Genomic DNA, 57,671 nt, shown 5'->3' on the forward strand with positions numbered 1-57,671 from the left:
ATGATACTCAGGAATTTATTTATAAAGATTTACTGAAGGAATTAGACGAAGCTGCAGCAGCATTAGATCCTGCAAAACCAAGTTTCGGTAAATCTGATTTCATTTATGACGGAGATGTTGCGAAATGGAAAAAATTCTCTTATTCGCTAATGCTTCGTTTAGGTTTACGATTAACAAAAGTTGATGCTGCACTGGCACAAACCTGGGTAACAAAAGCTATTGCCGGAGGAGTAATTTTGAATACCGCTGATAATGCAATCATGAAATACACGGATGGGCCAAATGATTTTAATAGAAATCCGGTTGGTTTCGATTCAAGAAAACAAGATTTTACAGCGGGTTCTTACGGTACAAAAAATGTGGAAGGCGGAAAACTAGCTAAAACATTTATCGATTTATTACAATCAACTGCCGATCCCAGAATTAGTGTTTATGCGGGAGTCTGGCAGGGAACAATTCAAAATACAGCGCCTGCCATTCAAAAAGGTTTCCCTAACGGAACTAAAACTGCCCCAACTCCTACTGAACAAGCAACCTATTCTGAGCCTAACCAAAGTACAGTTTTTAAATACGATGCGCCGCTTATATTAATCAGCAACGCCGAAACTAATTTATATTTAGCCGAAGCCGCTGCAAGAGGCTGGTACGCAGCATCTGATAAAGATTTATATGAAAAAGGTGTGCAGGCTTCTTTCCTAAATATGGGGATTTATGGAGTAGCATACACTATTCCAGATGCAACGCCATATTTAACAGCAAATCCGTACAATGCAGCAGGATCTTTTGCACAGAAAATGAATCAAATTCATACGCAGATTTATGTGGCTTTATTTGTTGACGAGCAGGAAATTTATGCCAACTGGAGAAGAACCGGATATCCTGTTTTAACTCCTGTAAACTTTCCGGGTAACGTTACAAACGGCACAATACCAAGACGTTTCAAATATCCAACCAGCGAATATTCAGTGAATTCAGCTAACTTAGCAGAAGCGGTTAAACGTCAGGGTGAAGACGCTTTTACAACAAGAATTTGGTGGGATAAATAATAGAATCAAGAGTGGAAATGTGCCATAGGCACTTAATATTGGTGGAAAATTAGTTTCAAATTCGTTGGCGTGCCGTAGGTACGCAACATACAATGACTATTGCGTACCTACGGCACGCTGGATATTCTAATTCATGTTTTCTACCGATATTAAGTGCCTGACGGCACGAATTGAAAACTTTTAATCCCTTAAAAAGATAAATAAAAATAATAACCATTGACGTAATTAAACACATAGAGACATAGTTTTTAAAAGTGTTGAGAAAGGCGTTTCACTTGCATTAATAAACATAGTTACTATGTGTTAAAAGCTGGCTTTTTTTAAAACTCTTAATCCAACTAAAAAATCTATGTTTCTATGTGTTTAATAAAAAATTACTCTCAACGGAGTTAATAATACAAAAGATAAATGAGCATTTTAATTCTTACGGCATGCATTGCGTTTTTAATCATACAAATAGCTTGGCTTAAAATCAATCCGTTTATTGCCTTTATCATAACAGCTTTATTAGCAGGTCTATTTTTAGGACTGCCCATAAACGCTTTGTCACAAACCGTTCAAAAAGGTTTGGGCGAAATGTTAGGATCTATTACGCTGATTATTGTTTTCGGAACCTGTATTGGTAAACTTACCGTTTCATCAGGCGCCGCCAATGTCATTGCCAAAACAGTCATGGGATGGACGGGCAGAAAATACGTACGTCTTGGCTTAATGATTACCGGATTTATTGTTGGGATACCTCTATTTTATAGTGTTGGATTTGTTTTGTTAGTACCTCTAATCTTTTCAGTAGCCCATCAATTTAAACTGTCAAAAGTATATCTGGGAATTCCAATGCTGGCGTCGCTTTCAACAGCACACGGTTTTTTGCCCCCGCATCCGTCACCAATGGCTTTGAGCAGTATTTTAAAAGCTGATATTGGACTCGTTTTAGTCTACGGAATTATAATTGCGATTCCGACTATTTTTATTGCCGGACTATTATTTTCTAATTTACTTAAAAACATCAAAACCGAATCGGATCATGAAATTTTAAATGTCGAAGAAGTGGTGAACCACGGTAAACTTCCGAGTTTTTCACTTAGTTTATTTTCGGCTTTATTTCCGGTTTTTGGTTTGACTATAACTTCAATATTGCCTTTAATTTCAACCAATGAAACGCTGATTGAAATTTGCAAAACAGTAGGAGAACCAAGTATGATTATGCTTATTTCTTTATTGCTCTGCACCTACACTTTAGGAATCAGAATGAACCGAAGCATCACATCTGTAATGGACGATTATGCAGTTGCTATAAAAGATGTTGCCTTAATTGTTTTAATTGTAGGCGGTGCCGGAGGTTTAAAAGAAGTTATGATTGTAAGCGGTGTAAACGAAACTATTGTTGCGGCCTTAACACAAATAAACATTCATCCGTATTTATTGGCCTGGATGATAGCAGCGATTATTCGCGTTTGTGTAGGTTCTGCAACCGCAGCCGGATTAATGACTGCGAGTGTTTTATTACCTTTGTTACAAACTACTGGTCTCGACCCCAATCTATTAGTTTTATCTGTTGGAGCCGGAAGCTTAATGTGCTCGCATGTAAACGATCCAAGTTTTTGGATGTTCAAAGAATATTTTAATATCAGCCTGAAAGACACGTTCAAATCATGGACAGTTATGGAATCCCTAGTCTCTGTTTTAGGAATTGTTTTCGTTTTTATTTTAAACTCAATTATACATTAATATCATGAATTTATTACCACAAGAAAAATTTGAAACCCTTGGCCTTTCATTACCGCCAGCACCTCAACCTCTTGGTATATATAAACCTTATTTAGTCGACGGAAAATACCTGTATCTTTCTGGTCACGGTCCTGTTCGCGACGATAAATCTTTAATCATTGGCCGAATTGGTGATAACATGGATATCGAAGAAGGAAAACTAGCCGCAAGACAAGTTGGCTTGACTATGCTTTCGACAATTGTAACCAATTTTGGGAGCCTGAACAAAGTAAAACGAGTTATAAAAGTATTAGGAATGGTGAATTGCAACGGCGATTTCCTAAGACATCCGTATGTAATAAACGGCTGCAGTGAATTGTTTGCTGAAGTTTGGGGACAGGAAAACGGAATTGGCGTAAGAAGCGCCGTAGGAATGGGTTCTTTACCGGATAATATTCCCGTTGAAGTTGAAGCTGTTTTCGAATTATTCTAAAAAAATAGGCCACAGACGATAAAGATTAAAGAGCAATCTGAATTGGTTAAGGAAATACTTTGATTCTAAGTCTGTGGTTATGTAAAAAAATATAGGCCACAGATTATACAGATTAAAAGGATTTTTTTTGGATAATGCTTAGTTTTTTCGCCACGAATTACACGAATTTTCACGAATTAATTTTTTACTTCATGCATATAAAAATTCGTGAAAATTCGTGTAATTCGTGGCGAAAAAAAATCCTTTTAATCTGCATAATCTGTGGCAAAAAAAAACAAAAACATGAATACAAATATCCCACAAACAAGAATAGCAGCATTTGGAGAATTATTACTTCGGATGAATGCTGCCAATGGAAACCGGTTTACACAGGCAGATGAAATAAAAATTCATGTGGGCGGTGCCGAAGCCAATGTTTGTGTTTTACTTTCCCAACTCGGAATCCAAACCGATTATATTACACGATTACCCGAAAATGATTTGGCACAACTGGCTTTAAACGAACTCCAGAAATACAAAGTAAACACTTCAAAATGTGTTTACGGCGGAGAACGTTTGGGCTTGTATTTTGTCGAATCCGGAAATCAAATCAGACAATCGCAGGTTATTTATGACCGAAGCAATTCTTCTTTTGCAACGATTCAAAAAGATCAAATTAACTGGGAAGAAGTTTTAGAAGATGTTACGCATTTTCACTGGTCAGGAATAAGTCCGGGAGTTTCTTACGAAGCAGGTTTGGCTTGTAAAGAAGCAATTTTAACAGCTCATAAAAAAGGCCTTCCGATTTCTTCTGATTTTAATTACCGATCCAAATTATGGCAGTACGGAAAACATCCGTCAGAAATTATGCCCGATTTATTACAATACAGCACCATAACCGTTGCCGATTTAGATGCGATTGAAATTTATTTCGGAATCAAAACCGATAAAAATGAATCTGACGAAAATCGTTTTCAAAAAACATTCGAATTATTAAAAGTAAAAATGCCTTTTCTAAAAACACTTGCCATGAGTTTTAGAAAATCAGACGGGCCGGCGCATTTATACAAAGGTTTATTGATACACGAAGGAAATTTTTACCAAACGCCAGAACACAAAATACACGTTGTAACCGACCAAATTGGCTCTGGAGATGCATTCAACGCAGGATTATTATACGGATTATCCAACAAATTATCCGGACAGGAATGTATTGAATGGGCAGCAGCCTGCGGCGTAATCAAACAAAGCATTCACGGAGATTTTGCGATAAGCAATCTCAACGAAATAAGTCATTTTATTAAAAACGGCTCAAGTAATAGAATTAATAGATAAATTAAAGAATATGTACAGCATTTTAAAAACGCAGGGTGTACTTCCGTTAGTAACCCAAATCAACATTGAAACAGCCCAAATAGTATTGCGATCAGCGGCTGATGCTGGCATAAAAATTATCGAGTTTGCTGCTCGTGCCAATGATGCAAAAGAAGTTTTCACCCAAATGACAGCCTTTAAAAAAGCAAATAATCTGGATGTTAAAATAGCCGTTGGCTCTATTTTGTCTGTTGATGAAGCAGCAATATACCATCAATTAGGAGCAGACTGCATCGTTTGTCCGCATACTGATCCGGAAATTGGAGCGTATTGCCTTCAGAATAATATTTACTGGATTCCCGGGGCTGCTACTTTAAATGAAATATTACACGCCAATAAATTAGGTGCCGAGGTTGTAAAACTTTTTCCGGCTGATAAAATCGGTGGTCCCGGATATGTAAAAGCGATACGAGCGCCTTTCCCAAGTTTAAAAATAATGCCAACCGGAGGCGTAACGCTCGAAGAAAGCAATTTAAAATCATGGTTTAAATCTGGAGTTGTCTGCGTGGGAATTGGTTCTAATTTATTTTCGAAAGAAATGCTTTTGAATTTAAATTATGAGCAGGCATTGCAGGCTTTTCAAAATTTAATTGAAGTTGTAGAAAAAACAAGAAACTAAATTATGCAGGAAAATTGGTGGAAAATTAAATCTGATATCAACATTGATACGCCATTTTTAGCCGCTTACGAAGATCGTATCCGGTTTAATCTTGAACGCCTTATTGGTTCAGTAAATGGTAACACACAAAAATTAAGGCCTCATATTAAAACGCATAAAATTGGCGAAATTCTGGAGTTGTTTAAAATTTACAACATCAAAAAAATAAAATGCGCCACAATTGCCGAAGCCGAACTAGGAGCAATACACGAAATTCCGAATGTTCTTCTCGCCTATCAACCTGTTGGGATTAAAAAAGAAAGATGGATTTCGTTAATTCAAAAATATCCTGATACTTCTTTTTCTACCATTACAGACAATCCGGATTCGGCGAAAGCCTTAAATGAAATTGCTAAAGAAAATGATTTAAAACTGAATGTTTATCTGGATTTAAATACCGGAATGAACAGAACCGGATTTTCCATTTCGCAAGATTGGACAGCTTTAGTCGATAAAATTGTTAAGCTAAAAAATCTTCATTTTGAAGGCATTCATATTTACGATGGTCATTTAAAAGGCAGTGTCGAAGAACGAACGAATACGGCTTTAAGTTCATTTTCTGAAATAAAAGAAAAAACAGAAGCGATTGAACAAAAACTGGGTTATGAATTAAAAATTGTTGCCGGCGGTTCTAATACTTTTCCATTTTATGCCACGCAGGAAAATGTAGAATGCAGTCCGGGAACATTTGTTTTTTGGGATTCTAATTATCAGATTCATTTGCCCGAACAAAAATTCAAACCTGCTTTGGTTATCGTTGGAACCATAATTTCAAAACCAACAAGATCAACGCTTTGTATAGATATTGGCTACAAAGCTGTTGCTTCAGAAAACCCAATTGATAAACGATTGGTGATTTTAAATGATGAAAATCTAATCCCAACAGCACATTCTGAGGAACATTTGATTTTAGAAAACAAAGGAAAAAACGAGTATAAAATTGGCAGCACTATTTATGCACTTCCTTATCATGTATGCCCTACCTGTGCGCTTTATGATGCTGTTCAGGTTGTAAATAAAGGACATCAAATTTATGATCAATGGAAGGTTGCCGCCCGAAGCAGAGAAATTAATGTATAAAATTTAAGTCAAAATATATGTTTATAATAGACGCCCATTTAGACCTGAGCATGAATGCGATGGAGTGGAACCGTGATTTAAGAAATGATGTTCCTACTCTGCGTAGTTTAGAAAAAGGTATGACAGATAAACCGGATCGCGAACGTGCTACGGTTTCATTTCCTGATTTGCGACGCGGCAATATCGGAATTGTTGTGGCAACGCAGATTGCAAGATTTGTAAAACCCGGCAGTATTATTCCGGGTTGGAATTCTCCTGAGCAAGCCTGGGCACAAACGCAAGGGCAATTGACTTGGTACAAAGCCATGGAAGAAGCGGGAGAGATAACACCAATTACAGATAAAAAATCGCTCCAAAAACAACTTGATTTATGGAACGATGGCACTCCAAACGATAAAAAACCAATTGGCTATATTTTAAGTTTAGAAGGCGCTGATTCTATAATTGATATTTCTTATTTAGAAAAAGCATACAATTACGGTTTACGAGCGATTGGTCCTGCACATTACGGCCCCGGACGTTACGCAAACGGAACAGACGCAACGGGAAAAATGAATCAAAACGGAATTGATTTATTAAAAGAAATGGAGCGTTTGAATATTATTTTGGATGCAACGCATTTATGCGACGATGCTTTTTGGCAGGCTTTAGATCATTATAACGGGCCAGTTTGGGCAAGTCATAACAATTGCAGAAGTTTAGTTGATCACAATCGTCAATACAGTGATGAAATGATAAAAGCTTTGATTTCGAGAGGAGCAGTTATTGGAGGCGCTTTAGATGCGTGGATGCTGGTTCCGAATTGGCAGAGAGGTATTTCAATGCCTTTGGAAATGAATTGTGATTTAGAAACGGTTTTCAAACACATGGATCATATTTGTCAATTGGCCGGAAACGCGAATCACATTGGTGTAGGTTCAGATTTGGATGGTGCTTTTGGTACAGAACAATCTCCGTATGATTTAAATACGATTGCTGATTTGCAAAAGTTGGTTTTGATTTTTAAAAACAACGGCTATTCTGATGAAGATTTAAATAAAATCTTTCACCAAAACTGGATCAACTTTTTAATGAAGAATTGGGATTAAATAAAAACTAAACTTGGAACTGCCTTCTTATACGATTGTAATTTTTCGTCGTCTGGATCAACTTCCGTCACAACGTAATCTACCTCAGATAAGTTGGCAATTTTCATTTTTAGAACCGTATCCAGTTTTTCAGAAATCGTAAGAATCGCTGTTTTTTCTGAAGCCTGAATCATTGCTTTTTTTACCTGAACCGTTTCCCAGTCAGAATCTGAGAAACCGCCTTCGATATCTAAAGCATTGGTTCCTAATATTAATAAATCAACTTTAATATTAGCCAATTGATTATAAACATCGCCGCTCACACACATTTGGCTGTACGACGAAATGCTGCCGCCAATCATGATAATTTTAACATTGGGTTTATCCAGAAGTTCAACCGCAGATAAAACGGTAACCGTAAAAATAGTTAAACTTAAATCATTAGGAATTAAACGAATGAATTCTCTAATTGTCGTTCCGCCGCCAATAAGTAAAACCATTCCGTCACGCAGAAGTCCTAAAGTTTTTTGTGCAATAACTTTTTTAGATTCGCCAGCATAAGTTTGATTAGAGGAAGTATGGTGATACGCTTTTGTCATCGCACCGCCTTTTACTTTAATCAACAAAGATTCTGACTCAAGTTCATTTATATCACGTCTTACAGTATCTTCTGAAACAAATAATTTAGTCGAAAGGGTTTCAAAACTTACACGAGTATGCAAGTTAATCTCTTTTAAAATAAGATTTTTACGTTCTTCTTTAGTGTAATTAACCATTTCATTATCATTATTCATGCAAATTCGTTTTTGCAAAGACAAATGTAAACAATAAATGCAATATTCTTGCGAAACAAATTATAACACAACGTAATTAAAAAGTTAATTACACTATTTTAAAGACCTTTAAACATAAATAGCTTCTGCAAAAAAAATGCAGACTAATTTTACAAACCTTAAATTTGATTCACAAAACAAAAAAGTAACCATGCAAAAAAGTATATTTCTCTTTTTGATTTTCTGTTTTTCTTTCGGAAATGCGCAAAGTACTTCAGATAATATTTCGATTATTCCCGCTCCTAATTTTTATAAAACAAATGGAGACAGCATTCGCATAAGCGGAAAAATTAAAATTGTATTTGATAAAAATAAATACAGCGCAAAAGAATTAAAAACAGCACAGATTTTTGAGTCGGCTATAAACTCGAATACGTCAAATAAAAAAAGCAATATTGAGGTTTTGTTTATTGCCGAAAAACCATCTGCAGCTTCAAAAAAAGAAGGGTATAAAATCAATATTTCGTCGAAAAAAATAACCGTAATCGGAAGTGAAGAAGGATTATTTTATGCTGTTCAGAGTTTATTGCAGCTTTTGCCGAATCAATCCAAAAATCAGGAAGTAAAATTACCTTGCATTTCAGTTGAAGATCAGCCCAGATACGACTACCGCGGGCTTCACCTCGATGTCTGCCGTCATTTTTTCTCGGTTGATGTTATAAAAGATTTTATTGCACAAATGTCTTATTATAAATTAAATAATTTCCATTGGCATTTAACCGACGATCAGGGTTGGAGAATTGAGATAAAAAAGTATCCAAAATTGACCGAAGTGGGTTCGAAAAGAGCACAGACTTTAGTGGGTAATAAATTTGAAAGATTCCCCTATTTTTTTGACGGAAATCCGTACGGCGGATTTTATACTCAGGAAGAAATTGCGGCCATTGTAAAATTTGCCGAAGATCATTATGTAAATATTATTCCCGAAATTGAAATGCCGGGTCATGCAACTGCGGCGGTAACGGCTTACCCAAATTTATCTTGTTTTCCCGATCGGAATTACAAAGTTGTAGAATCATGGGGCGTTTTTGAAGATATTTTTTGCGCGGGAAAAGAAGAAACTTTTACTTTTCTAGAAGATGTTCTAACCGAAGTTATGGCTTTATTTCCTAGTAAATATATTCATATTGGCGGAGACGAATGCCCAAAAGCAAGATGGAAAGAATGTCCGAACTGCCAAAAAAGAATTGCGGCTTTAGGTTTGAAAAACGAACATGAATTACAAAGTTACTTAACAACCCGAATTGAAAAATTCCTAAATGCAAACGGGAGACAAATTCTGGGTTGGGACGAAATGCTCGAAGGCGGCTTAGCGCCAAATGCAGCAGTGATGTCATGGCGAGGCGAATCTGGCGGAATCAGCGCGGCGAAACAAAAGCATTTTGTAATTATGAATCCTGAACAGGTTTTATATTTAGATTATAATCAAGGTTATTCTCCGCAGGAACCTTTGACTATTGGAAGGTTAACAACGGTTGAAAAAATCTACAATTACAATCCAACTCCTGTAGACAGTTTAACGGTTGAGGAGCAAAAATATATTATGGGAGTTCAGTCTAATCTTTGGTCTGAATATTTGACAAGTCCTGCGAAATTAAATTATATGATTTATCCGCGTGTATTTGCTTTAGCAGAAATTGCGTGGACAGAACCTCAGAATAAAAATTACAATAGTTTTATTTTGAACAGAATTCCGCATCATTTAGAAAAACTGGAAGCACAGAAAAGAATGTATAAAGTTCCAATTCCTTTTGGATCTGAAGAAACGGCTTTAATCGCATCAAAATATATTCTGGACTTAAAACCAACGATTAAAAACGGACAGATTTTTTATACTATTGATGGTTATAATCCAGATGAAACTGCAGAACTTTATACTAAACCTGTAACAATAAATATCCCAAAAGACGAATTCCGAATTATAAAAACGGTTCAAATTAGCCCAAGCGGTAAAAAAAGTTCAATTAGCAAAATATTGGTTAAAAATCCTGAATTGAAACCGGCTTTAGCGGTAAAGCCAACAAAAAAGGGTTTAAAATTCGATTATTTTACTGGAACGTTATTTCAGCAGGTTCAGGATTTAGAATTGGCAAAACCTGTTAATTCAGGCATTTTTGAAGGCAAAATAAGCAGTGAAAAATGGAAAACGAAATTAGAGCGTTATATCGGCTTAAAATTCGACGGATATATCTTTATTCCAGAAACGGCAAATTATACAATTTCGACCCTTTCAGACGACGGATCAAAGCTTTTTATAGATAATGAATTAGTTGTAAACAACGATGGCATTCATTGGCTCAATGAAGCTTACGGAGTTGTTAAACTCGAAAAAGGGTTTCACAAAATCAACATTGGTTATTTTGACCAAATTGGAGGAACTACTTTAACTTGTTTTATTCAACAGGAAGGAAAAATAAAACAGGAAATAAGTGAATCGCAATTGTATGATTAGAAAAAAAAAGATTGCATGAAAAGGATAACTCTTTTGATTCGACGCAATAACCTATAATATTTTATCCCCAAACCCCAGCGGAATAAAATATTTAAGAATGTCATAAAACAAACAAAAAACGCTTCCGTCGTAACGAAAGCGTTTTTCTAAAATATACTAAATTGTGTATTATCCTTTCAAGCTTGCTGCTAAATACTCACGGTTCATACGTGCGATATTTTCAAGCGAAATTCCTTTAGGACATTCGATTTCACAAGCTCCTGTATTCGTACAGTTACCGAAACCTTCTAAATCCATTTGGTGAACCATGTTTAAAACACGATCAACAGCTTCTATTTTACCTTGCGGCAATAATGCATATTGAGAAACTTTTGCAGAAACGAACAACATCGCCGATGAGTTTTTACAAGTTGCAACACAAGCCCCGCAGCCAATACAAGCTGCAGCATCAAATGATTTATCTGCATCGTGTTTGTTAATCGGAATTGTATTTGCATCAATTGTATTTCCTGAAGTATTTACAGAAATAAATCCTCCTGCGTGCTGAATTCTGTCAAAAGAACTTCTGTCAACAACTAAATCTTTAATTACAGGGAAAGCTTTCGCTCTAAATGGTTCGATAAAAATCGTATCGCCATCTTTAAACATACGCATGTGTAACTGGCAAGTTGTAACACCTCTGTCTGGTCCGTGCGCTTCACCGTTGATGAATAAAGAACACATTCCGCAGATTCCTTCACGACAATCGTGGTCAAATGCTACAGGCTCTTCTCCTTTGTTGATTAGACCTTCGTTAAGAACATCTAACATTTCAAGGAAAGACATATCTGGTTCGATTCCATCAATAGGATATTCTACAATCCCTCCTTTATCTTGAGCGTTTTTTTGACGCCATATTTTTAATGTAAGTTTCATACCTTTTTCGTTTGAAAGTCATAAAGTCGAAAGTCGAAAGTCGCTTGGCACATTTTGCCTTTTGACTTTAAGACTTTGGGCTTTCGACCAAATTCTTATTTATAACTTCTTTGAACTAATTTAATGTTTTCGTAATTAAGAGGTTCTTTGTGTAATACTGCATCACTTGGTTTTCCTTTGTATTCCCAAGCTGCAACGTATGCAAAGTTATCATCATCACGAAGTGCTTCTCCTTCTTCTGTTTGATATTCCTCACGGAAGTGACCTCCACAAGATTCGTTACGGTGTAAAGCATCTTTCGCGAACAATTCTCCTAATTCTAAGAAATCGGCAACACGAGTTGCTTTTTCTAATTCCTGATTAAATTCGTAAGCGCTTCCGGGAACTTTTACATCTTTATAAAACTCTTCACGTAAAGCAGCAATTTCTTCGATAGCCTCAGTTAAACCTTTAGCATTACGAGCCATACCTACTTTATTCCACATGATTTTTCCTAATTTTTTGTGGAAATAATCCACAGAATGAGTTCCGTTGTTATTGATAAATTTATTAATTTGATCAACAACAGCTTTTTCAGCTTCAACGAATTCTGGTAAATCTGTAGAAATTTCACCCATTTTAATATCCGGAGCTAAATAATCTCCAATAGTATATGGCAATACAAAATATCCATCAGCTAAACCTTGCATCAAAGCAGAAGCTCCAAGTCTGTTTGCTCCGTGATCAGAGAAGTTAGACTCTCCAATTGAGAAACATCCAGGAATTGTAGTCATTAAGTTATAATCAACCCAAGTTCCACCCATTGTGTAGTGAACCGCTGGGTAAATCATCATTGGTGTTGTATAAGGATCTTCGTCGACGATTTTGTAATACATCTGGAATAAGTTTCCGTATTTACTTTTCACAATTGCAGCTCCTAATTTTGTTACCAAAGCAGCATCTTTATCATCTAAACCTTTTACGTAAGCATCTTCCGTTCCGTAACGTTTAATTGCTGCTGCAAAATCTAAGTAAACAGCTTCTCCAGTTTTGTTAACTCCAAAACCAGCATCACATCTTTCTTTAGCAGCACGAGACGCAACGTCACGAGGTACTAAGTTACCAAACGCCGGGTATCTTCTTTCTAAGAAATAATCTCTTTCGTCTTCAGATAAATCAGTTGCTTTTTTCTTTCCTTCACGGATTGCCTGAGCATCTTCTAATTTTTTAGGTACCCAAATACGACCGTCATTACGTAAAGACTCAGACATCAAAGTCAGTTTTGACTGGTGATCTCCTGAAACCGGAATACATGTTGGGTGAATTTGTGTATAACAAGGATTTGCGAAAAACGCTCCTTTTTTATGAATTTTCCAAGCTGCTGTTGCGTTACTTCCCATAGCATTTGTTGAAAGGAAAAATACGTTTCCGTATCCTCCAGAACCAATTACTACCGCATGAGCAGAATGTCTTTCTATTTCTCCGGTAATTAAGTTACGAGCGATAATACCTCTCGCTTTTCCGTTCACGATTACAATGTCAAGCATTTCGTGACGGTTGTACATTTTAATTTTTCCACGACCAATCTGACGATTCATTGCAGAATAAGCTCCTAACAATAACTGCTGTCCTGTTTGTCCTTGTGCGTAGAATGTACGAGAAACCAAAGTTCCTCCAAAAGAACGGTTATCAAGAAGTCCACCATATTCACGAGCCAAAGGCACCCCTTGAGCCACACATTGGTCAATAATATTTGCAGAAACTTCAGCCAAACGGTGAACGTTTGCCTCACGTGCACGGTAGTCACCACCTTTTACAGTATCGTAGAACAATCTGTAAACTGAGTCACCGTCACCTTTATAATTTTTTGCCGCGTTGATACCTCCTTGTGCAGCAATAGAGTGCGCACGACGTGGAGAATCCTGGAAGCAGAATGCTTTTACGTTATATCCTAACTCAGCCAAAGTAGCCGCAGCCGAACCTCCAGCTAAACCTGTACCAACAACGATAATATCTAAATTACGTTTGTTAGCAGGGTTTACTAAATTAATATGATCTTTATAATTTGTCCATTTGTCCGCTATAGGACCACTTGGAATTTTTGAATCTAATGCCATTATAATTGATATTAATTATTGAAATGATGAAATAATGCGATAATTACGAAAGCGGCTGGTACTACAACTGCAAACCATAAACCAACTTTACTCAAAAATCGAGAATATTTGTTGTGCATTCCTACTGATTGAAGAGAAGATGCGAATCCGTGCCATAAATGAAATCCTAAAAGGATAAAAGATACACAGTACAATCCTGTACGTACCGGACTATGAAATTTATGAACTAACTCTCCATAATACCTTGTAGCATCTGGAGCTGTTCCTGCAATATATTTGTAAGTAACTTCAGGAAACCAAAAATCATAAAAATGCAATCCTAAGAATGCCAAAATAACTAATCCAGAAATAATCATATTTCTAGAGCTCCAAGAAGCATTTGCCGCTCCGTTGTATTTTGCATACGCAATTGGTCTTGCTGCGCTGTTTTGAGCTGTTAGAACAAATCCCATTACAAAATGGAAAATTACTCCAAATGCCAAAACTGGCTGCATTACATATTGTATCAGCGGATTGTATCCCATAAAGTGAGAAGCTTCGTTAAAAACATCTTCACTAATAATAGAAATGAAATTTAAGGAAACATGCAGCGCTAAAAACGTGATTAAGAATATTCCCGAAAGAGCCATAGCTACTTTCTTTAAGATGGAAGCATTCAATAGTGCAGATTGTGCCATAAGTGTTTAAGTAGTTTGTTTTAAAAAATTAGACAAAAATAACTCAATTACAAAAGAACTACAACCATTTCGTTGTTATTTATAATGATTTTAAAATAGCATGCGTCTACGTATTTTTACGTACAAAAATAAAGCTGATTAAAAATAATTCATTATAGAAAACCTCAAATCTCTGCTTTTTAAGCCTTAAAAGTAAAACCCGCCTCTAAGTAGATTATCGAAAATTTATCATATTGTTATTTTATTCAAAGTTTTGATTTGTTTTCTTCAAAAGTGCCATTGCAAATAAATTTTGTCTAAGTAAAAAATTGTCATTCCACAACATAGTTTTACCTTTAGCAGCTCAAAAAATTAAGAATGAAAACAGGAATTGATGCCATCTCTTTTGATGTCGCAAACATACACTTACCCATAAAAACTTTGGCAGCCGCCAGAAATATTGAACCAGAAAAATTAGAAAAAGGTCTTGGATTACTAAAAATGACTTTCCCGGATATTCATCAGGATGCGGTTGTTTTTGGGGCAAATGCTTTAACCAAACTTATTATTGATAACAAAATAAGCCTAAACGAAATAAGCCGAATTTATGTTGGTACTGAAAGCAGTATTGATAGTTCGAAACCAATTGCTTCGTATTTAATTAATTTAATGGAGCAAAAATTTGGTGAAGATTCTTTAGCGGAATGCGATGTTGTCGATTTTACTTTTGCCTGTATTGGCGGAGTTGACGCTCTGCAAAACTGTCTTGATTTTGTAAAATTAAACCCGGCTAAAAAAGCAATTGTAGTTACAACCGATTTTGCAAAATACGATTTAAATTCAGGCGGAGAATATACGCAGGGTGCCGGAGCTGTAGCCATGTTGATTACTACAGATCCAAAAATTATTGCTTTTGATGATAATTGGGCAACGAGTACAAAAGGTGTTTTTGATTTCTTTAAACCGTACAGAACTGTTTCTAAAGAAGAAATTACAAAAAACGCAAACAACGATTCCTGGTTTGACAATTTAGAAGCCGAAATCGAAATCCATAAAGATCAGCCGGTTTTTGACGGACAATATTCAAATCAATGTTATATGGATCGTACGCGAAATGCTTACTTTTCATTCAAAAAATTAAAAAATACTACTGAAACATTATACAATACTTGGCATAGTATCGTGATGCATTTACCATATTCTTTTCAAGGACGCAGAATGTTGTCTGAAATCTACGCTTTAGACAGTACCGAAAAAATTATTGCTGATGATATTGCACCTGCAGATTATCAGACAAAAATTAAAGAAGTAGCAAAATCGGAAGATTACAGAAGTTTTGTAACCGAAAAATTACAGCCTGCTGAATTAGCATCTTCTTTAATTGGAAACCTTTATACTGGCTCTATTTTCATGGGATTGCTATCGACTTTGGCTCATTTTTATGATACGAATAAAGAAGTTGCAGGAACTAAATTTGGTTTCTTAGCTTACGGAAGCGGATCGAAATCGAAAGTTTTTGAAGGAACGATTCAACCTGAATGGAAATCTGCTTTAGAAAATGTGAAGCTTTTTGAAAACTTAGCTAAAAGTATAGAAATTGATTTCAACACTTATGAAAGTCTTCATAAAAAAGAACAAAAACAAAGTATAAGAACTCCAAAAAACGAATGGATTTTAGATAGAATTGAAAAAGAGATTCCAGTTTTGATTGGGGCGAGATATTATAAATGGATTGATTAAAATTCCAATAAAGAAATTCCAAATTCCAATAGATAAAAGAGGCTGTCTCAAAAGTCGAGACAACCTCTTTTTTATTCGGATACCTATCGGAGAAATTTTCCATTTACGCGATTCTCAACAGCTTGATTTTACTTTTGAGACAGCCTCTTTTTATTTTTATAGCCAAACTTTGTCATCCTGAGTGAAGCCAAAGGACACACAAGTAACTCCTCAATAATAATCTAATCTTTGTCGAGCTTCTACCGTATCCTTCGACTTCGCTCAGGATGACAAACTTTGCACCAAAAAAACTTTGTCAAAGTTTTAAATTTTGACAAAGGCCGTCACACATAAATTAAATTGCCTCCAGCTTTAGCTGGAGGTTTAAGAAATCTGCTACACAAAGGCTTTAGCCAAATTGCATATTTTTGGCTAAAGCCTTGCCTTTTGTCTCAATGATTACCCCCAGTTAAAACTGGGGGCTATTGAAATATTTAATTACTTATAAATCGTAAACTTATTATGACTTAAGGCAAAACCCAGATTTTCATAAATCGCCACGTTTTCTATTCGTTTTTTACTTGTAGTAACTTCAATACTTTTCAAATCGTTCTGATCTGCAAAATTCTTGATTTCATTTATTAGCAAACGTCCAACACCTTGACCACGATATTTTTGATGGATAAAAAATTCTTGGATTTCACCAACCAATCCACAATGATGGAGAAGATTTTGGGTGTGAAAACTAATAAATCCTAAACCTTCATTTTCGTTTTCGGCAATTAGATAAAGATTTTTTGGGTTTGAAATGTTTTCATTGAAAATTTCTTCGAAAATTTTAAAATTCAAAACCTCATTTTCTAGTTCGCAGATTGCTTTGTAGACGAAGTTTAGGTCTTGGTTTTCTATTTTTCTGATTTTGATTTTTGGTATCATAGTTTTGAACTCAGAATGGCAATCGAAGTTTTAGATCAAAGAAAAAATTCCTGGCTAGTTTAAGTGAATTAAGGCATTAAAATGGGTTGAACAATAAAAATATTATTCTAATTTAAAGGGTTTCCATTTCTCCTTTTTTGTTTTTCTTTCTGCTCCTATTCCTTTTGGCATTTCGAACAAATCATTTATAGACTGATCAAGATCTGTCGCGTTTTTTAATGAAATTATTTTTGCATTTTCTTCAGTATGATCGTCTTTTCCACATAGAAATTGCCAATCCCCTTCAATATCATGGCTTGCAAATAAAATATCCCGTTCATGATTTAGAACATGGCTGCAAACAAAACAAGGTGTGTTTTCAGGTTCTTTAAAATCAAATTTATTCTTTTCCGTTTTATTCTGTCCGAAAATATTAAAAAAAGCCATAAGCATTAAGATTGAGAAGTAATGTTTTAAATTCATAGCAATTACAATTAATTAAATTTTATAAAAGTCGCATCATCACAAATTTATAAATCATTTTTGATAATTGAATTTTCACATTATTATCTATCAGTAAAATTTTATTCTAAATCATTTATCGCTATAATTATCTAAGTAATCTTGTCAAATGACAAGATTGTGGTTAGAAACAATTTTTAAAAGAAAAAACCCTTTTAATCAGTATAATCTGTGGCTAAAAAACAGACTCAAAACAAATAAGAAAACTTTAATAAATCAATTATACGCCACTTATTCAAAAATCACTAATTTTGAAATTCGAAGTTCAAAAACTAAGTTATTATGAAATATCATCAAATAAACAGCGCTCTTTTTGTAAAAAACCGCAAAAAATTCACGGCAGAAATGAAACCTAATTCGGTTGCCGTTTTCAACTCAAATGACATTTATCCAATTAGCGCCGACAGTACTTTGCCGTTTGCACAACACAGAGATATTTTTTATCTGAGCGGTGTAGATCAGGAAGAAAGTGTTTTGCTTTTGTTTCCGGATGCGCCTTATGAGCACCAAAAAGAAATTCTTTTTTTGAGAGAAACCAACGATCATATTGCAGTTTGGGAAGGTGAAAAACTAACTAAAGAACATGCTTTTCAGGTTTCGGGAATTAGAACGGTTTATTGGCTACAGGATTTTCATAAAGTTTTGAACGAAATGATGACGTATGCCGATACGATGTACATCAATACAAACGAACATTACCGTGCAACTGTTGAAGTAGAAACTCGCGAGGCTCGTTTTGTAAAATGGTGGAAAGAACGTTATCCTGCGCACAATGTTGCAAAAAGTAACCCAATTTTGCAGCGTATTCGTTCAGTAAAAGAAAGTGAAGAAATCGATTTGATTCAGCAGGCTTGTGATATTACAGAAAAAGGTTTCCGCAGATTACTTTCGTTTGTAAAACCAAATGTTACCGAATATGAAATCGAAGCAGAACTGGCCCACGAATTTATCCGTAACCGTTCTAAAGGTTTTGCTTACACTCCAATTATTGCTTCTGGAAACAATGCCAATGTTTTACATTATATCGAAAACAATCAGCAATGTAAAGCCGGAGATTTAATTTTATTAGACGTTGCGGCAGAATATGCCAACTATTCTAGCGATATGACCAGAACGATTCCGGTTTCGGGACGTTTTTCTGATCGTCAAAAAGCGGTTTATAATGCTGTTTTAAGAGTTAAAAACGAAGCTGCAAAAATGTTGACTCCGGGAACGCTTTGGAAACAATATCATGTTGAAGTAGGTAAAATTATGACTTCGGAATTAATTGGTTTAGGTTTAATTTCTAAAGCCGATGTTCAAAACGAAAACCCGGAATGGCCTGCATATAAAAAATATTTCATGCACGGAACTTCTCACCATTTAGGACTTGACACGCATGATTATGGTTTGCTTCACGAACCAATAAAAGCGAATATGGTTTTTACAGTTGAGCCTGGAATTTATATTCCGGATGAAAAATTCGGAATTCGTTTGGAAGACAATGTTGTGGTTCAGGAAAAAGGAGAACCTTTTAACTTAATGCGCAATATTCCTGTTGAAGTGGATGAAATCGAAAGCTTGATGAACTCGTAGTTTCAAGATGAAAAAGATTTTTCTACTTGGATTTTTATTGTTTTTGGGAAATATTTTTGCCCAGACAGAAGGCTATGCAATTAACACTGACGGAAGTAAAACGTTTTATAAAACTTTCGGAAAGGGTGAACCGGTTTTAATTATAAACGGCGGTCCGGGAATGAACAGCAATGGCTTTGAAGATATGGCGAAAACGCTGGGCGAAAGTCAGCAAACGATTATTTATGATCAAAGAGGAACCGGAAAATCGAAACTTTCAAAATTAGACGCTAAGAGCATTTCGATGAAAATAATGGCCGATGATATCGAATCGTTACGAAAACATCTTAAAATTAAAAAATGGAATATTCTGGGGCATTCTTTTGGAGGAATGTTGGGTTCGTATTATGCGACGGTTTATCCAAACAGTATCGATAAATTAATTTTATCATCTTCTGGCGGCGTAGATTTGACTTTATTAAAAAGCCCGAATTTGATTGAAGCTGGTTTAAGCAAAGCTGAAAAAGATTCTCTGGATTACTGGAATGATAAAATCGAAAAAGGTGATACATCTCACAAAGCAAGACTCGGACGCGGAAGAGCAATGGCTCCGGCTTATGTTTACGATCAAAAATTTGTTCCAATAATTGCCGAAAGGTTAACACAGGGAAATTCGACAATAAATGGTTTGTTATGGTCTGATATGCAAAAAATGAGTTTTGACTGCAAAGACAAATTAAAAACCTTCAAAAATCCTGTTTTAATTATTCAGGGAAAAGAAGATATTATTAGCAATGAAATTGGCGAAATTGGTCATAAGGCCTATCCAAATTCAAAACTCATTTTATTGGAACATTCTAAACATTACGGATGGCTCGATGCGAGAGATAAATATTTTAATGAGATCAATTCTTTTTTAAAATCATAAAACAAAAACGGCTTTCAGAAATGAAGGTCTTTTTTTAAACTATATAAGAAATATAAATTCATTTAAAATTGAATCTAATAGCTATTATTTTTAACTCAAATGAACTTACATTTCTCATATGGTTTTACCTTTCTTATCTTTGCACTTCAAATTTTAAAATGTCATTTTGAAAAATATCCTATATAAAAACACGAAAATATCTTTTACTGATTCTGGAGAAGGAAATGCAATTGTACTGCTTCACGGCTTTTTGGAAAACAAAAAAATGTGGGCAGAATATGTTAATTTGTTTTCAGAAAAATATCGTGTTATTACCATCGATTTATTAGGTCACGGAGAATCAGACTGTCTAGGTTATGTGCATGAAATGGAAAATAATGCAGATGTTGTTTATGAAGTTTTGCAATCTTTAAAAATAGAAAAAGCTACTATTTTAGGTCATTCTATGGGCGGTTATGTGGCTTTGGCTTTCGCCGAATTATTCCCTGAAAATATCAAAAAACTGGTTTTATTAAATTCGACTTCTAAAGAAGACAGTCCTGAGAAAAAATTAAACAGAACTCGGGCAATAAAAGCAGTAAAACAAAATTATGTAAACTTTGTGAGTTTAGCGATTGCGAATTTATTCAGCGAAAACAACAGAACTCGTTTAGCTGATGAAATTGAAAAAGTACGAGAACAGGCTTTAAAAACACCTTTGCAGGGAATTGTGGCTTCGCTGGAAGGAATGAAAATACGAAAAGACCGCGAATGGCTTTTACACGAAAACAGATTTCCTGTTTTATTGATTTTAGGAAAAAAAGATCCTGTTTTAAACTACGAAGAAAGTCTTGCTCAAATTGAACATACAACAGCAGAATTAATTTCGTTTGAAGATGGTCATATGAGTCATATTGAAAATAAAGAAGAGCTAAAACCGATTTTGTTAGATTTCTTCAACTAAAATAAAAAGGGATTAAAAGCAAAAAAGGCCTTTCGAATGCACTGCCCCCAAAAAGTTAGACGCTATTTGGGGGCATTTTTATGGAAAGAAAAGTCAAGCACAGTTATGAATTCAAACTTGAATGTGTAGAATTAGTAGTTGTTAAACATTATTCATTTACATTAGTATCTAACGAGAAAGGAACCAGCAAATCTAATATACGCAAATGGGTCAGTTTTTACAGGGAATATGGAAGGGCAGGTTTATTATTACGAAAAAATCGGGTTTATCCGATTGATTTTAAATTAAAGGTTTTAAAGTCAATTTATAGGGATTCGTTATCTTTAAGAGAAGCTCGTTTACGATTTAACATTCCTTCGGATTCAATTATCATTAAATGGAAAAAAGATTTTGCTAATTTTGGTTTAGAAGGATTAAAACTAAAACCAAAAGGGAGGCCAAAATCTATGAGTGATTCTAAAGATAAAAAAAGTAAATCCAAAAAACCTTTAACCAGGGAAGAAGAACTTCTGTTAGAGAATGAAGCATTACGCTGTGAAATTGATTTTCTAAAAAAGTTACAAGCCTTAATTCAAGCCGAAGAAAAAGCCAAAAATCGCAAGTCATAATGGAATTAAGGCATCGCTATGATTTAAAATTACTTTTAAATTGTAGTAATGTGGCGCGCAGCAGTTTTTATTATTATCAAAAACAGAGTAAAACAGCTGATAAATACAAAAAAGTAAAAGAACTTATAAAATCAATTTATTATAAGCATAAGGGACGTTACGGATACAGGAGGATCACTAGTGAGTTAAACCTTCAAGGGATAATCATCAATCATAAAACAGTTTTAAGACTAATGAAATCGTTGGGATTAAAAAGTCTTATCAGAGTTAAAAAATATAAATCCTATAAAGGAGAACAAGGCAGGATTGCCCCAAATATTCTGAGCAGAAACTTTAAAGCATCAGTACCTAATCAAAAATGGGCAACCGATATAACTGAATTTAACGTCTCAGGAAAAAAATTATATTTATCACCAATAATTGATTTGTTTAATGGAGAAATAATTAGCTATGAACTGGCTGAAAGACCCGTATTTAACCAAGTAGCTGTGATGCTTGAAAAAGCATTTAAGAAAATACCCAATAATACTAATTTAACGCTGCACTCTGATCAAGGATGGCAGTATCAAATGAAACAGTACCAATACTTATTAAAAGAAAAAGGAATTAAACAAAGTATGTCCAGAAAAGGAAATTGTCTTGACAATGCCATTATTGAAAACTTCTTTGGAACATTAAAATCAGAGCTGTTTTATCTTAAAAAATACAGTTCCATTGGTCAATTAAAACAGGAGATTATTGAGTATATTAATTATTATAATAATGACAGAATAAAACTTAATCTAAAAGCAATGAGCCCGATACAATATCGAGCTCATTATTATAAAACTTAATTATAAATTTGTCTAAACTTTTGGGTGCAGTCTAGAAATTCGAAAGGCCTTTTCTTTATTTTGACAGCAAAACTTATAGTAGATAATTCAGCTGTTTTTTTAATTCAATAAATTAATCTAAAGTCTATATTCTTTCTTCAAAAGGGATAGTGATATCCAGTATTTCATTTAGCAATAAAACAATTTCTTCTACATAACTATTTAAAATTGACTTGCTTACTATTATATCCAGATCTTTTTCTTCTTTAAATCCAAAAGGCAAAAACCCTGATTTTAAATTTTTAAAAGAAATAATTCCGACTTCTATTGGAGTATCTCCCGCATGTTCTTCAAACATAAACGCATAAGCCAAAACCTGAATAATTTTGTCATTTTTAAGCTCTTGTGTTAATCCGTTCCAAGATTTAAGTATAATATTTGTTTTTTCGACTTTTCCGGTCTTATAATCAACGATTCTTATTTTTCCATTGCGAAGTTCAATCCTGTCAACATTTCCTTTAATTAGCACCGGAAATGGCAAACCGGGATGAGTGAGATAACGCTCAAAAGTTTGCTCCAAAGCTATAATCTGAACTGCATCACCGTTTTTAACTGATTCTAATTCCATTTTCAAAAAATTAGAAACATTTCGCTTTGCAACTTCAAAGGCCAGAAGATTACGTCCTTTTTTAATTTCGCCTTCCTTATATACCAATTTAAATTGTTTCAACACTTCATCATCTAACAATTTAAAACAGTTTAATAAATCAGTTTCTGAAATAAACTTCCCGATAAAAGGCTCATACAATGTTTTTAATGTTTCATGAATGATTGTTCCGAGTGTATTTAAAGCAATGTTTTCTTCGACTTCTTCGACTTCACGAATACGCAGGATTTTTTGAAAATAAAACTCAATTGGGTTTCGAATATAACTCGTTAATGCAGAAGGAGAAAACCCATTAGCAGCAATTTCTTTTAAACGTTCCATAACCGCTTCTGATTTCGGAATTACCATGGGCTGATATGCCGTAGCCGGTAATACCGGATTATAGATATCAAAAGACAAATTATGTTTTGATTTTTTTTCTACTTCGAGCTGGGTTATAAAACGGCTGCGTTCACCGGCGTCTAATCCGTCATTTTCTGTATTATAAATTAAATAAATATTTTTTGCCCGCTGAAGTAAATGATAAAAGTGATAGGTATAAATGGCATCTTTTTCTTTAAAAGTCGGCAGACCCAGTTCTTTCTTCACGTCATAAGGAATGAATGAATTCTGAGATTTTCCGGCTGGAAATTTACCTTCATTCATCGAAGTAACAATTACAGTTTCAAAATCAAGAACACGGCTTTCAAGAACTCCCATAATCTGCAGTCCACGTAAAGGCTCACCTTCAAAAGAAACTTCAGCCACATCAATAATCTGCTTATAAATAGCATGAAGAGTATCAATATTATCGATGTGTTTATGCTGCGAATAATAATTTATAAGTTTATTAATCACTTTAAAAACAGCATACACAAAAGTTTTAGCAATTTTTTCTTCTTCATTATCATTGTTGAAATTCTGCTTTATCAAAAGTAACATTGCCGAGATATTTTCAAGTACGGCTATCGATCCGTTTTCCCATTTCTGAAATAATAAAGAAAATAATGCTGATGGATTTTGATTAAGCTCTAAAATTTTATTGAGAGTAATAAAAGTATAGTTATTCTCTTTGATTATTCTAACAATATGATTGGTCTTCACATATGGCTCGACTAATGGATGTGTCAGAATATCCAGAACATCTTTATAATAAAAAACATAACTGCCGCCAGCACGAGAAAGTGCATTTGTATGCATTTTGAAAAACTTAGCTACCAGTATCTGCGATGGATTATTCTTTCCTGAATATCCCATTGTAATATTCAATGCCCCAACCGAAGAAGGCAGCGAATATAAAACCGGAATTAAAAGATTTTCTTCTCCCAACACTACTGCAACCTTATCCAGAGAAGCGGCTGGGTTTTCATTAATCAAATTCTCAATAATGCTTCCTGTCAATTTAGCTTGTCCAATTGTTTTTGGAGTACCAATAACCTGAATGTTTTTTGTTTGAGAAAAATCGTCTGCAATCCACTCAAAAGGGTGAAATTTATAATGCTTCCAGCTCTCTTTAAAACGACGGACAAAAAGTCCGGCATCATGAAAAGGATCATTTAAAAATGTCTGATCTACATCCCAATAAATTTTGGCCTGATCAAGCGCTAAAAGATGCTGCACAATTTTTTCTTCTGCAGCATTTAAGGCATTGAATCCGGCAAAAATAAAATTTCGATTTGAAATTGTATTCGAAAAATGATTTAAGTTATTTACTGCTTCTCTATAAATCAAACCTTGGTAACCAATTGATTTATTTAATAGATGATTGTATAGTGAATCGTAATAAAGAGGCAGAAGTTTCCAAAAATCGATATAATTTTCTAAAAGTTTAGTTTTATTTTCAACCTCTATTCCCCATTTCTTAATGTCTTCGATATCTTTTAGATAAGACAAAACATGATTTGGCTCCAAAAGATAACGATCAATTTCGTTAAAATCCTGCAAGAGTGTTTTTGCCCAATTAGCAAACAACTCAAAAGACTGTTGGTGCTGCTTTTCAGTAACAGATAAATAAACTTCATAAAACTCAAACAACAGTTCAATTGAATCCACAGATCTAATTGAAGCAACATCCTGTACAAAATCTTCAATACTTATAATTTCAGGAGAAAGGATTGTTTTTGATGTTTCTTTTTTAAGCGCTTCGATTAAAAAAACTTTAGCTCTTTTGTTTGGTAAAACAATAGTAGTTTCTGCTAGTTTATCTGAATAATCCTGAATTACAACAGTTGCAATTTTCTCTAAGAAAGAAGTATTTATCATTTTATAAAAATAAAAAAAGCCATTCAATTAAGAATGGCTTTTAGTATTTATTTACAAAAGTAAATTATAGTTTACCTTGGTATTTAGAACCTATGTGTTTAATTTCAGTTCTTCTGTTTTGTGCTTTACCTGCAGCAGTTTTGTTACTTGCAACTGGTTGAGAAGATCCAAATCCTTTAGCTTGTAAGTTTTCTGGATTAACACCTCTTTCAACTAAAGCGTTTAATACAGCATTAGCTCTGTCTTCAGAAAGTTTTTGGTTTACTTTAGCAGAACCTGTACTATCTGTGTGTCCTTCAATACTGAATTTTGCGTTTGGATAGTTTTTAAGGATTTCTTTAATAGCATCTAATCTAGCTGGAGTTTCTTTGTCACCAGTTTTGAAAGTAGCTTTTCCTGAGTTAAAGTAGATAGCTCTTGCTTGAACTTTAAGATCTTCTAAAGCTTGAGAAGATACTTCAGGACATCCTCTGTTACTAGCTGGACCAGCAACTGTAGGACAATCATCATCTTTATCTAAAACACCATCTTTATCAGCGTCTAAGAAAGGACAACCACCATTTTCTTTAGGACCAGCAACTGTAGGACATTTATCGTCTTTATCAGCGATTCCGTCTCCGTCAGTATCAGGACAACCTTTTAAAGCAGCTAAACCAGCAACATCTGGACAAGCGTCATCTTTGTCAGCAACACCGTCTCCGTCTTTATCAGGACATCCGTTTAATGCAGCTAAACCAAATTCGTTAGGACAAGCATCGCTAGCGTCAACGATTCCGTCTCCGTCAGTATCAGGACATCCGTTGAATTGTTTTAAACCAGCAACATCTGGACAAGCATCATCTTTATCGTAGATACCGTCACCGTCAGTGTCTTTACCACCAAATTTGAATACAAGACCGGCAGTGTGTTGGAAGTGAGATGGAGCATCTGGAGTTCCAGAAGCATCTTCTCTATCACCACTTACAGACCATTTGTATTTTGTACCTAATTCAAGACCAATAGCATCTGTAAACCAGAATGTAATACCAGCACCTGGGTTTACAGTTCCGTAGCTGCTATCTCCGAAGAAAGTATAACCTCCACCAACAGATAACGAAGGATCAATCACTTTAGATTTGATTAATTCCTGGAAGCTGTATTTAATAGTAGCATCAATTCCGTAGTACATTAAATCACCAGGGTTATAAACAACCATACCTCTTCCATCATGGCCTGCAGCATCTGGAGCAAAAATAACATATTTATCAATTTTGTTCACAGAACCTTGTAAACCAACTGAGAAACCGCTGCCAACATATCTAGACACACCAATGTAAGATAAAGAAGGAAGAATATTCCAGTTGTCTTTTACTGCAAATGGCTGAGAAAAGTGCGCCGGAAAAAAGTCAACATGATCTGGACTTGCACTAGTCCTAGTATCCACAGCATTAACCCCAAAAGAGATCGCCCATGGATTGTTACTGTCTTGCGCGTGAGAACTTAAACCCATCGCCATCATTACAGCAACTAAAAGTTTGTTAAGATGTTTCATACTTAATTTTTTTAATTACAATTTAGTTAATTACAAGCAAAAGTAACACCAAATTTTTTAAATACAAAATCAAATGTTAAAAAAAACCTACAAAAATTACACGAATGTGGTAATTATATAACTTTTAACATTTTACCTGTTAATTTAAAAGCTTCTATTGCCTTGTCCAGGTGCTCTTTAGTATGAGCTGCAGAAAGCTGGACTCTTATTCTGGCTTTGTCTTTTGGAACTACCGGAAAGAAAAAACCTATTACATAAATTCCTTGTTTTAAAAGTTCATTTGCCATAGTTTGTGATAATTTTGCATCATACAACATTACAGGCACAATTGCAGAGTCTCCATCTATTATATCAAATCCTGCATTTTTCATTCCTTCCTTAAAGTAATTAGTGTTCCATTCTAATTTATCTCTAAGTGCTGTATCTTTTTCTAATAATTCAAAAACCTTTATTGATGCACCTACAATTGAAGGCGCTAATGAATTAGAAAACAAATAAGGTCTGGAACGCTGACGCAGAATTTCTATTATTTCTTTTTTAGCTGTCGTATATCCGCCCATTGCTCCGCCTAATGCTTTTCCTAATGTACCTGTAATAATATCAACACGTCCCATTACTCCTTTTGCTTCAAGTGTACCTTTCCCTGTTGCTCCAATAAATCCGGCAGCGTGGCATTCATCTACCATGACTAATGCATCATATTTATCAGCGAGGTCACAAATCTTATCCAGAGGCGCAACTAATCCATCCATAGAGAAAACACCATCTGTAACAATTAGTTTAAAACGAGTTCCTGCTTCGGCTGCTTTAATTAATTGCTGTTCCAGATCTTCCATGTTGCTGTTTTCATAGCGATAACGGGCTGCTTTGCATAAACGAACTCCATCTATAATAGAAGCATGATTTAAACTATCTGAAATAATAGCATCATTTTCTCCTAATAAAGGTTCAAAAACACCGCCGTTTGCATCAAAAGCGGCAGCATATAATATGGTATCTTCTGTACCATAAAAATCTGCAATCTTTTTTTCTAAGGTTTTATGAATATCCTGAGTTCCGCAAATGAAACGCACAGACGACATTCCGAAACCGTGTGTATCCATTGCGTCTTTTGCGGCCTGAACCACTTCTAGATGCGACGAAAGACCTAAATAATTATTGGCACAAAAATTTAAAACTGTTTCTCCTGTCGAAATTGTAATCTCTGCACCTTGAGCAGAAGTTATAATTCGCTCTTTTTTGAAAATTCCATTTTCTTCGATTGTCTGCAGCTCACTTTGCAGATACTCTTTAATTTTACCGTACATTTTTATCTATTTAAAACGTTAAATATTAACAACTTAACCCGTAAAAAGTGAAGTTTTTTCTTTAACATCTGATTAATATTTTCACAAATTTACCACTTCAATTTCCGATCCTATATACACTAAAACCTTTTTTAACACTTTGTATCCTAAATCTTCAATAGCATCTTGATATTCTTGAATTTGCTGTTGATATTTTGAATTAATTGCACCCGTTTTATAATCCAGCAAATAAGCTTCCTTATTATTAGTTAATACAACACGGTCTGGTTTTAAAATTTTTCCTTCTTTTTGAACTATGGTCTGCTCATTTAAAACCTTATAATTACCATCAAAACAAATACTTAACTCATCATGATTTACAATTTCATTGAGTGTTCTTAAAACCATTTCAGATTGATCAATCGTAATTAGGCCATTCTCAAGTGCTTTTACAACTGCAAGATCAACATCTGACTTATCTTTTATAAAGGCTAAAATTTCGTGCACAATATTTCCATATGAAATTGCTTCCTGCTGGTGCGTTCCCCACATCAAGGCTTCACGCTGTGCTATTTTAATATTTTTAGGATTTAAAACTTCTTTTACTATTGGAATCATCTTTAATGTATCAACAGATTCTTCAGATTTAGAAAGTTTTGTTTTACTCCCAAATTCGTATTCTAATATTTCCGGATCATAAATTCCTTTATGCATTAGATATTTAATAAAATAAGAAGCCATGTTATTTGGAAATTCTCCGTCTTTCCTTTCTTTTAAAGATTGGGAAATAACATATAATTGTTCTTCGGCACGCGTTAATGCAACATATAGAACATTAATATTATCTAATAATTCTTCCTGCTTTTTTAAATTAAAAACTACTGACGCATTTTCTCCAAAACCTTCAACTGCGCTGCTGTTATCAATTAAAGCTTTTGGAACGCCTAAATCAGATTCTTCGGTATCCAGCCATAATTTATCTTTTGGCTTTCTGTTATAATCCTCTTCTGCAAAAGGCATAATTACAACCGGAAACTCCAATCCTTTTGATTTATGAATGGTCATGATTCGAACCGCATTGTTTCCCTCTGGAGAAGGAATACTGAATTTCTCAGAATTTTTATCCCAGTAATTAAGGAAATCAGCTATTCCGGCTTGGTTTCGAATATCTCTTTCTAAAACAATATCCAGGAAAAACTGCACATAAGCATTTCCTTCTGATGGAAGTATAAATTTTGAAATGATTATTTCTACAGCTTCATAAAGCGATTTTTTTCGAACATTTTCAAAAGACAGCGAAACATCAAATGTCAAAAGCCATTTTTCAAAATCTTCTTCAAATTTCTGCGACATTCCCTGAGCAATAAAACCATGAATCGGCATTTCGATTTCTTTATTTTCAGCTAAAAAATGAAGAAAGTAAGCTTTTGATTCTAAATCAGCATTGTTATTTAAATATCTAAGGAGATTAATTATCAAACGAACTTCTGTCGCATTTTGAATCATCAATGTTTCTGATGATAAAAGCGGAATATTTTGTTCTGTCAGGTAATTTGCAATTGCAATTCCCTGATCTCTTTTTCTAGTTAAAACAACAATATCTTTATATTTAAAACCTTCCCGAAGTACTTTTTGAATTGCATTTAAAGTCGCTAAAACATATAAATCTGATTTCTCAACAACTTCTTCCTCATCAGCAAAATCATTTTTTTCGACTATCGGAAGAAAAGAAATATTTACATAACCGCCTTTTTTTGAATTTGTATTTTGAAAACTATGATTTTCATATAAATCTTTATAATCTTCATTTATAAATTCAGTTGAAATCAATTTAAAAAAGGCGTTATTAAAATTAATAACCTCGCTATAACTTCTGTAGTTTGTATCTAAATGTTTCAGCACTTTTTCATGGCTAAAAAAAGAAACTTCTTTTTTTCCTAATTCAATAAACTGCTCTGCTTTTCCTCCTCTCCATCTGTAAATAGACTGCTTAGGATCGCCCACAATCATCAAAGTTCCTTTATTACCAAAATCATCTTCACCAGAAAGTGAGTTATGTATTAATGGAATTAAATTCTGCCATTGCATTTCTGAAGTATCCTGAAATTCATCAATAAAAAAATGGCGATATCGTTCACCTAAACGCTCATAGATAAATGGCGCTGGCTGGTTCTGAATTTCACGATGAATGATGGCGTTAAATTCTGAAATGGATAAAACATTTTGTTCTGACTGAATTTTTGCCAATTCATTGCTTACCGTATTTAGCAGAGAAAGCGGTGTAATATTTTTTAGAAAGGCTTTATAGAAATCTCGTTTTTCAAAATTCTTGTAAACCTTAACCAAAATTTGAAGCAATTCTGGAATTATATTTTCAATTAAGGATTTGTCTTTTGCTGTTTTATTAATAGCAATATCATCAAATTCATGAAAAGTTTTATTTCTCGGATTAAATTTTCCGTCCCGGATGCTTTCTAAGTGATTTGGAAATGTCCCTCTTGAAAATGATTTTAAATCGATTCCGTTTTTATCAATTAATGAAAGTGCTTCTGTTGCAAACTGCTCGTTTTCTGATTCCAGATCTTTACACAATGCGAGCATTTTCTTTTTGATCTCAACAAATTCTTCGATTGTTTTATCGTTAAAATGAAGAATTTCATTTCGATTATTTTCATTCAAAACCAAGCGTCCGGTTTCAAGGATTTCTCTGGAAATATCCCAGCTTTTATCATCGTCGGTTTTTTCCATTGTAAAATCGATCAGCAATTTAGTCAGCGTTTCATCCTGACCTGCCTGTGCGATAATAGCATCAACTGCTTCGATCAATAAATTTTCAGTATCCAGCGTGACTTCAAAAGTCATGGGAAGATTCAGGTCATGCGCAAAAGCCCGAATAACTTTATGGGTAAATTTATCAATGGTAGAAATATCAAAAGCTGCATAATTATGAATTAAATGCTTAATAATACTGCGCGCTTTTACTTTAATCTGAATAATGGAAAGTCCTGTATCACGAGACAAATCTTCCATCAAATCAACCGCTTTTGCAGAAGGTTCATCTTTGGCAAATTCAGACAAACTTCCAACAATACGGCTTTTCATTTCATGAACTGCCTTGTTTGTAAAAGTTATGGCTAAAATATTACGGTAAGCGTCCGGCGCTTTAGATGAAAGAATAATTTTTAAATATTCCTTAACCAAAGTATACGTCTTTCCTGATCCTGCAGAAGCATCATAAATAGAAAAAGACGGACTTTGCATAAACTTGGTTTTTTGTATTGTAAAAATAGTACAATAATATTAAATCCCAATAATGTAAAATTTGCAAATTCCAAAAAATAAAAATTCCAAATTCCAATGTTTGATGCTTTTTATCGCACAGAATTTTGGAATTTGGAATTTATCCCGTCCCGAATTTTCGGGATCAGGATTGGAATTTTTCAAAATAATTATATGTGTTTTGGAAATGCTCTTTTATTGAAAACCAATAATATTCCAACGCCTGTAGAAATCGCCATATCAGCAACATTAAAAATAGCGTTAAAGAACATCAAATGTTTCCCTCCAAAAATTGGAAGCCATCCCGGAAGATCACCTTCCCAAATAGGAAAGTAAAACATGTCTACAACTAAACCATGAAACCAGGTTCCGTATGGATGCGGTGAAAAAAGTGTTGCAAGATTATGTGTACTGTCATCAAAAATTACTCCGTAGAAAACAGAATCAATGATATTACCAGCGGCACCGGCAAAAATTAAAGCTATTGAAACAATCAAATAAGCTGAATGACGTTTCTTAACGGCATCGGCAAGCCAATATCCAATACCAAATACTGCAAAAATTCTAAAAACTGTTAAAATTAACTTTCCGTACTCTCCCGGTATTTTTGTTCCCCATGCCATTCCTTCATTTTCAATAAAATGAATTCTGAACCAGTCAAAAAGTACAACTTCTTCACCTAAAACGAAGTTTGTTTTTACATAGATCTTAGAAATCTGATCGACAATTAGAACTAAAAATATAAGGAAATACGCTTTTCTTAATGACATTTTATGATTTTTTGATGCGCAAAAATAACAATTAAATCAAAAAAAACGCTCCCTTGTGAACGTTAATTGTTTTGTAATAAAACTAAAACGAAGCGATTTGCCTCAATTTTAGATTTTGATCTATTTTTTTGCAGTAGTATTTGCCGGACTGTCTGTAAAGAACCCCGAGATAGATTTAAAAATTCCTTTGCTCGGTTTTCCGGCTTTAATCTTCTTTGCTTCTGCTTTTTTTACATCTGCTTTAAATTTGATACGTAATTTTTCAAATTCTTTTATTCTGTGCTCAACATCGGAATTTACATCTTTAAATTTCAATACTTTAGCCATATTGTAAGTTTTTTAAGTAAAAAAATAAAACATTTAACGATTTGGTTTTACAATGATACATAATTTAATTTATATTTGTTAACAAAAATTAACATTTGTTTAATATAAACTACAAAAACAGCAAATAATAAATACCAAAAACAAATTAATTTAACTTTTCCCCAAACCTTACAAAATATGAATGAGATAACTACTATTCTAAACAAATTTCTGGTCGATACTAAAGCTAGCGCAGCATTAATTTTAAATGGAAAAGGAAAACTAATCACTTCTCTTAATCTCGATTACAGCGACAGTATTGCCGCAATGAGTGCCGCAATTTTATCAATGAGTGAAAAATTCCTAATTGACTTAGAAAAAGGTTCCTTAAAACAACTTTACTTAAAAAGTTCCGATGGGGTTGTCGTCGGAAATAAAATAAGCGGTTCAAACTTCGTCATTGCATTTTCAAAAGAAGGAAGCAATCTTGGCTTATTAATGCATTCTACAGATGAATTATCTGTAGAACTCAGCAAAAATTCTCTATTAAAATAACATAAACTATTAACCACAAACCCCAAGAACTATGAGTAACGATTTTTTAAACGTGTTTTTAAACGAAATGAAAACTAACGTAAACGGCTTTATAGCCGTATCTGTAACAGAAATTGAAACAGGACTAAGCTTTGGCAACATTACAGTAGATTCAGCTTTTGATCCTGAATTGGCCGCCGCTTATAATCTGGAAGTTGTAAAAGCAAAATTAAACGCCGTAAAGGCTTTAAATTTAAATCAGGATATCGAGGATATTTTGATTACACTTTCAAATCAAATTCACATTATCGACATTTCGCCAAACAAAAAATTCATGATTTATCTTGCCGCTGATGCCACCAAAGCAAATCTTGGAATGACAAGAGCGGTTTTGAGAAAACACAAGGCAGATTTAGAAAAAAATCTGGCTTAATTTTATTGTAATTAGAGCTGTCTGCATTAAGGCAGTTCTAATTAAAATTTTTTCTTTTCTTTCAATTTTTAAACTTTTATTTCTTACAAAAAACAAATCTTTGATTTTGGTATTTTTTTAGTTTATAATTGAATTCTCTCAAAAAAGCAAAAAAAAGCCCCGGCTTTAAACCCCAAAAGATTAAACAAAAAAACGCCCCTGAAAGGAGCGCTTATTTTATTATGTATTTTAATTATCTCTGCAAATTTTTAGCTTCGATACTCATTGTTGCATGAGGAACGATTTTAAGCCTTTCTTTGCTGATTAATTTACCAGTTACTTTGCAGATACCGTATGTTTTGTTTTCAACACGGAATAACGCGTTTTTTAAATCGCGAATAAACTTTTCCTGTCTAATTGCTAACTGAGAGTTAGCTTCTTTAGACATTGTTTCGCTTCCTTCTTCAAAAGCTTTAAAAGTTGGAGAAGTATCATCGGTTCCGTTATTCAAATCATTCATGTATGCACTCTTAATCAAATCAAGATCTGCTTGTGCTTTTTGTATTTTATTTTGGATTATTTCTTTGAACTCCGCCAAATCGGCGTCAGAGTATCTTGTAATTTCATCTATCATGGTATTATATTATTTTGAAATTAATATCAATGTTTTAATATCATCAAACTCAATTTCTGTGCCGTTTTCTAAAGCATCCACAAAAACCAAATTATCTGTCAGCGTCTCAGACTTAATATAGTCTTCGTTTTTAGAAACCGCTTCTGCTAAAGAACCGTTTCTTTTTATTTGTACTTTGATCTTATCAGTAACTTCAAATCCTGAATCTTTACGGATATTCTGAATCCTGTTTACTAATTCTCTCGCGATACCTTCGTTTTTCAATTCTTCAGATATTGTAATATCAAGCGCAACTGTAATTCCGTTTGAATTTGCAACCAGCCATCCTTCAATATCCTGCGATGTTATTTCGACGTCTTCTAGTGATAAAGTTACATTATTTCCAGCAATAACAATATCTAACGTTCCCTGCTTGTCTAATTGATTGATCTGATCTGCAGAAAAAGCTTGTATTTCCTTAGAAATCAACCCCATATCCTTTCCAAAACGTGGTCCAAGAGCCTTAAAATTAGGCTTAATCTGCTTTACTAAAATACCAGAATCATCGTCTAAAAGTGCAATCTCTTTCACGTTTACTTCGGCTTTTACCAAGTCAGAAATCGCTTCGATTTCAGCTCTCTGATTCTCGTCAAGCACCGGAATCATTACCTTTTGCAGAGGCTGACGTACTTTTATCATCTCTTTTTTACGTAATGATAAAACTAAAGATGAGATCGTCTGCGCCTTTTGCATTTTGCTTTCTAACGTTTTATTAACAAAGTTTTCGACAAATTTTGGAAACTCAGCCAAGTGAACACTGCTAAATTGCTCGGTTTGCGTTGAACTCGTTAAATCTCTGTACAATTTATCCATGAAAAAAGGAGCAACAGGAGCGCTTAATTTACTGATTGTTAACAAACAAGTATAAAGCGTTTGATAGGCAGCAATTTTATCATGGGCATATTCACCCTTCCAGAAACGACGACGGCATAAACGAACGTACCAGTTACTTAAGTTTTCCTGAACAAAATCAGAAATTGCTCTTGTAGCCTTCGTTGGCTCATAATCTTCATAACATTCGTCAACAAATTTGACTAAGGTATGAAGTTCTGAAATGATCCATTGATCGATTTCCGGTCTTTCATTTAACGGAATTTCTGCTTCAGCGTATTTAAATCCGTCAATATTAGCATATAACGAAAAGAATGAATACGTGTTGTACAGCGTTCCAAAGAACTTACGGCGAACCTCAGCAATTCCTTCAATGTCAAATTTTAAGTTATCCCAAGGATTTGCATTTGAAATCATGTACCAGCGTGTGGCATCTGGGCCGTATTCTGCAATTGTTTCAAAAGGATCTGTTGCATTCCCCAGACGTTTAGACATTTTTTGTCCGTTTTTGTCCAGAACCAAACCATTTGAAACTACGTTTTTATAGGCTACTTTATCAAAAACCAAAATTCCGATTGCGTGTAAGGTATAAAACCATCCGCGAGTCTGATCGACTCCCTCTGCAATGAAATTTGCAGGAAAATCTTTGTTCTCGTCAATTTTATCTTTGTTTTCAAAAGGATAATGCCATTGTGCATAAGGCATTGCTCCAGAATCAAACCAAACGTCAATTAAATCGCTCTCGCGTTTCATTGGCTTACCTGAAGCCGAAACTAAAGTAATCTGATCCACTACATTTTTGTGTAAATCAATTAAATCATAATTAGATTCAGACATGTTTCTGATTTCGAAACCTTTAAATGGGTTTTCTTTTTGAAAACCAGCTTCGATCGATTTTTCGATCGCATTGTATAATTCTTCAACAGAACCAATCAGAACTTCTTCTTTTTTATCTTCTGTTCTCCAGATTGGCAATGGAATCCCCCAATATCTAGAACGAGATAAGTTCCAGTCGTTGGCGTTTTTCAACCAATTTCCAAAACGTCCTTCACCAGTAGATTTAGGTTTCCAATTGATAGTTTCGTTCAGGTCGAACATTCTATCTTTTACATCGGTTACTTTTATGAACCAGGAATCTAGCGGATAATATAACAACGGCTCATCAGTTCTCCAACTGTGTGGATAACTATGTACGTATTTTTCAACCTTAAAGGCTTTATTTTCTTCTTTTAATCGAATAGCAATTTCAACATCAACAGAACGCTCTGGCGCTTGTCCTGCATCATAATATTCGTTTTTCACATATTTACCGGCAAGATCACCCATATGCGAAGTGAATTTTCCTTGTAAATCTACTAAAGGAACTGCGGTTCCGTTTTCGTCTAAAACCAACATTGGCGGCACTTCCGGTTTTGCTTCTTTTGCTACTTTAGCATCATCTGCACCAAAAGTAGGTGCTGTATGCACTACTCCTGTTCCGTCTTCGGTAGTTACGAAATCTCCGGTAATTACTCTAAATGCATTTTCGGCATTTTCGTATGGTAATACATAAGGCAATAATTGTTCGTAACGAATTTCTACTAAATCAGCTCCTTTTGCTTCAGCTACTATTTTATATGGAAGTTGTTTGTCTCCATTTTTTACTTTGTCGAAATCAGCATCGTCTTCACTTGCGAAAAATCCTTTCCCAAATTGTTTTCCAACTAAATTTTTAGCCAAAACAACATTGATTGGCTCAAAAGTATATTGATTGAATGTTTTTACTAAAACGTAATCGATTTTTGGACCAACTGTTAAAGCTGTATTCGATGGCAATGTCCAAGGCGTTGTCGTCCAGGCCAAAATGTGAACATCCCCAAAACCTTGTAAAAAGCTTGGCAATGTCTCCGGCAATGTTTTAAACTGCGCTACAATCGTAGTATCAGTAACATCTCTATAAGCTCCGGGCTGATTTACTTCGTGAGAAGACAATCCTGTTCCTGCTTTTGGAGAATACGGCTGAATCGTGTATCCTTTGTACAACAAACCTTTATCGTAGATTTGTTTTAAAAGCCACCAAACAGATTCCATGTATTTTGGTTTATAAGTTACATATGGATCTTCCATATCTACCCAATACCCCATTTTTTCGGTCAAATCATTCCATACGTCGGTATAACGCATTACGGTTTTTTTACACGCTTCGTTATATTCTTCGATAGAAATTGTTTTACCAATATCTTCTTTTGTAATTCCTAATTCTTTTTCGGTTCCTAATTCTACAGGTAAACCGTGAGTATCCCAGCCTGCTTTTCTTTTAACCTGAAAGCCTTTTTGAGTTTTATATCTGCAAAAAATATCTTTAATCGCACGTGCCATCACGTGGTGAATTCCTGGTAATCCGTTTGCTGAAGGCGGACCTTCAAAAAATACGTAAGGCTCTGCACCTTCGCGAGTAGTTACACTCTTTTCAAATATATTTTCTTTCTTCCAAAAATCAAGAACTTCCGACGCTACAGTTGGCAAGTCAAGTCCTTTGTACTCAGTAAATTTTGTACTCATTTTATCCTTTTCTTAAACGAGGTGCGAAAGTAAGGAATTTTGAATTATTGTCCATCAATTTCTTTAAATTTCACAAACTTTTGTTGGGATAATGGGTACAAAAACAAAAGAATTGGTCAATTTTTGGCAGTAATCTCAAATTTTTGAGCGAACAAACCAAAAACTAACCAATTCTAATTATTTTCCCGGAAGAATTAAAAAGGACTACTTAAATCCTCCGAAATAGACTTCTTTCATAAAAATTCGATTTCCAAAAACAGGATTTATTTCTACTTTTTCACGTACTTCCTGATAAATGGTTTCTCCGTTAAAATCTTCAATTTCGTAATTAATTTTATACGGTATTTTTCCTGAATTTAATGTTGGGACCGGACGGTAATCGCCATAAAGTCTTCTTTCAAAAAAGCTTTTATTTCCGTTGTCAAATTCTGTTTTTTCTGTCGAAACGATATTGTGATTTTCTTTATCAATAAAAACATGATAATCTGTTTTAGGAATCGTTCTGTTTCCTGAACTTAAGGTTTTTTCAAAATAGTTCAAATGATAACACAATCTTCCTTCGTACATTTCATCTTGCAAAACTTCAAAATTATTCCATAAATCAAGTCTTAAATCTGTAAGAAAATTAATTAAATCAACGTTTTTAGATAAATTGTTGTAATCGTAAGTTGTCGATTTTGCCCATTTGGCATTTAAACCGCTTTCGCGATCGTCATGACTCCAGGCTTCTGCTCCATTTACAATTTCATAATAGGTTTCGGGCATTTTTTTCTTAAGAAGATAATTTGTGGTTGTCGCCCATTTTTCTTCTGTTTGAGGTACGTTATTTCCTTCTATTGAAAGTTTAGAAAAGTAATGTGCTTTTTCTACTTTTTTCAAAGCCTGGCTTCCACCTAAATTATCTACTACTTTTGCCAGTAAATTTGCATTTGACTGGTATGGAATAGAATCCAGAAGATTAAATCTTTGAATTTTGCCTTTTTCTAAATAAGCTTCACGGCGTGCTTTTTCACTTTCCCATTCAGCATCCTGCTGCTCTATTTTTTCAAAAAAGGCTAATCTTTTTTCTTCTTTTTCTTCTGCTATTTTAAGACCTAGTTTTTTAAGATCTGCAAAACGTGTGGTATGGCTTCTTATTTTTTTATCGACAAAATAGCCGTTATTTACTTTTTTTACAATCGAAGATCCTCTGGAATCCTGTTTATCATTCTCGATAAGTAAATTAGCATACATTAATGCTTTTTCTTTGTTTTCAAGTAAAAAATAAGTTTCTGCTAAATTGTTTGTTACTATAAACCGGATGTTTTCGTTTGCTGGTGAAGGCGGATATTTTACCAATAAACTTTCCAGATACTGCAAATGCGGCGTTAACAATTTTTCGTCTAAACCTTTTTCAAGTGTTACTTTTTCCATCTGAGCCGTAATTTCGTTCTCAAATGCCAGCATCTGATTGTATTCTGAATGTCCTTTTGAAGTTACAAATTCAAACTTTATTTTAGATTCGTCTATAGTATACTTTAATTTGTAGTTAAGATAGTTTTGTATTGCCTGAACAGAACTGTAAATTACTGTATCTAATCCTAACTCTGCAACGGTATAATTACCATCTTTCTCTGCTTCTGCAATTTTTTTATTATTCATATCTACTGCAGCTTTCAAATTATCTTTTTGATAGCCTCCTGCAATTAAATACGATTCGACAGTATTAAAATCTTTGGTTAACAGAAGCTTATCAGTACATTTTGCTTCCATTTTTATTTTTACACTATAATTAGAAAATGCCTGAAATTTCCAGCTATTTTCCTTTTTATCAAATACACTATCGATTTTTGTCGCTTTATATTGCGGCAGTTCGATGGTTAAATAAATTCTCAGTTTTCCGTTTGCAGGATCTTTTATAAAACCTTCTATGTTAAAATAATTTTTCTTCAATATAGGTTCTTCTTGTATTAACTGTTTATCCATTTGATAAAAAGTGGTCTGCGTTAATACATTATCAAGAACAGGATATTCCGGATATTTAATTACGGGTATATAAAATTTCTTTTTTCTGGAACTTATCTTTTCTTGTGCCTGAACTGAACCAATTACAAACAAGGCAATTAAGAGTACTATTTTTTTCATAGGCAAAAAAAAAGCCATCAGAAAAAAATCCTGATGGCTTTGAGTTTTTAGTTATCTTATTTTTTATTAAAAATCTGAATAGATTTATCAGACACATAAAAAATATTTTGTGTCGCCGGATCTATTTCATAAACCGGCTGATTGTTAGTAAAAATGATTTTATCAACTTCAACTCCGTCTTTTTTACTCACTTTTACCAAAACTTTTTCTCCAGAATCTGCTTTTGCAAAAATATAAGAGAAGTCTCTGTTTTGTTTCATTGCATTAAAACGAGAATTGAACTTAGCCGCTACAATACCAAGAGCTGCTGCTCCGGCTGCGTAATTTTTTGCCTGGTTCATGTTATTTTTATCTTCGTTTCTCACAACTGAAGTTCTCATGTTTCCGCTAGAATCACGGTATGTCATCGTTATTTCAGATCCTTTTACTTCACTTACTCCTGCACCAATACCTAAACCAATACTTCCTGCAATTGCAGCACTTTTTAAAAGACGTCTTGATGTTTCTCCCGGCTGTGAATACGTAAGGTGGTATTTAATTGTTCCATCCATATTAACTCCCATTACCTCAACCGGTCCGGAAAGTACAACTCCCCAAGGAAATAATTCGATACTGTTTAATTCTTTTTCTTTTTTGATGTTCACTTTAGCAAATGGCTCTGGTTTATCGCTGATGCTTGGATCAAATTTGTATAATTTCTCGTCGTTATATACTAAGTAAGAATTTGTAGCTTCGTCATAAGTAGGCAAAACCGGACGGTCTTTGTCAAACTGAATATTACGTTTCCAAAGTTTAACACCTGTTTTATAATCTACCATGTTTCCGTAAGTTCCTGTAAGGTACATTACTTTTTCACCTACTTTTCCTAAGTAATAAATTGGGTCTTCTTTGTCATCAGAGATTTCAATGAATTTTTTCCAAAGTTTTTCTCCGTCTTTGTTGATTAACATCATTTCGTTTTCTGCAACGTATAAGAAATCCTGATCGATAGGAATTACTCTTTTCAAACCATCTCCACGAGCATCTTTTTTCCAGATTTTTTCACCTGTTTTTAAGTCAAAAAAGTTGAAACCGCTGTAATGAGCAACTAATAATTTTGTTCCCCAATCTTCAAGGTAAACTACTCTTTTTGTTTTGATAGATTCTTTCCAGATACTTTTTCCTGTTTCTGTATTTAAAACATTTAAATATTGTTTTGTAGAAAAAGTCCCGGCGTTATTTACTACAACAATGTTTTTATCGTTTTGAGTTAAAAAGAATTTAGAATAATCTTCATCACCTTTCCAGTTCAATTTTCCTGAATTTCTGTCAAAAGAATATAATTTACCGTACAACAAATAGTAAATTACTGATCCGTGAACTGTAGCAATATTTGTATTTGCAGATTCTTTGAAAGAAAAGCTAAATAATGATTTTGCTTTATCTACAGTTGTATTCCATTTCAATTCTCCTGTTTTCATATCTAATAAAGCAATTGCCATATCGCCGTCTTTTTTCAGCGTAAGCAAATACTCATCTGTTTCAGGAATGAAGTCTGATTGTGTTACCCAAAAAGATTCTTTTGATGAATTGTAAACAATTTTACCAGTATCTGTATTAATGATAATGTATTTATTGTTGATGTAAGCTTCAACATATGGGCTGCCCGGAACAGTTGTTAAAGCACTTTTGTCTTTAAAAACTTTTCCAAAATCAGGATCTGTTAAGATATCTCCTGCAGATGTAGCTCCAAAATCGTCTTTTGTTAAAGTCCATACCACTTTTTTAGTTTCAGGATCTAAACCTTTTACGGTTCCTCCTTCTTTAAAAACAACGATCCCTGTAATTCCGTTTTGTACCAAATCCTGTACAGTATTCTCTGTCTTAACAATTTCGTCGTATTTCCTTTGAGAAATGGCCGAAACACTTACTAATAAAAGCAAAATAATCGAAAAAGTAATTTTTTTCATAGTAATTGATTTTTCATTAAAAATTTAATATTTGTCTAAGGCTAATATTTCTGAATCAACTTATTAAAAAATGTTTAGTATTATTTTAATAAAAATTCGCTGCACAAATATATAAAAATAGGATTCAGTTTAAGAAAATATTTCTTTCAAAACTTCTAGTGATTTTGGCCTCTTGAATCCCTCTAAATGAAAGCTGTAGTAATCAATTAAAATCTTCAGTAAAACTTGTCTTTCAAGTACATGAAACACTTTTTGATTGTTATCAAACTTTAAATCGATTAGCTTTTTAAGCAAATTTGTTTCGTGTTCTGAAAGCACATTTCCGCCATGAGAAAATGTAAAAATACCGTCATTCATTTCAAAATGAGGCAGGTTAATTTCTGAAACATCTGGATAAAACCCTAAATATTTTGTAATTTCTAAAAGTAAAATCAAATGAAAATTAGAAATTTCATCATGATTATCCAGCCAAGTCAATGCGGTTTCTAAAAACAAGAAAAGAGATTCGTTTTTTTCTTCTTCCTGAATAGAATAATGAAGTATCTCTGACAGAAACATAACCATCGTACTTTTTACAATATCAGTATGGATGGTTTGAAAAGGAATTCCGTTTTTTATTTCTTTAAAATTTTCAAGAGTGCCTTTATTTTTATGAACAGCTTCGATTTCTAAAATAGACAACGGCTGGAAATACGCAATTTTCTGGCTTGCTTTTCTGCTCGAAAAAGCATCGCGCACAAAATAAGATTTCAGTCCGTTTGAAAGTGTAAAACATTTTACAATCAAGCTTTTTTCCTGAAATTTTAAAGATGAAATTACTATTGCTTTGGTTTTGACGAGCACAGGATTTTAGATTTTAGATTGCTGATTTTAGATTTTAGAAATCTAAATTTTAAACTGCCGCTGAGACTGAAAACTATCGAATAATCATAACTTTCTTGACTTTAGTTTCCCCGCCGTCTTGTGCAGAAATAAAAATCATATAAACGCCTGATGCTACTTTATATTTTCCGAAAGCGGTGGTGTCCCATTCTATGGTTCCTCCTTCTGAAGTTGTTTCGTAAACCAGATTTCCTTCGATATCAGTAATTTTTATATTGGCTTTATCAATTAGACCGGCAACTTTTACTGTTCCGGAATAAGTTGGCCTAACCGGATTTGGATATACATAAACATTATTCAAATCTTCATTTGCTCCCGTTGCAATTCCTTTAAACGAAATCATTCCTTTGTTGGTTGCTATAAAAACTTCTCCGGTTGCACTATTAATTTTAATATCGTTTACAGTATTACTTGGCAAAGGCGAATTATTAATTGTAAAATGATATTTGGTTTCCTGACCATTTGGCGAAACCATAAAAACGCCAGAATCCGCAGTACCAATCCATTTATTATTGGCGCCGTCAACTACAATCGAAGTAATAAACTGCTCATACATTAATTCCTGAGCCAGATTATCTTCCATTATAATTATCGGATTTGCTTTTAACTGGCTTTCGGCCTGGAAATTTCCAACATTCGGCAAAACCCTTAATCCTTTTGTTGTTCCTATCCAAAGCTGGTTTTTAGTATCGATTGCTACAGACCTTACATCTGCTGTCGGCAAATTTCCTGCATCGGTGCCAAAGGTCATTTTTTTGAAAGTGTTGGTGCTTTCGTTAAAGGCGATTACACCTTCATTGTTTGTAGAAATCCATTTTACGTTATTTTTATCAATAACGACATTAGCATAGCTTGTATTTTCGGCATTACTTAAAATTGTGCTTGTAGCATAACTCTGCCATTGACCATCTGTTTTTAAAACTTTCAATCCGTTTTTAATTCGGCTGTTTGTTACCCATAGATTTCCTGTTCTGTCAAATGCAGTTCCGTTAATACGAACATCAATATAATTTGGACCTTCATATGTCAAAGTTTCTAAACCGCTGTTTTTTTCATTGTATAAAAAATTCGGAATATCATCTTCAATTCGCAATAATCCAGAGAAAAAAGAACTCGCATAGACTTGTTTTTCATTACTTGGATTTACAATAACACGAGTAATCGACTTTGCATCATAAACTTCTGAATATGGGATATTTAACCATTTTGAGTTGTTAAGTTTACTTATACCATAGCCGTCTAAGTCATAAGGATTGTAATAAATATCGTAATCTCCATATACAGCCCAAAGAACATTTGGTGTAACATCAAGTGAAAAGATATTATTTCGTGAAGGACCGGTTGGTGTATTGTTTTCAAAAGTTCCAATTCCGGAAAGTGTGGAAGAAAACACCCCTTTTTCTTTAGTTCCGATGTAAATTAAATCGCCAACTGCTGATGCACAGGAAAAGGTCAGATTAATGTCTGGAAGCTGCGTATTAACTATCTCACGATTTAAAATCATTTGACTGTTATATATGTAAACTGAACCTGGGGTTGTAATAAATAAATTGTGATTTACCGCACGCATATCAACAGAAGGCTGCGGAAGCTGTAAAAAACCAACAAAATTATTCGAATTATATCTGTGAATATTTCCTGTTGAATTAATTGCAATAAGTTCTGCATCTAATGTTGTAATACTTGACCAATTCCCCGTATTTACAACAGTCCACTGGCTATAATCGTTTAAATTTGGATTTGTAATATCTGCTCTTCTAATTCCGCTTGAAGTTGCCGCAAAAATAAATCCATTAAAAAAAGCGGTTTGTTTTATACTGATTTCTGCTCCGTTATCTCCTATAAAATAAGTATCTCCAAATTGTAATGTTGTCAAATTGAACTGCACAATTCCAAAATCGCAGGAAACATACAATAACCCGTTATGCTCCATTAAATGGTTAATCTTTTTAATACTAGCAGCTAACTGCTTATTAATGATGTCTACTTTTTTTATTATGCTGCCATCTGTTTCATTAATTATGATCATTAAACCGTTTTCATAACCAACAATTGTCTTTTTGAAACTTTCGCTATGATATACAGCAGAAATTGTCTGTCCGGAAAGTCCCTCGACAGTTGTTATTGTTTTTACCGCATTTGAAGCCGTATTTTTAGAAAACAAAGCATTTTCTGAAGCAGTAAAAACCGTTGTCGAAGATTCTGAAATATCTTTTATTTCATTAAATGAAAAATAGCCCTGCCAGGACAATTGACCTTGTGCAAAGCCAGATTGAAACAGTACTAAAAATAAAACGTAAAGAAACTTTCTTGTCATTTTTTACAGATATCGGATAGACAAATATACTACAAACGAAAGTATTTGATTTTTCTTCTTCTACTAAATAAAAAAATGCTCTCGATTTATCCTTACGACAAATGAGAGCATTTTTCAATTGTAATTAATCTTAAACTACACCCTGAGCAAGCATAGCATCGGCAACTTTAACAAATCCGGCAATGTTAGCTCCTTTTACGTAGTTTACATAACCATCATCTCCTGCACCGTATTTTTTACATTGGTTGTGAATTCCAACCATGATATCTTTTAATCTTAAATCTACTTCTTCGCTTGTCCAGTTTAAACGAATAGAGTTTTGTGTCATTTCTAATCCAGATGCAGCAACTCCGCCGGCATTTGCCGCTTTACCAGGAGCAAAAAGTACTTTATTATCTAAGAACAGTTTAATAGCATCTAAAGTTGATGGCATATTAGCCGCTTCAGTTACACATAAAACACCATTATCAATAAGCTTTTTAGCATCCTCTCCATTCAATTCGTTTTGAGTTGCACATGGAATTGCAATATCAACTTTTACTTCCCAAGGGCTTTTTCCTTTGTGGAAAACTGCGTTTGGATATTTCTTTAAATAAAGTTCTGCTCTGTTGTCTCCAGTAGCTCTCATTTCAACCATGTGATCGATTTTTTCTCCAGAGATACCTTCTTCATCATAAATGTAACCGTCAGGCCCGGAAATAGTAACTACTTTTCCACCTAGTTCATTTATTTTTAATGCTACACCCCAGGCTACATTTCCAAATCCTGAAATAGCAACTCTTTTACCTTTAATTTCGTGCCCAATAGTACGAAGCATTTGATCTGTAAAATAAACTACTCCATAACCTGTAGCTTCTGGTCTGATTAATGAACCACCGTAAGCAAGTCCTTTTCCGGTTAAAACTCCGGTAAACTCATTTCTAATTCTTTTATATTGACCAAATAAATAACCAATTTCTCTGGCACCAACACCAATATCCCCAGCAGGAACATCTAAGTCAGGACCAATATGACGGCATAATTCTGTCATGAATGACTGGCAGAAACGCATGATTTCTCCATCAGATTTACCTTCAGGATCAAAATCAGAACCTCCTTTACCTCCACCCATTGGAAGCGTTGTTAAACTATTTTTGAAAACCTGTTCGAAAGCCAAAAATTTTAAAACTGATAGGTTTACAGTGTGGTGAAATCTGATTCCGCCTTTATATGGACCAATCGCTGAGTTCATTTGAATTCTAAACCCTCTGTTTACGATTATTTCTCCTTTGTCATCAACCCAAGGAACTCTAAAAATTATAGATCTTTCTGGTTCTGCAATTCTAAGAAGTAAATTTTTCCCATCATATTTCTTTCTTTCTGCGATAAATGGAATTACCGTTTCTGCAAATTCCCTAACGGCTTGAAGAAATTCTGGCTCGTTTGGATTTTTTGACTCAACAAGAGCCATAAATTCATTTATTTTTTGTTCCATTTTACAATAAATTATTCAAATAATAGTTTTAAACTTAATCAATTACATAAGAAAATACGTTTTAAGAAAACGTTTTCGTTATAACATACAAAGATATATCAAAATGATCATGGTTTGTTATTTTTTTTTGCTTTTGGAGCAGAATTGTGTATTTTTTAAACAATCTTAAAAATACAATTTTACACCTCCGAATTTACAGCAATTCACCACCTTTAAAGTCAGAAAATTAAGTATTTTGTTATTAAATTTTTAATAGAAGTGTATATTATTTTGATTCGTGTATGTTTTTTTTATATTTGCCAATATTTTGAAAGCCCCAAGAGATGTTTAAACACCTATATTTCACAATTTTCGCCTTATTTGGCATATCTACAATTGCTACCGCTCAGTCGGATTTTGCACAAGAAGTAGGAATTATATTCGGCCCTGTAACTTTTCAGTCGGATTTTGGACAAAGACATAATTTTGATACCAACGTGGGAAATACCGGTTTTGGTGTAGGAATTGTTCACTTTATTAATTTCTCTGCAAATAATAGCAGAGAAAGTTTCTTTACAGAACATTTTAAAGTTAGGTCAGAATTGTCATTCAATACCACAACTCTTAATCATTTTGGAGGTTACCTAGAAACCGCTAAAAACCAATTGGCCGTTTCACAGCTAAAAGCAATGAGCGGTAAATCTACTTTATTAAATCTTGGAGCCCAGTTAGAATTTTCTCCATTTATGAAAATTCACGATTTCGAAAATACTCCGGGCGGTTTTAGTCCGTATGTAAGTGTTGGATTTTTAGCATCTTATTACTCTACAAAAGTAAGCTCAACAATGGGTGAATTAGGAACTCCCGCAACAACTTTTCCAAAATACTTAACTCCTTCAGACGGGCATCAATATGGCTTTGCCAGTGAAAACGGAGTAGCTTTAGCAGCAACAGCTGGTGTTGGATTCCATCTTAAATTAACTCAAATGAGCGATTTAATGGTTGAGGGGCGTTTTCAAGCCTTTAGTTCAGACTGGATTGACGGTTTAAACCCAAACAAAGATCTTTACCCGGAAAATAAGTCAAATGACTGGCAGGTTTGGTTTAATGTTGGATATATCTATTACTTAGAATTCTAATTTTAAAGAAAAATTCCAAAATAAAAAAAATCCAAATTCCAAAATAGTTACAATTGGAATTTGGATTTTTTTATTGCTTTTTTTTAAGATAAAGCCTGCTCTAAATCTGCGATTAAATCATCCGCATCTTCGATACCAACGCTTAATCTTACTAAATCATCCGTTATACCAACTTCTGCCCTTTTATCTGCAGGAATCGATGCGTGTGTCATTAAAGCCGGATGATTTGCCAGCGATTCAACTCCCCCTAAAGATTCTGCCAAAGTAAATACTTTCAATTTTTCTAAAAACGCAATAGAATCTTCTTTTTTACCCGATTTAAATGTAAAAGAAACCATTCCGCCAAAAGCTTTCATTTGTTTTTTTGCAATTTCATGAAATGGGTGGTTTGGCAATCCTGGATAATAAACCGTATTTATTTTAGGGTGTTTGCTTAAATATTCCACTACTTTTTCTCCATTTTCGCAGTGTCTCTGCACCCTTAATGCTAAAGTTTTGATCCCTCTTAAAACTAAAAAACTGTCCATTGGCCCTAAAGTTGCGCCAGTTGCAAATTGTTGAAAATGTAATTGCTCTCCCAAAGCTTCGTCTTTTACAATTAAAGCACCTGCAATAACATCAGAATGTCCGCCTAAATATTTTGTAGCCGAATGCATAACGATATCTGCGCCTAAATCAAGAGGTTTTTGTAAATATGGCGTCGCAAAAGTATTATCTACTGCAAACCAAATTTTATGTTCTTTAGTGATTTTTGCAACTTCTGCAATATCTGCTAATTTCATTAACGGATTTGTCGGCGTTTCAACCCAAACTAATTTTGTATTTTCATTGATTAATGATTTCAATTTTGCAATATCTGTCATATCAACAAAATGGAATTTTATTCCTGAATCTTTATAAATTCTTGAAAACATACGGTAAGTTCCTCCATATAAATCATCCATTGCGATAACTTCGTCACCTGCTTTAAACGATCTTAAAATACAATCTGTAGCGGCTAAACCAGAAGAAAAAGCCAGTCCGCGTACACCGTTTTCTATACTTGCTAAAGCTTCTTCCAGAGCCGTACGGGTTGGGTTCGACGCCCGGCTGTATTCATAATCTGCCAAAGGTTTTCCCGGACTTGTCTGGATAAAAGTTGACGTTTGATACACCGGCGGCATAACCGCTCCGGTACTTGGATCATGATGCTGACCACCATGTATTACTTTTGTATTGAATTTCATATAGTTATAAATTTTAAATCCATAATTGTCGCACAAATTTACCGCTTAATTTATTTTATCCTGATACAACTTCTTACCTTTGTAGATAATTAACACTTTTTGATATGAAAAATTACATATTTATAATCTTTTTGTGTTTGATTTTTACAAGTTGCAAAAAAGAGCTTTCATTTGAAAATGAAACGTTTGAAGAAAAATCTACTATTCCGTGCAAAAACGATTGCCCGAAAATTACAATAGAAGTCCCGATTGCTAAAAATAAGAAAATCATCGCTGACAGCATTAATAAAAAAGTTTTCAATGTAATTAAAGAAATCATTTATTTCGGCGAAGACTCGGCAAAGGTCAATGATTATAAATCATTGTCAAAATCTTTTATTGCTTCTTACGAAGAAATGCATAAAAAATTTCCGCATGATACTTTTGGCTGGGAAGGAAAAATAACGGGAAATGTCGAGTTTGAATCAGAACAGATTTTAAACATCAAAATAGATCATTATACTTTTACCGGCGGCGCACATGGCTATCAGGGTTTCAGGTCTTTATTATTTAATTCAAAAACCGGAAAAGTTATTTTTAACGATCAATTATTTAAAAATGAGAAAGAATTTAAGGCTTTCGCCGAAAAAGAATTCAGGCTCAAATACCAAATTCCCGAAAAAGCAAACATAAACGCAACAGGTTTAATGTTCGAAAACGATAAATTTCAATTACCGCAGAATATTTTCTATACTTCTCAAGGTTTACTGCTTTATTACAATTCATACGAAGCTGCATCTTACGCTGACGGCCCAAAAGAAATAGTTTTTCCGTATGATAAAGTGAGTAAATATTTAAAGTTTCAATAATTTAATTTCGAAAGAAAATTTGGCTAGAGTCCTAATGCCTTCAATTTTTACCTCCAGCTAAAGGTGGAGGCAATTCAAAAAACCTTTGGGTTAGACGCACTGCTGTGCGTCTCTACGTATACATACCTACAAAAAACTTAGAACCTTTCCTTACTGTATATCATACTTCATCTTTCTCAAAACTCGTAAAGCTTCTTTAAAAGACAAATAAGCCTGTCCAAAAGGCTTTAAAAGTAACTTGGCATCAATCAATTTTTGTTTGGCATCATCAAAACCATTTAAATAGCAAATCATAAAAGTTGAAGGAAGATTTTCAAGATCTTTTAATTCGCGGCCAGAAAGAGAGATTCCTTTTTGTAATTTTTGGAGCAATGCAATATTCCCGTTATAAATATGAAACAACATTCGTTTATTGAATTCAGGCGGCTGAAAAAGCATTTGGCGGTCAATTTTATAATAACCGTTATCAAAAAAATGAATCGTTTGTTCTTCCAGCGGATAATAACTTGTTTTATCATTTAGTCCAAGCGGAACATATTCTGTAATTGTAAAAGTATCATCATTAAAGAAAATCGTAACCACATCCTGCGCCGAATAAAAAAGTTTAACTTGTTCATTAATCAGTTCAATATCAACGCGGGATAAAAAGGTTTTATCTCTGGATTTTTTTGGAACTCCGGCCCAGCAGATCACAAACAATTCTTTAAAAACATTATATTTTGGCGACATATCTTTATGTCTGAAATTCATAAAATCAATTACACCGTCAAGAGTATACTGAATGCTGTTTCGGGAACTATTTTCGATACCAATTACCGTTTCTGTATTTTGATAATTTTTTTCAACTTCTTCGCTAATTTCTAAAGGAACCGAATTACTACCGCGTCGCACAAAAATACTATTGGCAGCAATAGTATGAATTCCTTTTTTGAAATAGGAAATTTTGCTTTTGGGTTTAATAGTCACCAATCCGATTACTTTATCTTTTGGAAGATTCGGAAATGGTACATTTTCATATTGAATTTTAGGCGGATTTTCCAGAAAAGCATTAACAAGATTCTGGATTCGGCTATCGTCAAAAAAATCATCACCAACAATTTCGTTATCCTGATCTTCTACTCCAACCACGATATAAGAATTATTGGTTGGATTTGAATTTGACAACGCACAAATATGTTTTAGAAACTTTCCTTTTCCTTCTCTGGAATGAAGATTCAGCTGCCTTTTTTTATCATAAAAACTGCTCTCATCATTATGCGCGAGTAAGTTTTTTATTAAAAGGCGTTTATTGATCATGGTTTATGTTTTTTCTGCCGCTAATTGCACTAATTTACACTAATTAAAAACTCGTAATTATTTTTTTTGCACTTCTATAACTTTAAAACGTAAAAAAGACGCACTTCTGTGCGTCTTTACAATAAAATCTCTTATCAAATATTTTTCTTGACAATCGTTGATGATGCCTGCGCAGTACTCATTACAACTAAATCGGCGATGTTTACGTGATATGGTCTTGAAACTACAAAATGTATAATATCTGCAATATCTTCTGCCTGCAGCGGATCAAAGCCTTTATAAACATTTGAAGCCCTTTCGACATCACCTTTAAAACGCACTTCACTAAATTCTGTTGCGACCATTCCCGGATGAATTGCTCCAACTCTAATTCCGAATGGATTTAAATCAATTCGCATTCCTGCTGTAATAGCATCAACTGCATGTTTTGAAGCGCAATATACATTTCCGTTTGGATATACTTCTTTGGCAGCTGTTGATCCAATATTAATAATATGTCCCGATTTTCTTTCGATCATTTTTGGCATTACCGCTTTCGAAACATACAAAAGGCCTTTTACATTAATATCAATCATAGCATCCCAATCGTCAACATCTCCGTTCTGGATTGGATCTAAACCGTGTGCATTTCCGGCATTATTAATTAAAATATCAATTGCCGAAAACTCCTCAGGTAAATTATTAATGCTGTCAAAAGCAGCATTTTTATCCCGAACATCAAAAGACAAAGAATGTACTTCTGTAAAAGCCGAAAGTTCTTTTTCCAATTCCGTTAAACGATCAATACGTCTTCCGCAAAGGACAATTTTATAGTTATTTTTACCTAATATTTGCGCAGTTGCTTTTCCAATTCCGCTTGTGGCGCCAGTTATTAAAACAGTTTTTTTCATGATTTAAGTTTCCTACTTTTATTTAAGAGATAACCAAACTTTTTCCTTAAAATTCGATTAAAATTTCTACAAAATTACGGCATAAAGACACTAAATGAATTTTATTCTGCGTTATTAATTTACTAATTTAAAAAAAAGAAAGTCATGAAAAAAGTAAAACTTAATTTAGAAATACTTCTCCTGACATTGCTGCTTTGTTTATTTTTTACAAGTTGTAACAGTAATGATGACAACAACTCTCAAACTTCAAAAATCAGCGTAAGGATGAGTGATGCTCCAGGCGATTACGACGAAGTAAACGTTGAGGTATTAGACGTTAAAATCAAAAGCAATTCAGAAACCGGCGAAGACGGATGGGTAAGTATTGGAAATATAACTCCAGGTATATACAATTTACTTGATTTAACAGGTGGTGTAAATGTTCTTTTGGCAGATAACGAGGTTCCTTCAGGATATTTAGGACAAATCAGATTGGTACTTGGTGAGCATAATACAGTTATTAAAGATGGCACAACTTATCCTTTAAAAACGCCAAGTGCCCAACAATCAGGTCTAAAACTAAAAGTTAATCAAACATTAGTACCGGGTGTAACTTATGATTTTTTATTAGATTTTGATGTAGAACATTCTGTTGTAGTTCAGGCTGGTAGTTCTGGAAATTATAACTTACATCCTGTAATCAGAGTTTCTACAAATGCGGTATCCGGAGCAATCAAAGGAATTGTAACCCCAATTGCTGTTCAGTCATTGGTATCTGTTCAGGTTGGAGATGTAACAGTATCAGCTTATACAAATGAGTTAGGTGCTTTTCAGCTAAACGGTATTCCCGCAGGAACTTATACGGTAACCATCACACCAGATCCGAGTTCGGCATTACCGCCTTTAGTTATTCCTAATATTGTGGTTGTTAATGGCCAAATTACAAACATGAACACTCTGGCTTTACAATAAATAATTAATTCAAGCTGCTAGTTAATAAAGTGTAGTCCCTACGGGCAATGTCATTAAGTTAAGAGGAAATCTATAAAATTACTTAACAGTTTAATTAAGAAAGTAATTAGAAAAATCAGTTTTTATCAGTGTTTTCGCTTTAGCGAATCAGTAAAATAAGCGTCTAATTGTGACGCGGATAAAACAGATTTACTTCGTAAAAACGCGGATAAACACGGATTTGATTTGCAATAATTTTATTTTCTAAAAGCTTAACTTAATGACATTGCCCGCAGGGACAAAAATTGACATGAATAAATTGATTTCTACCAATATGTAATCTCTCCAAGATATTTTTTTGTTACCCCGTTAGGAGTTAAATATTGGCAGCAGAATAATAAAATCTGCCAGAAAAAATATCCCGCAGGGATTAAACTTTTTTAGAGCCGATTTATTTATTGAATTATTAAACTAACAACTTGAATTAATTAATCAACCATAAAAAACAGCTATGTCTAAATATTTAAACATAGCTGTTTTTTTATCAATAATAATTTCACCAATTAAGGCACATCGTCCCCCATACTTTCTGTCCAAATGGCAAACCAGTCTTCTTTGTCCATTTCTAATTCAGCAGCTTTTACTAAAGACTGAATTCTGGCAACATTAACCGTTCCTGCAATTGGAACAACTGCTGCCGGATGTTTTAAAATCCACGCAAGCAAAAGTGTATCTGCTCCTAAATGATATTTTTCAAGTAACGTTGAAAATAATTTTTTCAAACGGCGTGTTTTCTTAGTATCTTCTCTAAAAACAGTTCCAAGCGGATTCCATGACAATGGACGAATTCCGTGTGTCTGCATATAATCCAGGCTTCCGTCAACCATTGGTTCAAAATGTGTTGCAGAAAATTGTACCTGATTATAGCTAATTTCTGTTTTCTGACGAATTAATTCAGTTTGAGAACTTGTAAAGTTTGAAAGTCCGAAATCTAAAATTTTCCCTTCTGATTTTAATTTTTCAACCGCCTCAGCAATTTCATCAGCCTGCATTAAAGGGCTTGGTCTGTGCAGTAAAAAAACATCAACATAATCAGTTTTAAGTTTCTTTAAGGATTCTTCAACAGACCAAATGATATACTCTTTAGAATAATCGTAATGTTTGATTTTATTATTACGGCTTTCTGTTACAAGCTGGATTCCGCATTTCGTAATTAATTGTAATTTTTCGCGTGAAATTTTACTGGCTTTAAATGCTTTACCAAAATCGGCCTCGGTGGTATAATCCCCGTAAATATCGGCGTGATCAAAAGTTGTGATTTTGTTTTCGATACAAATTTGTATCATATTTTCCATTTCTTTTGGTGAAAGGTTTTTATCCCAAACACCCCAATTCATAGTGCCTGAAATTATAGGCGATAATGCTGTTTTGCTCATGGTTATATTGAGTTATTTTTGCTAATAAATATGCTTTTGTAAAACATAATCACCAAAGTTCTTAAAAATATAAAAATAGATTCACAATTCGTCCTTAAAATTAGGTAATTGGTCGAAGTTTTAACCATTCTTTAACATCTTACTTCTTAAAAAATATTCAATTTGCACTCTCAAAAATTAGGCGTAAAAATCAAGGTTTTAAAAATATTTATATGGAAGAAAATACAACGACTTTAGACATTAGAGCGATAAATGAAAAAATTGAGAGAGAAAGTGCTTTTATAGACCTTCTTACAATGGAAATGAACAAAGTTATTGTGGGCCAGAAACATATGGTCGAGCGTTTATTAATTGGTCTTTTGGGTCAGGGACATATTTTACTTGAAGGAGTTCCCGGTTTAGCAAAAACTTTAGCCATTAATACTTTGTCACAAGCGGTTCAGGGTTCTTTCAGCCGTATCCAGTTTACGCCGGATTTACTTCCTGCCGATGTCATCGGAACCATGATTTACAACATTAAAGCAAACGAGTTCTCTATTAAAAAAGGGCCTATTTTTGCCAACTTCGTACTTGCCGATGAGATTAACCGTGCTCCGGCAAAGGTTCAGTCTGCACTTTTAGAGGCAATGCAGGAAAAACAAGTTACAATTGGTGATACAACTTTTAAACTAGATCGTCCGTTTTTAGTTTTGGCAACTCAAAACCCTGTTGAGCAAGAAGGAACATACCAATTACCTGAAGCTCAGGTTGACCGTTTTATGCTAAAAACGGTAATTGATTACCCAAAAATTGATGAAGAACGTTTTGTAATTCGTCAAAACTTAAAAGGAAGTTACGAAAAAGTAAATGCCGTAGTTTCTGTAGAACAAATTTTACGTGCGCAAGAAGCAGTTCGTGAAGTTTATATGGATGAAAAAATCGAAAAATATATTCTGGATATCATCTTTGCTACTCGTTACCCAGAGAAATACAAATTAGCCGACTTAAAACCACTTATCAGTTTTGGAGCATCTCCCCGTGGAAGTATCAACTTGGCAAATGCTGCTAAATGTTACGCTTTTATCAAACGTCGTGGTTATGTAATTCCAGAAGATGTTCGTGCTGTTGTACATGATGTATTACGTCACAGAGTTGGAATCACATACGAGGCTGAAGCCGAAAACATTACTTCTGTAGACATTATCAACAAAATCGTAAACGAGATTGAAGTACCTTAAAAAATTTTAGATTTTAGAGTGTAGATTTTAGATTTAAAACCTACGCTCTAATTTGGAATCTAAAATCTAAAATCTAAAATCTGCAATCCGAAAAAATGGATACAAAAGAGCTTTTAAAAAAAGTACGAAAGATTGAAATCAAAACCAAAAGACTGAGCAATCACATCTTTTCGGGAGAATACCATTCTTCATTTAAAGGGCGCGGGATGACTTTCAGCGAGGTGCGCCAATACCAATATGGCGATGATATTCGTAACATCGATTGGAATGTAACCGCACGCTACAACGAAGCCCACGTAAAAGTTTTTGAAGAAGAAAGAGAATTAACCATGGTTTTAATGGTTGATATTTCAGGTTCTGAAGGTTTTGGTTCAAAAAGTCAGTTTAAAAAAGACATCATAACAGAAATTGCTGCAACGATGGCTTTTTCGGCTACACAAAATAATGATAAGATTGGATTGATCTTATTTTCTGATAATGTCGAATTATATATTCCGCCAAAAAAAGGCCGTTCACACGTTTTGAGAATTATTCGTGAATTAATCGAATTTGAACCAAAAAGCCACAAAACAGATATCTCTCAAGCCTTGAAGTTTTTATCAGGAACACAAAAAAAGAAAGCAATTGTTTTTATGATTTCTGATTTCATGTCTGAAAATTACGAGCAGACTTTAAAAATTGCTTCTAAAAAACACGATATTACAGGTGTTCGCGTATATGATATCCGTGAAGAAAAAATCCCAAATTTAGGAATGGTAACGATGCTTGATGCTGAAACGGGAAAAATTCAATTGGTAAATACAGGCTCAAAAACAGTGAGAATGAATTACGAAAAGCATTATCAGGAACGCGTAAATTATTTCAAAGATATTTTCAGTAAATCTGGCGCTGGTGTTGTAAACACAAGAGTCGACGAAAATTATGTTACTAAATTATTAGGCTATTTCAAATCAAGGTAAAGATTTAAGATTTTTGATTAACGATTTTTGATTTATGATGTATATGATTTATGGTTAAAAGGAAGAATTAAGGAATGACTAAACAAGAATTAGAAAATAGATTGATTGATTTTGCTGCAAGCATAATATTACTAACAATTACATTTGAAAAAAATTACGCTGGAAATCATTTATTAGGTCAAATAACTCGTTCCAGCACATCACCTGCTTTAAATTATGGCGAAGCGCAAAGTGCAGAAAGTAAAAAAGATTTTATCCATAAAATGGGAATTTGTCTCAAAGAGTTAAGAGAAACATTTGTTTGTTTAAAAATAATAGAGAAAGCAAATCTTTCAACAGATCATGAAAGTTTGATACGAGCAAAAACGGAAGCTAATCAGTTAATCTCAATTTTTGTCTCAAGTATTAAAACATCAAAAAATAATTCATAAAAAAGAACAAAGATTAATATTTAAGTTTCACAATAAATCTGAAATCAAAAATCGTTAATCTTCAATCGTTAATCATAATGAAATTAAAGTTTTACATATTTTTATTTTTGCTTTCTTCGGCTGTTTTTGCTCAAAAACAAGTCGAAACCAGCATTGATACCACCAAAAATAAAATTGGAGCCGAGTTTAAGCTAACGCTGAAAACGGTTGTAAATGCTAATTCGAAAGTCGTTTTCCCTAAACTAAAAAGATTTGGCCCTTTAGAGGTTATTCAATCCTATCCGGTTGATACTGTAAAGAAAAACGACACTTACGAATTAATCAAAAAATATGGATTAACACAATTTGATTCGGGAAGATATGTAATTCCAAGTGTTCAGATTTTAATTGATAAAAAACCTTATTTCTCAGATTCTATTCGTGTAGAAGTTGCTAATGTAAAAGTTGATACTTTACAGCAAAAAATGTACGACATTAAAGATATTACTGCGGCTGACAGCGGCATTGGCGATTGGTGGAAATACGTTGTGGCTTTGGTTATTATTTTAGCAATTGGCGCAGGAATTTATTGGTATGTTAAAAAACACCAGAAAAAGAAAATCGAAGAAGAAGTTTATAAAACGCCAATTGAAAAAGCGACAAGTTTATTAAACAATCTGGAGTCAAAAGAACTTGTTCAAAAAGGCGAAATTAAAGAATATTATAGTGAACTAACTGACATTGCCCGTAATTATATTGAAGAAGCGATTCATATTCCGGCAATGGAAAGTACAACTTCTGAATTAATTCAGGCAATCAGAACAGCTTCGACTAAAAAGAAAATGACTTTAACGCCTGAAACGGTGGAGAATTTAGAACGCGTTCTACGCCAGGCCGATTTAGTAAAATTTGCCAAATCGAAACCGCTTGATTTTGAAATTACGGAAGACAGAAATAAAATCCAGAAAGTAATTTTAACGCTAGACAATGCAATCCCAACCGAAGTTCCGGCTGAAGAAGAAGATCAATTGCTGAACGAAGCGCAAAAGCAAAAACAAATTCAGCTTCAATTAAAAAAACAAAGAAATAAGCGAATTGCCATTACTGCTGGCTCTGTTGTATTCCTGATATTGGCAACAGCAGCTTTTTTCATTGCCACAAAAGGTT

At 34.0% G+C, this 57,671-nt stretch carries 45 protein-coding genes (2 of these 45 cut by a window edge); 22 read left to right on the forward strand and 23 right to left on the reverse strand.

Going from position 1 to position 57,671, the window contains the following annotated elements:
* From AABD74_RS03240 to AABD74_RS03270, 7 genes are all read left to right on the forward strand, one after another.
* Window positions 1-1,046 carry the 3' portion of a SusD/RagB family nutrient-binding outer membrane lipoprotein gene (locus tag AABD74_RS03240; protein ID WP_406844654.1) on the forward strand. Its footprint begins 481 nt before the window's first position, so only the last 1,046 of its 1,527 coding nucleotides appear in the window; its start codon lies beyond the left edge, outside the window; its stop codon occupies window positions 1,044-1,046.
* Between the two features lie 408 nt (window positions 1,047-1,454).
* Window positions 1,455-2,774 carry a GntP family permease gene (locus tag AABD74_RS03245; RefSeq protein WP_406844655.1) on the forward strand — a complete coding sequence of 440 codons (1,320 nt, stop codon included), beginning with the start codon at window positions 1,455-1,457 and terminating at the stop codon, window positions 2,772-2,774.
* 4 nt (window positions 2,775-2,778) lie between these two features.
* Window positions 2,779-3,246 (forward strand): RidA family protein, encoded by a 468-nt coding sequence (locus tag AABD74_RS03250; RefSeq protein ID WP_232681805.1) that lies wholly within the window; start codon window positions 2,779-2,781, stop codon window positions 3,244-3,246.
* Between the two features lie 282 nt (window positions 3,247-3,528).
* Window positions 3,529-4,560 (forward strand): PfkB family carbohydrate kinase, encoded by a 1,032-nt coding sequence (locus AABD74_RS03255; RefSeq protein WP_406844656.1) that lies wholly within the window; start codon window positions 3,529-3,531, stop codon window positions 4,558-4,560.
* Between the two features lie 10 nt (window positions 4,561-4,570).
* Window positions 4,571-5,218, forward strand: a complete 648-nt coding sequence (locus AABD74_RS03260; protein WP_406844657.1) for an aldolase — start codon at window positions 4,571-4,573, stop codon at window positions 5,216-5,218.
* Window positions 5,219-5,221: 3 nt separating this feature from the next.
* Window positions 5,222-6,337, forward strand: a complete 1,116-nt coding sequence (locus AABD74_RS03265; RefSeq protein ID WP_406844658.1) for a D-TA family PLP-dependent enzyme — start codon at window positions 5,222-5,224, stop codon at window positions 6,335-6,337.
* Between the two features lie 17 nt (window positions 6,338-6,354).
* Complete coding sequence (locus AABD74_RS03270) at window positions 6,355-7,425, forward strand: dipeptidase (protein ID WP_406844659.1); 1,071 nt, start codon at window positions 6,355-6,357, stop codon at window positions 7,423-7,425.
* Here AABD74_RS03270 and AABD74_RS03275 read toward each other — a convergent pair.
* Window positions 7,422-8,198, reverse strand: coding sequence for a DeoR/GlpR family DNA-binding transcription regulator (locus tag AABD74_RS03275; protein ID WP_232681800.1), 777 nt, complete (start codon window positions 8,196-8,198; stop codon window positions 7,422-7,424). The two genes, AABD74_RS03270 and AABD74_RS03275, sit on opposite strands and share 4 nt — an antisense overlap.
* A gap of 190 nt (window positions 8,199-8,388) precedes the next feature.
* On the opposite strand from AABD74_RS03275, the gene AABD74_RS03280 reads away from it, so the two are divergent.
* Entirely contained in the window at window positions 8,389-10,689 is a 2,301-nt protein-coding gene (locus tag AABD74_RS03280) for a family 20 glycosylhydrolase (protein ID WP_406844660.1), read from the forward strand.
* 168 nt (window positions 10,690-10,857) lie between these two features.
* Here the strand turns inward: AABD74_RS03280 and AABD74_RS03285 are convergent, their stop codons facing one another.
* From AABD74_RS03285 to AABD74_RS03295, 3 genes are all read right to left on the reverse strand, one after another.
* Complete coding sequence (locus tag AABD74_RS03285; protein WP_232681795.1) at window positions 10,858-11,604, reverse strand: succinate dehydrogenase/fumarate reductase iron-sulfur subunit; 747 nt, start codon at window positions 11,602-11,604, stop codon at window positions 10,858-10,860.
* Between the two features lie 95 nt (window positions 11,605-11,699).
* Window positions 11,700-13,700 carry a fumarate reductase/succinate dehydrogenase flavoprotein subunit gene (locus AABD74_RS03290; protein ID WP_406844661.1) on the reverse strand — a complete coding sequence of 667 codons (2,001 nt, stop codon included), beginning with the start codon at window positions 13,698-13,700 and terminating at the stop codon, window positions 11,700-11,702.
* Between the two features lie 11 nt (window positions 13,701-13,711).
* Window positions 13,712-14,377 carry a succinate dehydrogenase cytochrome b subunit gene (locus tag AABD74_RS03295; RefSeq protein WP_232681793.1) on the reverse strand — a complete coding sequence of 222 codons (666 nt, stop codon included), beginning with the start codon at window positions 14,375-14,377 and terminating at the stop codon, window positions 13,712-13,714.
* A gap of 357 nt (window positions 14,378-14,734) precedes the next feature.
* Between AABD74_RS03295 and AABD74_RS03300 the strand changes: the two genes are divergently transcribed.
* Window positions 14,735-16,096: a hydroxymethylglutaryl-CoA synthase family protein gene (locus AABD74_RS03300; RefSeq protein WP_406844662.1), complete on the forward strand. Its 1,362-nt coding sequence runs from the start codon at window positions 14,735-14,737 to the stop codon at window positions 16,094-16,096.
* A gap of 477 nt (window positions 16,097-16,573) precedes the next feature.
* Here the strand turns inward: AABD74_RS03300 and AABD74_RS03305 are convergent, their stop codons facing one another.
* Both AABD74_RS03305 and AABD74_RS03310 read right to left on the reverse strand, forming a co-directional pair.
* Window positions 16,574-17,011, reverse strand: a complete 438-nt coding sequence (locus AABD74_RS03305; RefSeq protein ID WP_406844663.1) for a GNAT family N-acetyltransferase — start codon at window positions 17,009-17,011, stop codon at window positions 16,574-16,576.
* A 102-nt stretch (window positions 17,012-17,113) separates the two neighbouring features.
* Window positions 17,114-17,473: a hypothetical protein gene (locus tag AABD74_RS03310; protein ID WP_232681789.1), complete on the reverse strand. Its 360-nt coding sequence runs from the start codon at window positions 17,471-17,473 to the stop codon at window positions 17,114-17,116.
* A 321-nt stretch (window positions 17,474-17,794) separates the two neighbouring features.
* Between AABD74_RS03310 and AABD74_RS03315 the strand changes: the two genes are divergently transcribed.
* The 4 genes from AABD74_RS03315 (at window position 17,795) to AABD74_RS03330 (ending at window position 22,378) form a co-directional block, all read left to right on the forward strand.
* Entirely contained in the window at window positions 17,795-19,087 is a 1,293-nt protein-coding gene (locus AABD74_RS03315) for an aminopeptidase P family protein (RefSeq protein WP_406844664.1), read from the forward strand.
* Between the two features lie 7 nt (window positions 19,088-19,094).
* Window positions 19,095-19,994, forward strand: coding sequence for an alpha/beta fold hydrolase (locus AABD74_RS03320; RefSeq protein ID WP_406844665.1), 900 nt, complete (start codon window positions 19,095-19,097; stop codon window positions 19,992-19,994).
* A 166-nt stretch (window positions 19,995-20,160) separates the two neighbouring features.
* Window positions 20,161-20,937 (forward strand): alpha/beta fold hydrolase, encoded by a 777-nt coding sequence (locus AABD74_RS03325; protein ID WP_406844666.1) that lies wholly within the window; start codon window positions 20,161-20,163, stop codon window positions 20,935-20,937.
* Window positions 20,938-21,017: 80 nt separating this feature from the next.
* A protein-coding gene (locus AABD74_RS03330; protein ID WP_406844667.1) for an IS3 family transposase occupies window positions 21,018-22,378 on the forward strand; the annotation gives its coding sequence in 2 pieces (ribosomal slippage) (window positions 21,018-21,501 and window positions 21,501-22,378; 1,362 coding nt in all).
* A gap of 124 nt (window positions 22,379-22,502) precedes the next feature.
* Here the strand turns inward: AABD74_RS03330 and AABD74_RS03335 are convergent.
* The 6 genes from AABD74_RS03335 to AABD74_RS03360 form a co-directional block, all read right to left on the reverse strand.
* The gene (locus AABD74_RS03335) at window positions 22,503-25,265 is read right to left on the reverse strand and encodes a PD-(D/E)XK nuclease family protein (protein ID WP_406844668.1); all 2,763 of its coding nucleotides are present in this window, start codon (window positions 25,263-25,265) and stop codon (window positions 22,503-22,505) included.
* Window positions 25,266-25,329: 64 nt separating this feature from the next.
* Window positions 25,330-26,796 (reverse strand): OmpA family protein, encoded by a 1,467-nt coding sequence (locus AABD74_RS03340; protein ID WP_406844669.1) that lies wholly within the window; start codon window positions 26,794-26,796, stop codon window positions 25,330-25,332.
* Between the two features lie 113 nt (window positions 26,797-26,909).
* Complete coding sequence (gene kbl / locus AABD74_RS03345; protein WP_406844670.1) at window positions 26,910-28,103, reverse strand: glycine C-acetyltransferase; 1,194 nt, start codon at window positions 28,101-28,103, stop codon at window positions 26,910-26,912.
* Window positions 28,104-28,184: 81 nt separating this feature from the next.
* Entirely contained in the window at window positions 28,185-31,343 is a 3,159-nt protein-coding gene (locus AABD74_RS03350; RefSeq protein WP_406844671.1) for a UvrD-helicase domain-containing protein, read from the reverse strand.
* Window positions 31,344-31,531: 188 nt separating this feature from the next.
* Window positions 31,532-32,131, reverse strand: a complete 600-nt coding sequence (locus tag AABD74_RS03355; protein ID WP_406844672.1) for a lipoprotein signal peptidase — start codon at window positions 32,129-32,131, stop codon at window positions 31,532-31,534.
* A gap of 120 nt (window positions 32,132-32,251) precedes the next feature.
* Window positions 32,252-32,458, reverse strand: a complete 207-nt coding sequence (locus tag AABD74_RS03360) for a hypothetical protein (protein ID WP_406844673.1) — start codon at window positions 32,456-32,458, stop codon at window positions 32,252-32,254.
* A gap of 177 nt (window positions 32,459-32,635) precedes the next feature.
* Here AABD74_RS03360 and AABD74_RS03365 point away from each other — a divergent pair, with 177 nt between their 5' ends.
* Both AABD74_RS03365 and AABD74_RS03370 read left to right on the forward strand, forming a co-directional pair.
* Window positions 32,636-32,992, forward strand: coding sequence for a roadblock/LC7 domain-containing protein (locus AABD74_RS03365; RefSeq protein ID WP_232681778.1), 357 nt, complete (start codon window positions 32,636-32,638; stop codon window positions 32,990-32,992).
* Between the two features lie 31 nt (window positions 32,993-33,023).
* Window positions 33,024-33,404, forward strand: coding sequence for a hypothetical protein (locus tag AABD74_RS03370; RefSeq protein ID WP_232681777.1), 381 nt, complete (start codon window positions 33,024-33,026; stop codon window positions 33,402-33,404).
* Between the two features lie 232 nt (window positions 33,405-33,636).
* Here AABD74_RS03370 and AABD74_RS03375 read toward each other — a convergent pair whose 3' ends face one another.
* The 7 genes from AABD74_RS03375 to gdhA all read right to left on the reverse strand — a co-directional run bounded on the left by AABD74_RS03375 (window position 33,637) and on the right by gdhA (window position 46,174).
* Complete coding sequence (locus tag AABD74_RS03375) at window positions 33,637-34,017, reverse strand: TraR/DksA C4-type zinc finger protein (RefSeq protein WP_026983623.1); 381 nt, start codon at window positions 34,015-34,017, stop codon at window positions 33,637-33,639.
* 9 nt (window positions 34,018-34,026) lie between these two features.
* Window positions 34,027-37,428, reverse strand: a complete 3,402-nt coding sequence (gene ileS, locus AABD74_RS03380; protein ID WP_406844674.1) for an isoleucine--tRNA ligase — start codon at window positions 37,426-37,428, stop codon at window positions 34,027-34,029.
* A 204-nt stretch (window positions 37,429-37,632) separates the two neighbouring features.
* Window positions 37,633-39,552, reverse strand: a complete 1,920-nt coding sequence (locus AABD74_RS03385; protein WP_406844675.1) for a hypothetical protein — start codon at window positions 39,550-39,552, stop codon at window positions 37,633-37,635.
* A gap of 56 nt (window positions 39,553-39,608) precedes the next feature.
* A complete protein-coding gene (locus AABD74_RS03390) occupies window positions 39,609-41,501 on the reverse strand; it encodes a PQQ-binding-like beta-propeller repeat protein (RefSeq protein WP_232681774.1) in 1,893 nt (630 codons plus the stop codon).
* A 129-nt stretch (window positions 41,502-41,630) separates the two neighbouring features.
* Window positions 41,631-42,344 carry a DNA repair protein RecO gene (gene recO, locus AABD74_RS03395; protein ID WP_406844676.1) on the reverse strand — a complete coding sequence of 238 codons (714 nt, stop codon included), beginning with the start codon at window positions 42,342-42,344 and terminating at the stop codon, window positions 41,631-41,633.
* Window positions 42,345-42,417: 73 nt separating this feature from the next.
* On the reverse strand, window positions 42,418-44,700 hold the full coding sequence (locus AABD74_RS03400) for a T9SS type A sorting domain-containing protein (RefSeq protein WP_406844677.1): 2,283 nt from the start codon (window positions 44,698-44,700) through the stop codon (window positions 42,418-42,420).
* Window positions 44,701-44,830: 130 nt separating this feature from the next.
* Entirely contained in the window at window positions 44,831-46,174 is a 1,344-nt protein-coding gene (gene gdhA, locus AABD74_RS03405; protein WP_232681771.1) for an NADP-specific glutamate dehydrogenase, read from the reverse strand.
* Window positions 46,175-46,497: 323 nt separating this feature from the next.
* On the opposite strand from gdhA, the gene AABD74_RS03410 reads away from it, so the two are divergent.
* Window positions 46,498-47,292, forward strand: a complete 795-nt coding sequence (locus AABD74_RS03410; RefSeq protein WP_232681770.1) for a THC0290_0291 family protein — start codon at window positions 46,498-46,500, stop codon at window positions 47,290-47,292.
* Window positions 47,293-47,375: 83 nt separating this feature from the next.
* On the opposite strand, the gene AABD74_RS03415 is transcribed toward AABD74_RS03410, so the two are convergent.
* Entirely contained in the window at window positions 47,376-48,518 is a 1,143-nt protein-coding gene (locus AABD74_RS03415; protein WP_406844678.1) for a cystathionine gamma-synthase, read from the reverse strand.
* Window positions 48,519-48,622: 104 nt separating this feature from the next.
* Between AABD74_RS03415 and AABD74_RS03420 the strand changes: the two genes are divergently transcribed.
* A complete protein-coding gene (locus AABD74_RS03420) occupies window positions 48,623-49,366 on the forward strand; it encodes a DUF3298 and DUF4163 domain-containing protein (protein WP_232681768.1) in 744 nt (247 codons plus the stop codon).
* 150 nt (window positions 49,367-49,516) lie between these two features.
* On the opposite strand, the gene AABD74_RS03425 is transcribed toward AABD74_RS03420, so the two are convergent.
* Window positions 49,517-50,662 carry an ATP-binding protein gene (locus AABD74_RS03425; RefSeq protein ID WP_232681767.1) on the reverse strand — a complete coding sequence of 382 codons (1,146 nt, stop codon included), beginning with the start codon at window positions 50,660-50,662 and terminating at the stop codon, window positions 49,517-49,519.
* A gap of 134 nt (window positions 50,663-50,796) precedes the next feature.
* The gene (locus AABD74_RS03430; RefSeq protein WP_406844679.1) at window positions 50,797-51,552 is read right to left on the reverse strand and encodes an SDR family NAD(P)-dependent oxidoreductase; all 756 of its coding nucleotides are present in this window, start codon (window positions 51,550-51,552) and stop codon (window positions 50,797-50,799) included.
* 144 nt (window positions 51,553-51,696) lie between these two features.
* On the opposite strand from AABD74_RS03430, the gene AABD74_RS03435 reads away from it, so the two are divergent.
* A complete protein-coding gene (locus tag AABD74_RS03435; protein ID WP_232681765.1) occupies window positions 51,697-52,503 on the forward strand; it encodes a DUF4382 domain-containing protein in 807 nt (268 codons plus the stop codon).
* Window positions 52,504-53,045: 542 nt separating this feature from the next.
* Here AABD74_RS03435 and AABD74_RS03440 read toward each other — a convergent pair.
* Window positions 53,046-53,918, reverse strand: coding sequence for an aldo/keto reductase family oxidoreductase (locus AABD74_RS03440; protein WP_232681764.1), 873 nt, complete (start codon window positions 53,916-53,918; stop codon window positions 53,046-53,048).
* A 212-nt stretch (window positions 53,919-54,130) separates the two neighbouring features.
* Here AABD74_RS03440 and AABD74_RS03445 point away from each other — a divergent pair, with 212 nt between their 5' ends.
* The 4 genes from AABD74_RS03445 to AABD74_RS03460 form a co-directional block, all read left to right on the forward strand.
* A complete protein-coding gene (locus AABD74_RS03445; RefSeq protein WP_053473368.1) occupies window positions 54,131-55,135 on the forward strand; it encodes a MoxR family ATPase in 1,005 nt (334 codons plus the stop codon).
* A 95-nt stretch (window positions 55,136-55,230) separates the two neighbouring features.
* On the forward strand, window positions 55,231-56,094 hold the full coding sequence (locus tag AABD74_RS03450; protein ID WP_406844680.1) for a DUF58 domain-containing protein: 864 nt from the start codon (window positions 55,231-55,233) through the stop codon (window positions 56,092-56,094).
* 74 nt (window positions 56,095-56,168) lie between these two features.
* A complete protein-coding gene (locus AABD74_RS03455; RefSeq protein ID WP_406844681.1) occupies window positions 56,169-56,525 on the forward strand; it encodes a four helix bundle protein in 357 nt (118 codons plus the stop codon).
* A 77-nt stretch (window positions 56,526-56,602) separates the two neighbouring features.
* Window positions 56,603-57,671: the 5' portion of a hypothetical protein gene (locus AABD74_RS03460; protein ID WP_406844682.1), read on the forward strand. 563 nt of this gene lie beyond the right edge of the window; the window shows 1,069 of its 1,632 coding nt (coding positions 1-1,069); its start codon is at window positions 56,603-56,605; the stop codon falls past the right edge of the window.

This window comes from Flavobacterium soyae (genome assembly GCF_045348165.1).
GTDB classification, from domain to species: Bacteria; Bacteroidota; Bacteroidia; order Flavobacteriales; family Flavobacteriaceae; genus Flavobacterium; species Flavobacterium soyae.

What these genes read in the sequence shown, in the direction of transcription:
- AABD74_RS03245 (WP_406844655.1), top strand. Translation starts at nt 1,455, where the DNA reads ATGAGCATTTTAATTCTTACGGCATGCATTGCGTTTTTAATCATACAA.
- AABD74_RS03250 (WP_232681805.1), top strand. Translation starts at nt 2,779, where the DNA reads ATGAATTTATTACCACAAGAAAAATTTGAAACCCTTGGCCTTTCATTA.
- AABD74_RS03255 (WP_406844656.1), top strand. Translation starts at nt 3,529, where the DNA reads ATGAATACAAATATCCCACAAACAAGAATAGCAGCATTTGGAGAATTA.
- AABD74_RS03260 (WP_406844657.1), top strand. Translation starts at nt 4,571, where the DNA reads ATGTACAGCATTTTAAAAACGCAGGGTGTACTTCCGTTAGTAACCCAA.
- AABD74_RS03265 (WP_406844658.1), top strand. Translation starts at nt 5,222, where the DNA reads ATGCAGGAAAATTGGTGGAAAATTAAATCTGATATCAACATTGATACG.
- AABD74_RS03270 (WP_406844659.1), top strand. Translation starts at nt 6,355, where the DNA reads ATGTTTATAATAGACGCCCATTTAGACCTGAGCATGAATGCGATGGAG.
- AABD74_RS03275 (WP_232681800.1), bottom strand. Translation starts at nt 8,198, where the DNA reads ATGAATAATGATAATGAAATGGTTAATTACACTAAAGAAGAACGTAAA.
- AABD74_RS03280 (WP_406844660.1), top strand. Translation starts at nt 8,389, where the DNA reads ATGCAAAAAAGTATATTTCTCTTTTTGATTTTCTGTTTTTCTTTCGGA.
- AABD74_RS03285 (WP_232681795.1), bottom strand. Translation starts at nt 11,604, where the DNA reads ATGAAACTTACATTAAAAATATGGCGTCAAAAAAACGCTCAAGATAAA.
- AABD74_RS03290 (WP_406844661.1), bottom strand. Translation starts at nt 13,700, where the DNA reads ATGGCATTAGATTCAAAAATTCCAAGTGGTCCTATAGCGGACAAATGG.
- AABD74_RS03295 (WP_232681793.1), bottom strand. Translation starts at nt 14,377, where the DNA reads ATGGCACAATCTGCACTATTGAATGCTTCCATCTTAAAGAAAGTAGCT.
- AABD74_RS03300 (WP_406844662.1), top strand. Translation starts at nt 14,735, where the DNA reads ATGAAAACAGGAATTGATGCCATCTCTTTTGATGTCGCAAACATACAC.
- AABD74_RS03305 (WP_406844663.1), bottom strand. Translation starts at nt 17,011, where the DNA reads ATGATACCAAAAATCAAAATCAGAAAAATAGAAAACCAAGACCTAAAC.
- AABD74_RS03310 (WP_232681789.1), bottom strand. Translation starts at nt 17,473, where the DNA reads ATGAATTTAAAACATTACTTCTCAATCTTAATGCTTATGGCTTTTTTT.
- AABD74_RS03315 (WP_406844664.1), top strand. Translation starts at nt 17,795, where the DNA reads ATGAAATATCATCAAATAAACAGCGCTCTTTTTGTAAAAAACCGCAAA.
- AABD74_RS03320 (WP_406844665.1), top strand. Translation starts at nt 19,095, where the DNA reads ATGAAAAAGATTTTTCTACTTGGATTTTTATTGTTTTTGGGAAATATT.
- AABD74_RS03335 (WP_406844668.1), bottom strand. Translation starts at nt 25,265, where the DNA reads ATGATAAATACTTCTTTCTTAGAGAAAATTGCAACTGTTGTAATTCAG.
- AABD74_RS03340 (WP_406844669.1), bottom strand. Translation starts at nt 26,796, where the DNA reads ATGAAACATCTTAACAAACTTTTAGTTGCTGTAATGATGGCGATGGGT.
- kbl (WP_406844670.1), bottom strand. Translation starts at nt 28,103, where the DNA reads ATGTACGGTAAAATTAAAGAGTATCTGCAAAGTGAGCTGCAGACAATC.
- AABD74_RS03350 (WP_406844671.1), bottom strand. Translation starts at nt 31,343, where the DNA reads ATGCAAAGTCCGTCTTTTTCTATTTATGATGCTTCTGCAGGATCAGGA.
- AABD74_RS03355 (WP_406844672.1), bottom strand. Translation starts at nt 32,131, where the DNA reads ATGTCATTAAGAAAAGCGTATTTCCTTATATTTTTAGTTCTAATTGTC.
- AABD74_RS03360 (WP_406844673.1), bottom strand. Translation starts at nt 32,458, where the DNA reads ATGGCTAAAGTATTGAAATTTAAAGATGTAAATTCCGATGTTGAGCAC.
- AABD74_RS03365 (WP_232681778.1), top strand. Translation starts at nt 32,636, where the DNA reads ATGAATGAGATAACTACTATTCTAAACAAATTTCTGGTCGATACTAAA.
- AABD74_RS03370 (WP_232681777.1), top strand. Translation starts at nt 33,024, where the DNA reads ATGAGTAACGATTTTTTAAACGTGTTTTTAAACGAAATGAAAACTAAC.
- AABD74_RS03375 (WP_026983623.1), bottom strand. Translation starts at nt 34,017, where the DNA reads ATGATAGATGAAATTACAAGATACTCTGACGCCGATTTGGCGGAGTTC.
- ileS (WP_406844674.1), bottom strand. Translation starts at nt 37,428, where the DNA reads ATGAGTACAAAATTTACTGAGTACAAAGGACTTGACTTGCCAACTGTA.
- AABD74_RS03385 (WP_406844675.1), bottom strand. Translation starts at nt 39,552, where the DNA reads ATGAAAAAAATAGTACTCTTAATTGCCTTGTTTGTAATTGGTTCAGTT.
- AABD74_RS03390 (WP_232681774.1), bottom strand. Translation starts at nt 41,501, where the DNA reads ATGAAAAAAATTACTTTTTCGATTATTTTGCTTTTATTAGTAAGTGTT.
- AABD74_RS03400 (WP_406844677.1), bottom strand. Translation starts at nt 44,700, where the DNA reads ATGACAAGAAAGTTTCTTTACGTTTTATTTTTAGTACTGTTTCAATCT.
- gdhA (WP_232681771.1), bottom strand. Translation starts at nt 46,174, where the DNA reads ATGGAACAAAAAATAAATGAATTTATGGCTCTTGTTGAGTCAAAAAAT.
- AABD74_RS03410 (WP_232681770.1), top strand. Translation starts at nt 46,498, where the DNA reads ATGTTTAAACACCTATATTTCACAATTTTCGCCTTATTTGGCATATCT.
- AABD74_RS03415 (WP_406844678.1), bottom strand. Translation starts at nt 48,518, where the DNA reads ATGAAATTCAATACAAAAGTAATACATGGTGGTCAGCATCATGATCCA.
- AABD74_RS03420 (WP_232681768.1), top strand. Translation starts at nt 48,623, where the DNA reads ATGAAAAATTACATATTTATAATCTTTTTGTGTTTGATTTTTACAAGT.
- AABD74_RS03425 (WP_232681767.1), bottom strand. Translation starts at nt 50,662, where the DNA reads ATGATCAATAAACGCCTTTTAATAAAAAACTTACTCGCGCATAATGAT.
- AABD74_RS03430 (WP_406844679.1), bottom strand. Translation starts at nt 51,552, where the DNA reads ATGAAAAAAACTGTTTTAATAACTGGCGCCACAAGCGGAATTGGAAAA.
- AABD74_RS03435 (WP_232681765.1), top strand. Translation starts at nt 51,697, where the DNA reads ATGAAAAAAGTAAAACTTAATTTAGAAATACTTCTCCTGACATTGCTG.
- AABD74_RS03440 (WP_232681764.1), bottom strand. Translation starts at nt 53,918, where the DNA reads ATGAGCAAAACAGCATTATCGCCTATAATTTCAGGCACTATGAATTGG.
- AABD74_RS03445 (WP_053473368.1), top strand. Translation starts at nt 54,131, where the DNA reads ATGGAAGAAAATACAACGACTTTAGACATTAGAGCGATAAATGAAAAA.
- AABD74_RS03450 (WP_406844680.1), top strand. Translation starts at nt 55,231, where the DNA reads ATGGATACAAAAGAGCTTTTAAAAAAAGTACGAAAGATTGAAATCAAA.
- AABD74_RS03455 (WP_406844681.1), top strand. Translation starts at nt 56,169, where the DNA reads ATGACTAAACAAGAATTAGAAAATAGATTGATTGATTTTGCTGCAAGC.